Genomic DNA, 44,384 nt, shown 5'->3' with positions numbered 1-44,384 from the left:
CGGCAGCAGAGCTCCGCCGCCGGACCGGAAGAGAGCGCCGAACCCGTCGCACCGGCCGCGCCGGCCGGGCGTGCGAAGCGCCGCCCCAAGGCGTCCGGACGCGGTACCGGGTCACGCCCGCGCGGTGCCCGGTTCGCGACGGCGTTCGACGAGCCGTTGGACGCGGCGGACGACGCGACGTCCGAGGCGCCCCGGCAGGAGGGCCCCGCGGCGACCGGTGCCCCGGCGGCTGGACCCGCACCGCGTGGCGCGCGCTTCGCCGGTGCCGCCGCCGAGCCTGCACCGCCACGGACCGCCGAGATATCGCCCGATGCCGGGCCGCGGCAGGCGGAGGCCCGCAGCGAGGCGGCCCGGCTGGGCGGCCTGCGCCGGGCCGGGCGCGGCGGGGAGGCGTACGTGGTGCTGTGCGAGGCGGCGGCAGGCCCGGCCGCCGCGCTGCCGGTGCTGGCCCGTGAGCTGGAACGCGCCGGTCTGGCGGCGGATGTCGCGACGTTGCTGGGGGAGGTCGCCGGCCTGCCGCCGGACCGGCTGGCCGCCGCCGCGGCCGCCCTGGCGCAGGCCGGACGCACGGACGACTGCCGCACCCTGCTGCACCAGGCCGCGGCACGCCCCGCCGGCGAGGTCGCGGTGCTGGCGGCCGCGCTGTACGAGGAGAACGGGGGCGAGGCGGCCGGGATACTCCTGGGCGCCGTGGTCAGGACCCGGCTGCCTGAGGAGGCCGCGGCCGTCGCCGGCGCGTACCCCGGGCTCGCCGCGCCGCTGCTGGCGGTCGCGGCGTCGATCTCCAAGCCGCGCCGCCGGGACATCGCGGCCGCCCTGCGCCGTGCGGGTCTGCCGGACCGGTGAGCGCGCCGGAATCACCGGCGGGGAGCACGCCGGACTGCCGGAGCGGCCGCCGGTTGCCCCGGTCGGGCTGGAAACGTGATCGACCCGGTCAAGTAACGGTAGCGGTCTTGCCAGAGCGGGTAAGGCGCTTCTACGTTCTTCCACACGGCCGGAATCTACGTGCGTAGACCGGACGTGATGCCACGTCAGAGGAGCTGCTCATGAGCAACGTTGTGCGTGCCGCGCTCGTCCAGGCGACCTGGACCGGTGACACCGAGTCGATGATCGCCAAGCACGAGGAGTACGCCCGGGCCGCGGCCGCCCAGGGCGCCAAGGTCATCGGCTTCCAGGAGGTGTTCAACGCCCCCTACTTCTGCCAGGTCCAGGAGGCCGAGCACTACCGCTGGGCCGAACCGGTCCCCGACGGACCCACCGTCCAGCGGATGCAGGCGCTCGCCCGCGAGACCGGCATGGTGATCGTCGTGCCGGTGTACGAGGTCGAGCAGTCCGGCTTCTACTACAACACCGCCGCGGTCATCGATGCCGACGGAACCTTCCTCGGCAAGTACCGCAAGCACCACATCCCGCAGGTCAAGGGGTTCTGGGAGAAGTTCTACTTCAAGCCCGGCAACCTCGGCTGGCCCGTCTTCGACACCGCGGTCGGCCGGATCGGCGTCTACATCTGCTACGACCGGCACTTCCCCGAGGGCTGGCGCGCCCTGGGGCTGGCCGGCGCCCAGCTCGTCTACAACCCGTCGGCGACCTCCCGCGGTCTGTCCGCCTACCTCTGGCAGCTGGAGCAGCCCGCCTCCGCCGTCGCCAACGAGTACTTCATCGCCGCCATCAACCGGGTGGGCCAGGAGGAGTACGGCGACAACGACTTCTACGGCACCAGCTACTTCGTCGACCCCCGCGGCAAGTTCGTCGGCGAGGTCGCCTCCGACACCAAGGAGGAACTGGTCGTCCGGGACCTGGACTTCGACCTCATCGACGAGGTGCGCCAGCAGTGGGCGTTCTACCGGGACCGCAGGCCGGACGCCTACGGCGACCTCACGGAGGCCTGATCGTTATGGCCACTGTGACCGAGAACCTGCACTCCGCCCTGCACGCCCGCCACCAGGCCGTCATGCCCGACTGGCTCGCCACGTACTACAGCGAGCCCATCGAGATCACCCACGGCCAGGGCCGCCATGTCTGGGACGCCGAGGGCAACCGCTACCTCGACTTCTTCGGCGGCATCCTGACCACGATGACCGCGCACGCCCTCCCCGAGGTCACCGCCGCCATCACCGAGCAGGCCGGGAAGATCCTGCACTCCTCGACGCTCTATCTGAGCCGGCAGACCGTCGACCTGGCCGAGCGCATCGCCCGGCTGTCCGGCATCCCGGACGCCCGGGTCTTCTTCACCACCTCAGGCACCGAGGCGAACGACACCGCCCTGCTGCTCGCCACCGCCTACCGGGGCTCGAACCAGGTCCTGGCGCTGCGCAACAGCTACCACGGCCGCTCGTTCACCTCGATCGGCATCACCGGCAACTCCGCCTGGTCGCCGACCAGCCTCTCCCCGCTCCAGACGCTGTACGTGCACGGCGGCGTCCGCTCCCGCGGCCCGTACGCGCATCTGGACGACGCCGCGTTCACCGCCGCCTGCGTCGAGGACCTGGAGGACATCCTCGGCCAGGCCAACGGCAGCGTCGCGGCGCTGATCGCGGAACCGATCCAGGGCGTCGGCGGCTTCACCTCGGGGCCGGACGGGCTGCTGGCCGCGTTCAAGCGGGTCCTGGACCGGCACGGCATCCTGTGGATCACCGACGAGGTGCAGACCGGCTGGGGCCGGACGGGTGACCATTTCTGGGGCTGGCAGGCCCACGACCAGGCCGGCCCGCCGGACATCCTGACGTTCGCCAAGGGCATCGGAAACGGCATGTCCATGGGCGGTGTCGTGGCCCGCGCCGAGGTCATGAACTGCCTGACCGCGAACTCCATCTCCACCTTCGGCGGCAGCCCGATCACCACCGCGGGCGCGCTGGCCAACCTGACGTACCTCGTCGACCACGACCTGCAGGGCAACGCCCGCCGGGTCGGCGGGCTGCTCAAGTCCCGGCTGGAGGCGATCAGCGCCGCGCTGCCCATCGTCCGCGAGGTGCGCGGCCGGGGTCTGATGCTCGGCATCGAACTCGTCGAACCCGACACCGGCGAACCGTCGGCGCAGGCCGCGAGCCTGGTGCTGGAGGCGGCCCGCGAGTACGGGCTGCTGATCGGCAAGGGCGGCCGGGCCGGCAACGCGCTGCGGATCGCGCCGCCGCTGACGCTCAGCGTCGCCGAGGCGGAAGAAGGCGCGAGCGCCCTCGCGGACGCGCTCAGGCAGACCCAGGACAAGCTCGCCGGAGGAAGGTCATGAGCACCGAACGCACCGTCGTCCGTGGCGGACTCGTCATCACCGCCGCCGAGGAGATCCACGCCGATGTGCTGATCGAGGGCAGCCGGGTGGTGGCCCTCGCCGCCCACGAGTCGGCCGTCGCGGAGAGCTGGACCACCGGCGACGCCCGCATCGTCGAGGCAGCCGGCAAGTACGTCATCCCGGGCGGCGTCGACGCGCACACCCACATGGAGCTGCCGTTCGGCGGCACCGCGGCGTCCGACACCTTCGAGACCGGCACCCGGGCCGCGGCCTGGGGCGGCACCACGACGATCGTGGACTTCGCCGTGCAGAGCGTCGGCCACTCGCTGCGCTCCGGCCTGGACGCCTGGCACGCCAAGGCCGACGCCCAGTGCGCCATCGACTACGCCTTCCACATGATCCTCTCCGACGTCAACGAGGACACGTTGAAGGAGATGGACGTCCTGGTGGAGGAGGGTGTGACCAGCTTCAAGCTGTTCATGGCCTACCCCGGCGTCTTCTACAGCGACGACGGCCAGATCCTGCGCGCCATGCAGCGCTCGGCCGGCAACGGCGGCCTGATCATGATGCACGCCGAGAACGGCATCGCGATCGACGTCCTCGTCCAGCAGGCGCTGGCGGCGGGGCACACCGACCCGCGCTACCACGGCGAGGTCCGCAGGGCCCTGCTGGAGGCCGAGGCCACCCACCGCGCCATCCAGCTCGCGCGGGTGGCGGGCTCCCCGCTGTACGTCGTGCACGTCTCGGCCGAGGAGGCGCTCGCCGAGCTGGCGCAGGCCCGCGACAGGGGCCTCAACGTCTTCGGCGAGACCTGTCCGCAGTACCTCTTCCTGTCCACCGACAACCTCGCCGAGCCGGGCTTCGAGGGCGCCAAGTACGTCTGCTCCACACCGCTGCGCCCCAAGGAGCACCAGGAGGCGCTCTGGCGGGGGCTGCGCACCAACGACCTGCAGGTCGTCTCCACCGACCACTGCCCGTTCTGCTTCACCGGGCAGAAGGACCTCGGCCGCGGCGACTTCTCCAAGATCCCCAACGGGCTGCCGGGCGTCGAGAACCGGATGGACCTGCTGCACCAGGCCGTCGTGGACGGCCGCATCAGCCGGCGCCGCTGGATCGAGATCGCCTGCGCCACCCCGGCCAGGATGTTCGGCCTCTACCCGCGCAAGGGCACCATCGCGCCCGGCGCCGACGCCGACATCGTCATCTACGACCCGCACGCCGAGCAGGTCGTCTCCGCCGAGACCCATCACATGAACGTCGACTACTCGGCGTACGAGGGGAAGCGGCTCACCGGACGGGTCGAGAGCGTCCTGTCGCGCGGCGAGCCCGTGATCACCGACCGGACGTACGTGGGGCGGGCCGGCCACGGCCAGTACACCCCGCGCAGCACCTGCCAGTACCTCATCTAGGAGCAGCGCCATGGACTTCGGCCTCGTCCTGCAGACGGATCCGCCCGCTTCCGGTGTCGTCGGCCTCATGCGCCGCGCCGAGCGCAACGGGTTCACCCACGGCTGGACCTTCGACTCCGCCGTGCTCTGGCAGGAGCCCTTCGTCATCTACAGCCGCATCCTCGAACACACCCGCAAACTGATCGTCGGCCCGATGGTCACCAACCCCGGCACCCGCACCTGGGAAGTGACCGCGTCCACCTTCGCCACCCTCAACTCCATGTACGGCAACCGCACGGTGTGCGGCATCGGGCGCGGCGACTCGGCGATGCGGGTCGCCGGGCGCAAGCCCAACACCCTCGCGCGCGTCGGCGAGGCGATGGGCGTCATCCGCGACCTCGCCGAGGGCCGCGAGGCGTCCGTCGACGGCACGCCCATGCGGCTGCCATGGGTGGAGAACGGGAAGCTGCCCGTCTGGATGGCCGCCTACGGGCCCAAGGCGCTCGCCCTGGCCGGTGAGAAGGCCGACGGCTTCATCCTGCAGCTGGCCGACCCGTTCCTCACCGAGTGGATGATCCACGCCGTGCGGGAAGCGGCGTCGGCCGCCGGCCGCGACCCGTCCGAGATCACCATCTGCGTCGCCGCGCCCGCCTACGTCACGGACGGCAGCGACGAACAGCTCGCGCACGCCCGCGAGCAGTGCCGCTGGTTCGGCGGCATGGTCGGCAACCACGTCGCCGACCTCGTCTCCCGCTACGGCGAGCACTCCGGCCTGGTGCCCGACGAGCTGACCGCGTACATCAAGCAGCGCCAGGGGTACGACTACGCCCACCACGGCCGCTCGGGCAATCCCGACACCGCCTTCGTGCCCGACGAGATCGTCGACCGCTTCTGTCTGCTCGGCCCGGTCGAGGCGCATCTCGCCAAGCTCGAACACCTCCGGGGCCTGGGCGTCGACCAGTTCGCGCTGTACGACATGCACGACGCCAAGGAGTCGACCATCGACGCCTACGGCGAGCACATCATCCCCGCGCTGAGCTGACCTGAGACGAGGTGCCGATGACCATAACCGCAAGCCCGGGGGACCGCGTCGAACTGCCGGCCGACGCGGCCCTGCCGGACACCCGGTTCGCCAACGAGGACCTGCTGCCCGTCCCGCTCGCGAACCGTACGTGGACGACGTACAACTTCACCGCGCTGTGGATCGGGATGGCGCACAACATCCCCTCCTGGACGCTCGCCTCGGGACTCGTCGCGCTCGGCATGGACTGGAAACAGGCGGTCTTCACGATCGCCCTGGCGAACGTGATCGTGCTCTTCCCGATGCTGCTCACCGGGCACGCGGGACCCCGGTACGGCATTCCGTTCCCGGTGCTGGCCAGGGCCTCGTTCGGGCTCCGCGGGGCGAACCTGCCGGCGCTGGTGCGGGCGGCGGTGGCCTGCGCCTGGTTCGGCATCCAGACCTGGATCGGCGGGCAGGGCATATTCGTCCTGCTCGGCAAGATCTTCGGCGGCGGCTGGGCGGACGTCGGGAAGATCGGCGGCTACCCGTGGACCATGTGGCTGTGCTTCGTGGTCTTCTGGGCCCTCGAACTGGCCATCATCTACCGGGGTATGGACACGCTGCGGCGCTTCGAGAACTGGGCCGCGCCGTTCGTCCTCGTCGGCGCCGTCGTGCTGCTGATCTGGATCACGGTGAAGGCCGGCGGCCTGGGGCCGCTGCTCGACCAGCCGTCGAAGCTCGGCTGGGGCAGCGACTTCTGGCCGGTCTTCTTCCCCTCACTGATGGGCATGATCGGCTTCTGGTCCACCCTGTCGCTGAACATCCCCGACTTCACCCGCTTCGGCGCCGGCCAGCGGGCCCAGATCTGGGGCCAGTCGCTGGGCCTGCCCACGACGATGACGTTCTTCGCGCTGCTGTCGGTGCTGGTCACCTCAGGATCGCAGGCCGTCTACGGAGCGGCCATCTGGAACCCGGTCGAGCTGGCCGCCAAGACCGACAACGTCTTCGGCCTGGTCTTCGCGCTGGTCACCGTGCTCATCGCGACCATCAGTGTGAACATCGCGGCCAATGTGGTGTCACCGGCCTACGACCTGTCCAACCTCGCGCCGAAGTACATCAACTTCCGCACCGGGGCGATGATCACCGGAGTGGTGGGTGTGGTGATCTTCCCGTGGAAGCTCATCGAGACCCCCGAGTTCTACATCTTCACCTGGCTGGGCGTGGTCGGCGGGCTGCTGGGAACGGTCGCGGGCATCCTCATCGCCGACTACTGGATCATCCGCCGCACCGTCCTGGACCTGGTGGACCTCTACACCCCCGGCGGCCGCTACTGGTACACCGCCGGCTGGAACTGGCGGGCGGTCGCGGCCTTCGTCGTCGGCGGGGTGCTGGCGGTCGGCGGCTCCCATTCGGAGCCCGGCAAGGGGCCCTTCCCCGCCGACGGCATGATCCCGTTCCTCAAACCGCTCGCGGACTACGGCTGGGCCGTGGGTCTCGGCTCCGCGCTCGTCCTCTACACGGCCCTCATGCACCCCCTGCTCCGGCGAACCGTACGACAGGACGCGGCCCCGGTCTGATTTGATGGAGGCATGGTCAACGAGGTCAACGAGGAGCTGCTCGCCGCCGTCGAGCGGGTGGTGCGGAGCGTGGTCGCCGAGGAGGTCACGCCGCGCTGGCGGCGGCTCGCGGCCGAGGACGTGATCGAGAAGAACGGCCCCTACGACCTGGTGACCACCGCCGACCGCCGGGCGGAGGAACGGCTCACCGAGGAGCTGACCGCGCTGCTGCCGGGCTCCGTGGTGGTCGGCGAGGAAGCGGTGAGCGCCGACCCCGGCGTCCTCAAGCGGCTGGACGGCGACGACCCGGTGTGGGTCGTCGACCCGGTCGACGGCACCGCCAACTTCGTCCGCGGCGAGGACGGTTACGCGACGCTCGTCACCCTCGTGCAGGGTGGCGAGCCGCTCGCGTCCTGGACCTACGTCCCCGAGCGGGGGCTGATGGCGACCGCGCGGCGCGGCGCCGGCGCGTATCTCAACGGGCAGCGGATGCACACGGCCGCCGCGCCGGACGGCACCCTGCGGGTCTCGACGTCGAACCCGGTCTTCCGCACCGACCAGGAGCGGGTGCTGCTCGGCCGGCTGGAGGCGGCCGGCGCGGCGACCCGCTCGTGCACCTGCGCCGGCATCGAGTACCTGGAGCTGGCCCGAGGCGGCGTCGACGGCGTCGCCTTCTTCTGGGAACTGCCCTGGGACCACGCCGCCGGGCTCCTCCTGGTGACCGAGGCCGGCGGCGCGAGTCTGACGGTGACCGGTGAGCCGTTCCGTATCCCCGGAGGCAACGCGTTGCCGTTCTCCATCGCCCGCGACGCGGAGACCGCGCGGCGGATCATCGAGCTGATGGGCGCGTGATGAGCCGGACCGCAGTAGTGGACGTGGTGGTCGTCGGGGCCGGGCCGAACGGGCTGACGGCCGCGGCCGAGCTGGCCCGCGCGGGCCTGTCCGTACAGATCTACGAGGCCGAGGACACGATCGGCGGCGGCGCCAGGACCCAGGAGCTGACGCTGCCGGGCTTCCGGCACGACCCGTGCTCCGCGGTGCACCCCATGGGCGCCGGCTCGCCCGCGTTCAAGGCGCTGCCGCTGCGCGCGCACGGCCTGGAGTGGCTGCACCCCGAGCTGCCGATGGCGCACCCCTTCCCGGACGGCACGGCCGCGCTGCTGTCGCGTTCGGTGGGGGAGACCGCGGCGTCCTTCGGCGCGCACGACGCCGTCCGCTACCGGCGGCTGGTGGCCCCGTACATCGGCCACTGGAACACGATGGCCGCCGACCTGCTGCGGCCCCAGTGGCGCGGGGTACCCATCGACCCCTACCGGTTCGTCCGCTTCGGCCTGACCGGGCTGCCGCCGGTCGCCCTGCTGGCCCGGCGCTTCCGCGACCCCAAGGCCCGTGCCCTGCTGGCCGGACTGGCCGCGCACGCGATCACCCCGCTCAGCTCGCCGCTGACCGGTGCCACCGCCCTGATCTTCGCGCTGGCCGCGCACGCGGGCGGCTGGCCGATTCCACGCGGCGGCTCGCAGGCGATCTCGGACGCCCTCGCCTCGTACCTCACGGAGCAGGGCGGCGTCGTCCACACCGGTGTGACGGTGCGCAAGCTCGACGAGCTGCCGCCCGCGCGGGCCTATGTCTTCGACACGTCACCGACCGCGCTGGCCCGTATCGCCGGACTCGGCGACGCCTACCGGAACTTCAGCTACGGCCCGTCCGTCTTCAAGATCGACTACGCGCTGGACGGTCCCGTCCCCTGGAGCGCGCCCGACGCCCGCCGGGCCGGCACGGTCCACATCGGCCCGACGTACACGGAGATCGGCGACGCGCTCAACCGGGCGGTCAGCGGCCGGCCGCCGCAGACCCCCTTCCTGATCACCTCGCAGCCGACGGTCGTCGACCCGTCCCGCGCCCCGCAGGGCAAGCACGTCTTCTGGGCCTACGGCCACGTCCCGCACGGCTGGCACGGCAACGCCACCGACGCCGTCGAGCGGCAGATCGAGCGCTTCGCGCCCGGCTTCCGCGACCTCGTGCTGGCCCGCGCCGTCGCCGGTCCGGCCGAACTCGCCGCCCACAACGTCAACTACGTCGGCGGTGACATCGCCTGCGGTGCCTTCGCCGGGCTCCAGACCGTGCTGCGCCCGAAGATCGCCTGGAACCCGTACGCCACCGCCCGCCCCAACGTCTTCCTCTGCTCCTCCGCGACCCCGCCGGGCCCCGGAGTGCACGGCATGAGCGGGCACCACGCGGCCCGCTCCGTCCTCAGGTCCCTGGCGAAGCGAGCGCGCTGAGCAGCGCGGGCAGCGCCGTACCGATCGGCTCCCGCACCACTTCGGCGGCCAACTCGTCGTAGGGCGTGGGCTCCGCGTTCACGATCACCAGCCGCGCCCCGTGCTCGGCCGCGATGCCCGCCAGTGACGCGGCGGGCTGCACCCGCAGCGTCGTGCCCACGGAGAAGAACACGTCGCACGCCTTCGTGATGGCCATCGCCTGCGCCAGCACTTCGGGGTCGAGGCGCTGCCCGAACATCACCGTCGCGGACTTCAGGATCCCCCCGCACACCAGGCACGGCGGGTCCTGCTCGCCTGCCGCCACCCGCTCCAGCGCCACGTCCATGCCGCTGCGCGCATGGCACTTCGTGCAGACGACGGCGCGGGCCGTGCCGTGCAGCTCCAACACCTTGCGGTCCGGGAGCCCCGCCAACTGGTGCAGCCCGTCGACGTTCTGGGTGATGACACGGACCGGGACGCCGGACTTTTCCAGCTCCGCCACCGCGAGGTGCGCGGCGTTGGGGCGCGCGTGCCAGGTCTCTCTGTCGCGCCGCATGAGCCAGGCGCGGCGGCGGATGTCCGGGTCGGCCATGTACGTGTCGTAGGTGACGAGCTTCTCCGCACCGGGGTCGCGCCGCCACAGGCCGTTGGGGCCGCGGTAGTCCGGAATCCCCGAGTCCGTGGAGATACCGGCCCCGCTCAGGATCGCCACGAGGGGCTTGCGGTTGCTCATCTCCGCAGCGTAGGGCCCAACATGGGTGCGGACGAACGGGTTTCCGCCGCGGCCGGCCCACCGCGTTGTCGTACCCGGCGGCTACGGTTTCGGGTATGACGGATCTTCGGGTATTGCATCGGCAGGCGCTGCGGACGGCGGAAGAGATCACCGGAAGGATCGGATCGACCCGGCTGGACGTGGCCACGCCGTGCGGGGACTGGACGCTGCGGCGGCTGCTGGAGCACATGGTGGGGCAGAACCACGGCTTCGCGGCGGCGGCGCGGGGCGAGACGAAGGACCGGTCGGTGTTCGCCGACCGGCCGGTGGGGGACGACCCGGCCGGGGCGTTCGCGGCGTCGGCCGCCGATGTGGCGGCCGCCTTCAGCGAATCGGGGGTGCTGGACCGCAGGTGGTGGCTGCCGGAGGTCCGCGACGGGCGGCCCTTCCCGGCGCCGGTGGCGATCGGATTCCACTTCGTGGACACGGTGGTGCACGGCTGGGATGTCGCGCGGGCGCTCGGCGTCGACGCGAAGTTCGACCCGGAGGTGCTGGAGGCGGCGCTGCCGGTGGCCGCGGCGGTACCGGCGGGAGAGAGCCGGCTGACCGCCGGAGCGGCGTTCGGGCCCGCGGTGGCCGACGGCGGTACGGGCGATCCGCTCGACCGGATCGTCGCGATACTGGGCCGCTCCCCGCAGTGGCCGCGGGACGCCTGATCTGCCCGCAGTGGCTGCCGGGCGCCTGACGCCGTTCCGGACCCGCGGCCTGTTCCGCCTCTGGGAGTTCTCGGAGTTCTAGGAGTTGAGCAGGTCGCGGGTGTCGGCGACGAGTGCGGCCGCTGCTTCGACGGCGGCCGCCGGATCGTCGAGCCGGGTCAGAACGTCCTCGGCGCGGCTGCGGAACTCCGGGGGCGTCCCGGGGAGCGCCGCGGCGGCCGCCAGGGCGCCCTTCTCGTTGAGGCACCAGGCGCGGTGGTGCGCGTGGAGGGACTGGGTGAGGACGCCGACCGCCCGGGACAGACAGAGCGCGACATGCAGTGTGTCGCCCGCGCGGGCGGACTTGCGGGCTCCGGCCACCGAGAACTCCGCTTCCCACGCGGCGGCGACGAGCGCCGCGCGCAACGGCTCCGGATAGAGCCGGGTCTGCTCCCGCAGCGCCGTCAACTCCCCGTCCCGGTCGGCGAGTACGCGGCCCAGCGCCACCTCGCCCGGGTACGCGGGGGACCAGAAGCCGAGTGGGTGGCCGGGCTGGGTGCCGACCTCGTAGCGGCCGGCGCGGCAGTCGTCCCAGACGCGCTCGACGCGGTCGAGGTCGCGCAGGATCCAGTCGACCGGCACCCCGTCGACCGTCAGCCAGGCGCCGCCGTTCACCCAGGGTCCCCAGCCGCCGGGGCCCGCGACCTCGACGGGTCCGCCGGTGAACTCCGCGGCGAGGGCGGCCAGTGCCGCGGTGTCGGGCTCGCCCCGGTAGTACAGGCCGAGGTCCCAGTCGGAGTCCGGGCGGTGGGTGCCGCGGGCCCGGCTGCCGCCGAGCAGCACACCGGCGATACCCGGGACGCCGGCCAGCCGCTCGGCCATCGCGTGCACCGTGGAGTTCTCAGCGCCAAGGGAGGAATCGTGGGACACGTTGCCAGCCTAGAGTGGCGGCTCTAGGATTACCCACCAGTAAACTTACTCTGGAGTAAGGGTGGTGCCCGGCATGGCCGACATCGGCGATCTCGACCTCGACACGCTCGACTTCGGTACGGTCGAGCCGAAGGAATTCGCCCGCATCGTCAAGGAGCTGCCCGTCCGGCGGATCGCCGAGCTGATGAGCGGGCCGCAGCGCAAGCGCGTGCTCGACGAGGTGTTCAACCGGATGGAGACCCTCTTCAAGCCGGACGTCGCGGGGAAGCGCGACGCGCTCATCCGGTGGCGGATCACCAACGGCGACGACGCCCGCGACGTCTACGAGACGCATATCGCCGACGGCGCCTGCACGGTCTCCCGGCAGGACAGCGGCCGTGATCCGCAGCTCACCCTCACCATGGCCGCCCCGGAATTCCTCAAGCTGGCGTCGGGCAACGCCTCTGGCCCGGCGCTGTTCTTCACCCGTAAGCTCAAGATCCAGGGCGACATCCGCCTCGCCGGCGGACTGACGTACTTCTTCGACATACCGAAGGCGTGAGGGTGTAGATGCGGATACCCCGGCAAGCGGCGAGAGTCGCGGTGCTCGACCCGGCCGGAGCGATTTTCCTGCTCAGGTCGGACAACGAGGAAGTCGGCGTCCACTGGCTCATGCCCGGTGGCGGTCTCGACCCGGGGGAGACCCCCGTGCAGGGGGCGCTGCGAGAAGTGCTGGAGGAGACCGGCTGGTCGGATGTCGAGCCCGGCGCTGTGCTGTGCACCTGGGAGCACGACTTCACCCGGGCGGGTGTGCCGGTCCGGCAGTTCGAGCACATCTTCCTCGGCAGCGGCCCGCGCAGGCCGCCGACAGGTGATGTGAGCGGGGTCCACCAGGAGGACGGGATCCTGGAATGGCGCTGGTGGACCCCGGAGGAGCTCGCGGCGACGACGGAGGCGTTGTGGCCGCCGCAGCTGCCGGAGCTGCTCGCCCGGCTGCGCGACGAAGGCCCGCCGGAGCGTCCCGTCGAGCTCGGGTTCATCGCCGATGCCGGCCCCCGAGCCGTGTAGGCGCCCGGTGTTCACCACCCGGCCCACCCTCCAGGGCACCTTCGGCATGGTCTCCTCGACACACTGGCTGGCGTCGCAGTCGGCGATGGCCGTGCTGGAGGACGGGGGCAACGCCTTCGACGCTGCGGTGGCCGCCGGCTTCGTGCTGCACGTCGTCGAACCGCATCTGAACGGTCCCGCGGGCGAGGTGCCGATCCTCCTCGCCCCGGCAGGCGGTCCGGTGCGGGTGCTGTGCGGACAGGGCCCCGCCCCCGCCGGAGCGTCCGTCGGGCACTACCGGAGCCTCGGGCTCGACCTGGTGCCCGGCACCGGACTGCTGGCCGCCGCCGTGCCCGGCGCGTTCGACGCGTGGATGGTGCTGCTGCGCGACCAAGGCACCAAGTCCCCGGCCGAGGTCCTGAAGTACGCCATCGGCTACGCCGCACACGGGCATCCGGCAGTCGCGGCGATCGGCGCGACCGTGGAGGCGGTGCGAACCCTCTTCGCGACCGAGTGGACCGATTCCGCCGCGCTCTATCTGCCGGCGGGCCGGGCACCGCGGCCCGGCGTCCTGCTGCGGAACCCCGCCCTGGCCGCCACCTGGCGGCGCCTGCTGCGCGAGGCCGACGCGCAGGCGGCGGGCAGCGGGCGGGAGGAGCGGATCGAGGCCGCCCGGCGGATCTGGCGCTCGGGCTTCATCGGCGAGGCGCTGGCCGCCGCCGCGGCCCGCCCCGCGATGGACACCTCCGGCGAACGGCACGCCTCGACGCTCACCGGGGATGACCTGACCGGCTACGAGGCCCGCTACGAACCCCCGCTGACGTACGACCGGTTCGGCTGGACGGTCTGCAAACCGGGGCCGTGGAGCCAGGGCCCGGTGTTCGCGCAGCAGCTCGCCCTGCTGCCCGACGGCTTCGGCTACGAGGAGCCCGGCTACGTCCACACCCTGGTCGAAGGCGCCAAGCTCGCGATGGCCGACCGCGAGGCCTGGTACGGCGACGCCGCGGAGGTCCCGGTCGGCGCGCTGCTGTCACCCGCGTACAACGCCGGGCGCCGGGCACTGATCGGCGCCGACGCGTCCTACGAGCTGCGCCCCGGCAGCCCGGACGGACGCGCGCCCCGGCTGCCGCGCTTCACCGTCGACAGCACACCGCAGGCACCGGGCACGGGCGAACCGACCGTCGCGTCGGGCGAACCCGCCGCAGGATCTGCCGCCGGACCGACCGCCGCGCCCGACGTCGCCGCCGACGGACGCACCCGCGGCGACACCTGCCATGTCGATGTCGTCGACCGCTGGGGCAACATGGTCGCCGCCACCCCCAGCGGCGGCTGGCTGCAGTCCAGCCCGCTGATCCCGGAACTCGGCTTCCCGCTCGGTACCCGGCTGCAGATGACATGGCTGGAGGAGGGACTGCCCAACTCCCTCACGCCCGGCCGCCGTCCGCGCACCACACTGTCGCCGTCGATCGCGCTGCGCGACGGCGAACCCGTCCTGGCGTTCGGCACCCCCGGCGGCGACCAGCAGGACCAGTGGTCGCTGCACTTCTTCCTGGCCGTCGCGTTGGGCGGGCTCGGACTGCAGGAGGCGATCGACGCGCCCGGCTGGCACACCGACAGCTTCCCCGGCTCGTTCCATCCGCGTGCCATGCGGCCCGGCAGCGTCACCGTCGAGTCGCGCCTCGGTGAGCGGGCGATCGGCGAACTGCGGCGCCGCGGCCACCAGGTGACGGTCGGCGGCCCCTGGTCGGAGGGCCGGCTCTGCGCGGTCGCCCGCGACCCCGCGACGGGTGTGCTCTCCGCGGGCGCCAACCCGCGCGGCATGCAGGGCTACGCGGTCGGCCGCTGACCCGTCCTGCCGGTGTGATCCACCGCTGCCGGCGGGCCGACCCGGTGGCCGTTCTCCAGCTCAGCGGGCCCGGTGCCGGCCATCAACGCGGTGAACCCGGCGCGGATCCGGCGTTCCAGACCCGGCTGGACGAAGGTGCCGACCTGGTCGAGAGGGACCAGGTTCCAGGCGTCCAGCTCCTCCTTCTGCAGCTGGATCGCGCCGAGCTGCTCCCCGTCGAGCACCCCGCCGTCGTACAGGTACACCGCCAGCGGCGGCTGGCCGGGGCCGGTCACCCAGTCGATCGCGATGAGCGCGCCGGGGGTGATGTCCAGGCCGATCTCCTCGGTGGCCTCGCGGCGCGCACCCTGCCGGGGCGATTCGTCCTGCCCCGACTCGATCGTCCCGCCGGGCAGAATCCACTTCTTCTCGCCCTCGCGGTAGTTGGGATCCACGAGCAGCACACGGCCCGCCCCGTCACGGAACAGCACCGCCGCTCCGGCGAGGATCTTCGGCAGACCGGCGATGTATGAGGCGTAGTCCTGGGTCACGGACCCCAACCTACGCGGCTCAGACGTCGTCGAAAGGCGCGGCGTAGGCGAACGCGCCACGCAGTGCCGGATCGGCCGGATCGTAGCCGGCCAGCGTCCGGACCTGGAAGTACGGCCGCCACTCGGGCACCGCGGGGGTGATCCCGTACTCCTCGGCGAGCCGGAAACCGAACCGTCCGTAGTAGCGGGGATCGCCCAGCAGGATCACCAGCGGCGCGCCCAGCGCGTCGCAGGCGCCGAGGGCGGCGTGCCATCAGGGCCTTGCCGACGCCGGACCGCTGGTGGCCGGGAGCCACCGCCAGCGGGCCGATCGCGAGCACGGGTGTCCCGCCGACATGGCCGCGGGTGGCCAGCACATGCCCGGTCACCCGCTCCTCCTCGTCCGTCGCGACCAGCGACAGCTCGGGGAGCCACGCGTCGTCCGCCCGGAGCCGGTCGACCAGCAGCGCTTCGACGGTGCCGCTGCCGGTGGCCTGGCCGGGCTTGGTGAACGCGGCGGCGATGACGTCGCGGATCGCGTCGATGTCGGTGGGTCGCTCACGTCGGATCAGCACCGGCGAACTGTTGCGCACCGCGCCCGGCCGCCGCAAACGAATATGCCCGGCGGGCGTGTCACGGGCCGTCCACGGCCTTCAGCTGGACCCGGACGCCCTCGGCGTCGGGGTGGTTCAGCGTGTCCAGCAGTTCCAGGGGCTGCCGCCAGGCCTCCCGTGCGCCGGTCGGATCGCCGGCGGCGAGCCGGGTCTCGCCGAGGTCGGTCAGCGCCAGGGACTCGTAGAACGGGTCGCCCACCTCGCGGCACCCCTCGGCGGACCGCAGAAAGCGGCCGGCCCCGCCAGAGCTCCAGCGCCCTCGCGCACTCCAGGCGCACGCTCTCCCGGTCGTGCCGCGGCCTGTCCCCGGCGGTGCTCGGCGCCCGGTACGGAGGGGCGGGAGCGTGCTCCCGTGCCATGCCGTCACCGTTCAGGACATCCCGCTATGGTCGTGAATCTTGTGGTTTGCGGGGGTGGCGCGCTGGACCGGCCATGGGCAGGCGGCCGATGGCGGGATATGGTCCGAGCGGCGCGATGTTCCGTATCGGATGGGGAGTAAACGTGTCCGACGCTGCAAGACACACAACGGGGCGCGTGCTGATCGCCGCCGACAAGTTCAAGGGTTCGCTGACCGCGGTGCAAGTCGCCGAGCACGTCACGGCCGGCCTGCTGCACGTGGTGCCGGGGCTGACGGTCGAGTCGCTGCCGGTCGCCGACGGCGGTGACGGCACCGTCGACGCGGCGGTCGCGGCCGGCTTCGAGCGCCGTGAGCTCCAGGTGACCGGGCCGCTGGGCGAGCCCGTGACCGCCACGTACGCCGTACGTGACACCACCGCCGTGGTCGAGATGGCCGAGGCCTCCGGCCTGCGGCACCTGCCGGAGGGCGTCTTCGCGCCGCTCACGGCCACCACCCACGGCACCGGCGAGCTGCTGCGCGCCGCGCTGGACGACGGTGCGCGCACCATCGTGCTCGGCGTCGGCGGCAGCGCCACCAACGACGGCGGGGCCGGCATGCTCGTCGCGCTCGGGGCCCGTCTGCTCGACGCGGACGGAGCGCCGGTCGGTCCCGGCGGCGGGGCGCTGGCCGCCCTCGCCACCGCGGACCTCTCCGGGCTCGACCCGCGGCTGGCCGACACCGAGGTGGTGCTCGCCAGCGACGTCGACAACCCGCTGCTCGGCCCGAAGGGCGCCGCGGCCGTCTACGGTCCGCAGAAGGGCGCCACCGAGCAGGACGTGGCCACCCTCGACGCCGCCCTCGGACGGTTCGTCGAGGTGCTCACCGAGGCCCGTGGCTCCGCCGCGGCGAATGCCGCGGAGGCACCGGGCGCCGGCGCCGCGGGCGGTATCGGCTATGGAGCGCTCGTCGGACTCGACGCCGCCTTCCGGCCCGGTATCGACGTCATGCTCGACGTCCTCGGCTTCGCCGAGGCGCTGGACCGCGCCGACCTGGTGATCACCGGGGAGGGCTCGCTCGACGAGCAGACCCTGCACGGCAAGGCCCCGGTCGGCGTCGCGCAGGCCGCCCGCGCCCGCAACATCGACGTCGTCGCCGTCTGCGGCCGGCTCGCCCTGGCCCCCGGCGCTCTCGGCGGAGCCGGCATCCGCCGCGCCTACGCCCTGACCGACATCGAGCCGGACCCGGCCGTCTGCATGGCACAGGCCGGCCCCCTCCTGGAGCGCGTCGCCCAGGCCCTGGCCCGGGACTTCCTGGCGCCGTAACGCAACGCGGCAAGGGCGGGCCGGAAAACCTCCGGCCCGCCCTTACTGCTGTCCGCCCCTCAGCCGCGCAGCTGGACGGCGGAGAACCATGGGCGAGGAACGCGAAGGGCCCCGGGCGGATCGCCCGGGGCCCTTCGTTGCTGTACCGCGCGCTCGGCGGCGGCGCCGTCACTGCTCGGCGCGTGCCTCACGGCGGTTGTTACGGAACGTGTTCACCCGTCGCGTGGTCGCGAAGAGCGGGATGACCGCCGCGGCGACGATCTGGAGCGCCGCACCGGTCTGGAGCAGCAGGTGCCCGCCCGGTACGTCCAGCGTCCAGGCCGCGAGGCAGCCCATGCTGATGAAGATCCAGGCCAGCGTGATCAGCGCGAGCCGACCGCGGGGCTTGGGGTACTCGACGCGGCTCATCATCAGCCATGCCACACCCACGATCGCCAGCAGCGTCGGGATGAACGGCAGCTCCAGCAGGACGACGGAGACGACCGTCATCGCGCCGAAGGGGCTCGGCATGCCCTGGAAGACCCCGTCCCGCACCGTGGTGCAGGAGAAGCGCGCGAGTCTGAGGACCACGGCGAGCAGCACCACGACGGCGGCCACCGCCGAGACCCGGCCGTGCGCGTCGTCCGCGACCAGCCCCCACACCACCACGAAATACGCTGGCGCGAGGCCGAAGCTGATCAGGTCGGACAGGTTGTCGAGCTCCGCCCCCATCGCCGAGCTGCGGAGCTTGCGCGCCACCAGCCCGTCCAGGAGGTCGAAGACGGACGCCATCAGCATGAGGGTCACGGCCGTCGCGGCGTTGTGCCGCGCCATGCCGCCGTCGGCGGTGCCCATGAGGTGCGGCACCAGCACTCCGGTGGTCGTGAAGTACACGGCCATGAATCCGCAGATGGCGTTACCGAGAGTGAGGGTGTCCGCGATGGAGAGCCGGGTCGAGAGTGGGAGGTCGTCGACCTCTTCCTCCAGCTCGGTCACCCAGGGGGCCTGTGTGTCGGGATCAATCACGGTCAAGACGAGTCACCCCAGCCATGGTGGTCTGGCCGACCTCGACATCGGGCAGGACGCCCTCCGGGAGGTAGATGTCGACGCGGGAGCCGAAGCGGATCAGACCGATGCGCTCGCCCTGCTCGACCTTGGTGCCCGAGGGCACGTAAGGAACGATGCGGCGGGCCACAGCGCCGGCGATCTGCACCATCTCGATGTCGCCGAGTTCGGTGTCGAAGTGCCAGACAACGCGTTCGTTGTTCTCGCTCTCCTTGTTGAACGCCGGAACGAATCCGCCGGGGATGTGCTCCACGGAGGTGACGGTGCCCGCGAGCGGTGCGCGGTTCACATGGACGTTCAGTGGGCTCATGAAGATCGCGACGCGGGTGCGCCCGTCCTTCCACGGCATGATGCTCTGCACCACGCCGTCGGCCGGTGAGATCACCCGGCCCTGAGCGATCTCTCGCTCAGGGTCACGGAAGAACCACAGCATGCCCGCCGCCAGGGCGGTGGTGGGTACGGCCACGGTCGCCCAGCGCCCGGAGCGGCGGGCGCGGGTAAGGCTGACCGCCGCGGCGGCGACGGTCGGGAGGAGCCACGGCGACGCTCCGCGCGCGAGGCGGACCCGGCCGCGAGGTGCAGAGGAATGGCTGTGGGGCATGGAAGACCTTCGTAGCGGAGGGTGCCGCAAGATGGTTCTGGGGACGGCGGCTTTACCAAGATGGTATCGGTTGCCACCCACAACTCGGCAAGCGCGAGGGCGAGTCGATGGCCGGTAAGCGATGACTCGGTGTGACCTTCACCTCGGATATATCGCTTATATCAGGACATTTAACCCTGGATACGATACTCCTCCAGGAGCCTGCGGCCAATGATCATTTTCTGGATCTCAGCGGTTCCTTCACCAATGAGGAGCATCGGGGCCTCCCGGTAGAGCCGCTCGATCTCGTACTCCTTGGAGAAGCCGTACCCGCCGTGGATGCGGAAGGCGTCCTCCACGACCTCCTTGCAGTACTCCGAGGCCAGGTACTTCGCCATGCCGGCCTCGAGGTCGTTGCGGTGCCCTGAGTCCTTCTTGCGGGCCGCGTTGACCATCATCGCGTGCGCGGCCTCGACCTTGGTCGCCATCTCGGCGAGCTTGAAGGAGATCGCCTGGTGCTCGATGATCGGCTTGCCGAAGGTGTGGCGTTGTTGCGCGTAGGAGATCCCGAGTTCGAACGCGCGCTGTGCGACTCCGCAGCCGCGCGCCGCCACATTGACCCGGCCGACCTCGACGCCGTCCATCATCTGATAGAAGCCACGACCGCTCTGACCTCCGAGAACGCGGTTCGACGGGATCCTGACGTCCTCCAGGATCATCTCCGTCGTGTCGACGCCCTTGTAGCCCATCTTCTCGATTTTGCCGGGCACGGTGAGGCCCGGAACCGTCGGATTCGGACCGAAGCCCGGCTCCTTCTCGATGAGGAAGGTCGTCATCGACTTGTGCGGCTTGGCCGCCGCTTCCTCCGGGGACAGGCCCTCGTCGGTCTTGCAGAGCACGGCCACCAGGTTGGACGAACCGCCGTTCGTCAGCCACATCTTCTGGCCGTTGATGACGTAGTCGTCGCCGTCCCTGACGCCCTTGGTGCGGATCGCGGACACATCGGAACCCATGCCGGGCTCCGACATCGAGAACGCGCCACGCACCTCACCGGCCGCCATCCGGGGCAGGAAGTACTCCTTCTGCTCCTGCGTTCCGTGCTGCTTGAGCATGTAGGCGACGATGAAGTGAGTGTTGATAATTCCGGAAACACTCATCCATCCCCGGGCAATCTCCTCGACCGTGAGGGCGTATGTGAGAAGAGACTCACCAAGACCCCCGTACTCCTCGGGAATCATCAGCCCGAAGATGCCAAGTTCCTTGAGGCCCTCAACGATTTCGGTGGGGTACTCGTCGCGGTGTTCCAGCTCCGTCGCGACCGGCAGGATCTCCTTGTCCACGAAGCTGCGGACCGTGGAGAGGATCTCCCGCTGGACGTCGGTCAGCCCGTCGGTGTGAGCAAGACGAGTCATGTCACTTCTCCTGCAGCTCGGGGCGGCCGGGCTGCTCGCCGCCGCGTTCCTTGATGTACGTGGCGGTGGGGACCATGACCTTGCGGCGGAAGACGCACACCATGGTGCCGTCCTGCTTGTAGCCCTTGGTCTCGACGTGGACGATGCCGCGGTCGTCCTTCGACTTGGACGGCCACTTGTCCAGGACGGTGGTCTGCCCGTAGATGGTGTCGCCGTGGAACGTCGGTGCCACGTGCTTGAGCGACTCGACCTCCAGGTTGGCGATCGCCTTGCCCGACACGTCCGGCACGGACATGCCCAGCAGCAGGGAGTAGATGTAGTTCCCCACCACGACGTTCTTGCCGAAGTCGGTGGTGTTCTCGGCGTAGTTCGCGTCCATGTGGAGCGGGTGGTGGTTCATCGTGAGGAGGCAGAAGAGATGGTCGTCGTACTCGGTGACCGTCTTTCCGGGCCAGTGCTTGTAGACAGCACCGACCTCGAACTCTTCGTAAGTGCGACCGAACTGCACCGTCATACCTCCAACTTGTTCGCGAGCCGGATCTCGTCCACGATCCGCCCGATGATCTCAGTGATACCGAAGTCCTTCGGGGTGAACACCGCCGCCACCCCGGCGGCCCGCAGCGCCGCCGCGTCCGCCGGGGGGATGATCCCGCCGGCGATCACCGGTACGTCGTCCACCCCGGCCCTGCGGAGCCGGTCCAGCACGTCCGGCACGAGTGCCGCGTGCGAACCGGACAGGATCGACAGGCCCACGCAGTGCACATCCTCGGCCACGGCCGCGGACACGATCTGCTCGGGGGTGAGCCGGATGCCCTGGTAGACCACCTCGAAGCCCGCGTCGCGGGCCCGTACGGCGATCTGCTCGGCGCCGTTGGAGTGCCCGTCGAGACCCGGCTTGCCGACCAGCAGCCGGAGCTTGCCGCTGCCGAGTTCGGCGGCGGTCGCGGCGACCTTGCGGCGGACCTCGGCCAGCGGGGTGCCCGCCTCGGCGGTGACCGCCACCGGGGCGCTGCTGACGCCCGTGGGGGCGCGGAACTCGCCGAAGACGTCCCGCAGCGCCCAGGACCACTCGCCGGTCGTGACACCGGCGCGTACGCAGGCCAGTGTCGCGGCCATCAGGTTCTCACTGCCCGCCGCCGCGGCTTTCAGCGCCGCCACCGACTCCTGGGCGCGCTGCTCGTCGCGGTTGTCCCGCCAGGTGTGCAGCGCGCTCACGACGCGCGCCTCGTTGGCCGGGTCGACGGTCATGATGGCGGTGTCGAGGTCCGCGGTGAGCGGGCTGGGCTCGGTGCCCTGGTACGAGTTGACCCCGACGATCTTCTCCTCGCCCGACTCGATGCGGGCGCGCCGCTCGGCGTGCGAGGAGACGAGCGCCGACTTCAGATAGCCGGACTCGACGGCGGCCATGGCGCCGCCCATCTTCTCGATGCGCTCCATCTCGGCCGTCACCAGCTCCATGAGCTCGGTGACCTTGGCCTCGATGACATGGCTGCCGTCGAAGATGTCCTCGTACTCCAGCAGGTCGCTCTCATGGGCGAGCACCTGCTGGATGCGCAGGCTCCACTGCTGGTCCCAGGGCCGGGGCAGACCCAGCGCCTCGTTCCAGGCGGGAAGTTGCACGGCGCGGGCGCGGGCGTCCTTGGAGAGGGTGACGGCCAGCATCTCCAGGACGATGCGCTGGACGTTGTTCTCCGGCTGGGCCTCGGTCAGCCCCAGCGAGTTGACCTGCACGCCGTAGCGGAACCGGCGCTGCTTGGCGTCCTCGATGCCGTAGCGCTCCCGGGTGACGGTGTCCCAGAGCCGGCCGAAGGCCCGCATCTTGCACATTTCCTCGATGAAGCGGACACCCGCGTTCACGAAGAAGGAGATCCGGGCCACCACCTCGCCCCGGCGGTCCTCCGGGATCTGCCCGGAGGCGAACACCGCGTCCAGGACGGCGATCGCGGTGGACATCGCGAAGGCGATCTCCTGGACCGGTGTGGCCCCGGCCTCCTGCAGGTGGTAGCTGCAGATGTTGATCGGGTTCCACTTGGGGATGTTGTTGACCGTGTACGTGATCATGTCGGTGGTCAGCCGCAGGGAGGGGCCGGGCGGGAAGACGTGCGTCCCGCGCGACAGGTACTCCTTGACGATGTCGTTCTGCGTCGTCCCCTGGAGCTTGGTGATGTCCGCGCCCTGCTCCTCGGCGACCACCTGATACATCGCCAGCAGCCACATGGCGGTGGCGTTGATGGTCATCGAGGTGTTCATCCCCTCCAGGGGGATGTCCTGGAAGAGCCGACGCATGTCACCGATGTGCGAGACCGGGACGCCGACCCGGCCGACCTCGCCGCGGGCGAGGATGTGGTCGGGGTCGTACCCGGTCTGGGTCGGCAGGTCGAACGCGACGGACAGGCCGGTCTGCCCCTTCGCGAGGTTGTTCTTGTACAGCTCGTTGGACGCCTCGGCGGTGGAGTGGCCGGCGTACGTCCGCATGAGCCACGGACGGTCTTTTTCGCGTCGCGGCATCAGACGTTCCGGAAGCGGTTGATCGCCGGCAGGTGCTGTGCCCGCATTTCGTGGTCGGTGACGCCGAGACCCTCCTGCGGGGCCAGCGCCAGGACGCCGACCTTGCCCTGGTGCAGGTTGCGGTGCACGTCGAACGCGGCCTGGCCGGTCTCCTCCAGGGAGTACGTCTTCGACAGCGTCGGGTGGATCTTGCCCTTGGCGACCAGCCGGTTGGCCTCCCAGGCCTCGCGGTAGTTCGCGAAGTGCGAGCCGACGATCTTCTTGAGCGACATCCACAGGTAGCGGTTGTCGTACTCGTGCATGTAGCCCGAGGTCGAGGCGCAGGTGGTGATGGTGCCGCCCTTGCGCGTGACGTAGACGCTGGCGCCGAAGGTCTCCCGGCCGGGGTGCTCGAAGACGATGTCGATGTCCTCGCCGCCGGTCAGCTCGCGGATGCGCTTGCCGAAGCGCTTCCACTCCTTGGGGTCCTGGGTGTGCTCGTCCTTCCAGAATTTGTAGCCCTCGGCGCTGCGGTCGATGATCGCGGTCGCGCCCATCGAGCGGCAGATGTCCGCCTTCTGCTCACTGGAGACCACGCAGATCGGGTTGGCGCCGCCGGCCAGCGCGAACTGGGTGGCGTACGAGCCGAGTCCGCCGGACGCGCCCCAGATGAGGACGTTGTCGCCCTGCTTCATGTCGGCGCCGTTGCGGGACACCAGCTGGCGGTAGGCGGTGGAGTTCACCAGGCCGGGAGCGGCGGCCTCCTCCCAGCTGAGGTGCGCGGGCTTGGGCATCAGCTGGTTGGACTTGACGAGCGCGATCTCGGCGAGACCGCCGAAGTTGGTCTCGAAGCCCCAGATGCGCTGCTCGGGGTCGAGCATCGTGTCGTTGTGGCCGTCGGAGGACTCCAGCTCGACGGAGAGGCAGTGCGCCACGACCTTGTCGCCGGGGTGCCAGGCGTTGACGCCGGGTCCGGTGCGCAGGACGACGCCCGCGAGGTCGGAGCCGATCACGTGGTAGGGCAGGTCGTGCCGCTTGCTGAGCGGCGAGAGCTTCCCGTACCGCTCCAGGAACGAGAACGTGGAGACCGGCTCGAAGATCGAGGTCCACACGGAGTTGTAGTTGACCGAGCTGGCCATGACGGCGACAAGGGCCTCACCGGGACCGAGTTCGGGGACCGGCACATCGTCCAGGTGCAGGGACTTGCGCGGGTCCTTGTCACGGCTGTCGAGGCCGGCGAACATCTCGGCCTCGTCCTTGTGGACGGTGATGGCGCGGTACGACTCGGGCAGCGGCAGGGCCGCGAAGTCGGCGGCCGAGCGGTCCGAGTTGTCCGAGCTGTCCGACGCGAGAATCGCGTCCAGAATTTCCTTCACGGGGTGCCTCCGGCGAAGCGCGACGTAGATACGTTTGAGGGAACGTCGGCGAGGGCTGACGGGTGACTGGTGCCGTCGGTTCGGCGGGGGTACTGCTCCCGTGACGGTCGCACGGGTGGAACCGGTGCGCGCGGTGGCGCGGTGGTTCCCCCGGACGGGATCCGGGGGTGCCTGTGACGCAGGCGTCCGGGCCTTTGGGGACAGACGGCGTGCGTGGGATAAACGTGCCGCCCGCCCGGACACTCCCCCAGCTACCGCTGGGAGGTGCCCCCAACGTTATGGCACGGGGTGCCACTCGTAAAGACACTGCGTGCCAACAATTTCTCTCAAGTGTCATCCCGGCGCCACAAACGAGCAACAGCGGCCGCCCGGATCACCCGGACGGCCGCTGTTCCCTACCTCTGCGGGGGCTCGGCGGGCGGTCAGCCGCCCCGCAGCGCCCGCTCGATGATCCGCATCACCTCGGCGGGCGAGGCGTCCGTACGCGCCACCGTGACCATGACCTCGCCGGTCTGCGAGACCGCCGCGGCGGGCGCCGAAGGAGGCCCCGCCGGCCGCCTGACCCCTATGCCGGTGCCGAACGTCGCCTTGATCACGTCGAAGGCGTGGTCCAGCTGCGCCTCCACGTCCCCCTTGCCGCCGGCCCGCAGCCAGCGCCGCAGCACATGGTTGTGCGCCGCCACCACGGCCGACGCGGCGACCTCGGCGAGCAGCGGGTCGTCGTCGCCGTCATGGTGCGCCGACTCGTCGAAGTGGCCCAGCAGATAACGGGTGAAGAGCCGCTCGTAGCGGGCCACAGAAGCGATCTCGCGCTCCCGCAGCGTCGGCACCTCACGGGTCAGCCGGTACCGCTCCACGGAGACCTCGGGGGACTCCGCGTACATCCGCAGCACCTCGGTGATGCCGCGGCACACGGTGTCCAGCGGGTGCTCATGCGGTTCCGCGGAGTCCAGGACGGCCTGGACCCGCACCAGCGTGTCGTCGTGGTCCGGGAAGATCGCCTCTTCCTTGGACCGGAAGTGCCGGAAGAACGTCCTGCGGGCCACCCCGGCCGCCGCCGCGATGTCGTCGACGGTCGTCGCCTCGTACCCCCGGGACGCGAACAGGTGCATCGCGGACGCGGCGAGGTCCTGCCGCACCCGGTGGCGCTGGGCGGCGGCACGGCGGCCGTTCGCCGTAGCCGGCGCGGGGCCTTCTGCGGTGGTCTTCGTCGCGGACTTGAGGGGCTGGGCCATACGTGGAACGTACTCCATGGCCGGGCCCGCGCGGGACGTACGGGGCGGCCGGGACGGCCCCCGCGGGCCGAGCAGACCGCCCCAGCCGCCCTCATGATCAGCGCCGGGCATACTCGCGGAAGCCGCGGCCCGTCTTGCGGCCGAGGCACCCCGCCGACACCAGGTGCTCCAGCAGCGGCGAGGGCGCCAGGCCCGGGTCGCGGAACTCCTTGTGCAGCACCTGCTCGATCGCCAGGGACACATCCAGTCCGACGACGTCCAGCAGCTCGAACGGGCCCATCGGGTACCCGCCGCCGAGCTTCATGGCGGTGTCGATGTCCGCCACCGTCGCGTAGTTCTCCTGGACCATCTTCACGGCGTTGTTCAGGTACGGGAACAGCAGGGCGTTGACGATGAAGCCGGCCCGGTCCCCGCAGTCCACGGCGTGCTTGCGCACCTTCCCGCACACCTCTCGGACGGTGGCGTGCACATCGTCCGAGGTCAGGACGGTACGGACCACCTCGACGAGCTTCATCGCGGGCGCCGGGTTGAAGAAGTGCATCCCGATCACGTCCCGCGGGCGCGAGGTCGCGCGGGCGATGACGATGACGGGCAGCGAGGACGTCGTGGTGGCGAGCACCGCACCGGGCTTGCACACCTCGTCCAGCGCGGTGAAGAGCGCCTGCTTGACGGCGAGGTCCTCGGCGACGGCCTCGACGGCCAGGTCCACGTCGCCGAAGGCGTCGTACGAGCCGGCCGGCGTCACCCGGGCGACGGCCGCGTCGCGCTGCTCCTGCGTCAGCCGCCCCTTGGCGACCGAGCGGTCCAGCGACTTGGCCAGCTTGGCGACGGCCTGGTCGGCCTTCTCCTGCGAGCGGGCGGCCAGCACGACGTCGTAACCGGCCTTCGCGAACACCTCGGCGATACCGGTCGCCATGGTGCCGGATCCGGCGACGCCCACGCTGCGGACGTCACGGCCCGCGACACCGGCGGTCCCTGCGGTGTCCGGGGTCGAGGCGTCGGTGACGACGACCTCGCTGCCGGGAGCCTCGTAGGTGTAGAAACCGCGGCCCGACTTGCGGCCGGACAGACCGGCGGCGGCCAGCTGGCCGAGGATCGGGGCGGGCGCGTGCAGCCGGTCGTGGGACGCCTCGTACATCGCCTCCAGGACGGTCTGCGCGGTGTCGATGCCGATCAGGTCGAGCAGCGCCAGCGGGCCCATCGGCAGGCCGCAGCCGAGCCGCATCGCCGCGTCGATGTCCTCGCGGGTCGCGTACTTCGACTCGTACATCGCCGCGGCCTGGTTGAGATAGCCGAACAGCAGGCCGTCGGCGATGAAGCCGGGGCGGTCGCCGACGGGGACCGGCTCCTTGCCGAGCGCGCGCACCAGCGCGGTCACCGAGGCGGTCGCCTCCGGCGAGGTCAGGACGGTGGAGACCACCTCGACCAGTTTCATGGCGGGTGCCGGGGCGAAGAAGTGCAGGCCGAGGACGCGGTCCGGGCGCGTGGTGTGCGAGGCCAGCCGGGTCACCGACAGGGCGTTGGTGCCCGTCGCGATGATGGCGTCCGGCTTCACGATCAGGTCGAGCGCCTCGAAGACCGCCTGCTTGGCCTCGAACTGCTCGTTCACGACCTCGATGACCAGATCGGCCTCGGCGGCCGCCTGCAGGTCGGGGAAGGTGCGGAACCGCGCGAGGGTGTCGGCGCGCTCGGCCTCGGTGATCCGGCCGCGCTCGACGGCACGCGCCGTGGACTGGTCCAGCGCCGTGACAGCCGTGCGGGCGGCGGTGTCGCTGGTGTCGATGCCGATGACCTCATGGCCGGCGCGGGCCATGACCTCGGCGATTCCGGCGCCCATGGTGCCGAGGCCGACGACGGCGACGGTGGGCAGGGCGAGGGAGGGCAGGGGACTGCTGCTGGACGGACGGTCCATCGCGAAACTCCAGATGCTGAGGAGACCGCTGCTGCCGGGAGGCGCGCGCGGCTGAGGAGTTGGTGGAGTCGCGGGCCACGGAGAAGGGGTGGATGCCCGCATGAGGGTGAAGGGCGGGCCCTGTCCCGGGGCCGCGCCGCGATGGTGCCGAACCGACGTGAAGTGTTGCGTGCTGCTGAGCGGTGGTGCGTGCCCGGAACACGTACGGGTGGTGCGTTCCGGGCTGTGCGCGGCGGCTGCGTCACCAGGCTGCCGTGCACGTTGGTCCGAGGGTAACCGGCCGGTAACCTACGCGCCAGACCACCGCCCATGTGATCTGTACCGCGTACAGATGAGCGCGCCGTAGGCTGAGCGGGTGGATTCCGCAGCGCGCGACGAACTGGCCGGCGTACTCACCGCACCGGGGCAGCCCCTCGAAGTCAGGGAGGCCGCCGCCGTGGCCCTGGCCGCCGCAGGGGACCGGAGGGCCTTCGAAACCCTCGCCCTGCTGCTCAACTACCGTGAGCCGGAACGGGCCGAGAACGCGGCCCGGGCGCTCGCCCTGCTGGGGGACCCGCGCACCGCGCGGGCCGCCGCCGCGCTCGCGACCAATCCGCTCCGGGTCGCCTACGCCGTACCGCCGATCCGGCTGCTCGTCCAATTGAGGGCGCCGGAATCCGTCCCCGCGCTCATCGAGACCCTGGACCGGCTGCTGGCCGAGCAGACCCTCGGCTGGGACGCCGTTCCCGCCTGCGTGGAGGGGCTCGGCGAGCTCGGCGACCCCCGGGCGGCGACCGTACTGCGGGCCGCGTGCGCGCATCCCCGGCTGCGCACGGCCGCCGTCGCGGCCCTCGAGCGGATCGGCGGCTACGAGGCGGACGCGTCCGGCGCGCGCGCCGCGTCCGACGAGGCGCCGCGGACGTAGCGCACCTCGCGCAGGAACACGTCGCCGTAGTCCTCCTGCTGTTCGGCGCCGTCGGGCACGAAGCCGGCCTTCTCGTAGAAACGGCGGGCGCGCGCGTTGTCGGCCAGCACCCAGAGCCGCAGACGCGGGAAGTCGCGGTCCGCGGCGCGGGCCAGCACCGCACCGATGAGCGCGCGGCCCGCGCCGGTGCCGATCCGGTCCGGGCGGACGTAGATCGCGTACAGCTCGCCGTCGCCCGGCTCGGCGTCGTCGCCCCGGTACGGGCCGTGGGCGGCCCAGCCGGTGACCTCGGTCCCGTCGGCCGACACGAGGTTCTCCACCCGGCCGGTGTCGTGGGCGAACCACTCGCGGCGCCGGGCCGCGTCCTCCGGCGCCGACATCGCGTCGAGGTACCCCTGCGGCACGATGCCGGCGTACGCGCTCTGCCAGCCGCGCACCCGGATCGCGGAAACGGCGTCGATGTCGTCGCCGGTCATCACTCGAACATCGGTCATGGGCAGGAGATTAGAGCAGCGACAGCTGGGTCGGTCCCTCGACCTCCACCGGGGCGGCGGCGGGCGGCGGGACGGCCCGAAGGGCGTTGGACCGGGCCGGGCCGATGCCGAACTCCGTGGCGAACTCGTGCACTTGGCGGGTGATGCGCCGCTGGTACCACGTGGGGGCGTACGAACCGTCCGCATAGAGCGCCTTGTAGCGGCTGAGCAGCCGCGGATGGTGCACGGAGAGCCAGGCCAGGTACCACTCGCGGGCGCCCGGCCGCAGATGCAGCACGAGCGGGGTGACGGAGGTGGCCCCGGACCGCGCGATGGCGCGCACGGTATCGCGCAGCTGCTCGGGGGAGTCGCTGAGATACGGCAGGACGGGCGCCATCAGGACGCCGCAGCGGATCCCGTTCCCGTTCAGCGTCCGGCAGACCTCCAGCCGCTTGCCGGGGGACGGCGTACCGGGCTCGACGGTGCGCCACAGCTCGCGGTCGAGGAAGCCGACGGAGACCGCGATGGAGACCTCGGTGACCCGGGCCGCCTGCCGCAGCAGGTCCAGATCGCGCAGGATCAGCGAGCCCTTGGTGAGGATCGAGAACGGATTGGCGTGGTCGCGCAGCGCGCCGATGATGCCGGGCATGAGCTGGTAGCGGCCCTCGGCCCGCTGGTAGCAGTCCACGTTGGTGCCCATGGCGATGTGCTGCCCCTGCCAGCGCGGCCCGGCGAGCTCCTTGCGGAGCAGTTCGGGCGCGTTCACCTTGACGATGATCTGCGAGTCGAAGTCGAGACCGGTGTCGAGGTCCAGATAGCTGTGCGTCTTGCGGGCGAAACAGTAGACGCAGGCGTGGCTGCATCCCCGGTACGGGTTGACCGTCCAGTCGAACGGCATCTGCGAGGCGCCCGGCACGCGGTTCACGATCGACCGGGCCCGTACCTCGTGGAAGGTGATGCCGCGGAATTCGGGGGTGTCGAAGGTCCGGGTGACCACGTCCGTCCCGAACAGTGCGGGCGTGGTGGCGGTGGCGGCCTCGTCGCGGCCCAGGTTGTCCCAGCGCATGACGCCCTCCTCAGTAGCTCCTCCATAGAATAGAACACATATTCGGTTAGCGCGTGTGGTTGGCTTGCCCGGCACATGCGGGCACGGACCGGAGGAGAAGAAATGGCGCAGGTCGAGGCCACCACCCAGCGGGTCATCGAAGCGGAACCGGAGCGGGTGTACGACGCTCTCGCGGACTACGCGGGCACCAGGAAGACCCTGCTCCCCGAGCAGTTCAGCGAGTACGAGGTCCGCGAGGGCGGCAGCGGCGCCGGCACGCTGGTGCACTGGAAGCTGCAGGCGACCAGCAAGCGGATCCGCGACTGCCTCTTCGACGTCACCGCGCCGACCACCGGACAGCTGGTCGAGGCCGACCGCAACTCGTCCATGGTCACCACGTGGACGGTGACCCCGGCGGGTGCCGGCCGGTCCAGGGTCGTCTCCACCACCACCTGGGACGGCGCCGGCGGCATCGGCGGCTTCTTCGAGCGGACCTTCGCGCCCAAGGGACTCGGGCGCATCTACGACGAGGTGCTCGCGAAGCTGGCCGCCGAGGTCGAGGCGGCCGAGTAACCGTCGTGCCGTCTGAGCCCCGTCCGGGTTCGATCGTTCACTGATACGGGTGGTTCTGCATCGCTTCGGAGAATCGTCGCGCTTGTTCGTCGTTGTCGCTTAATGCGGGAAATGGGCGACGAGGCAGGCGCGACGAGGGGAGCGGCACGTGGGCGGAACCACTCTGGCCGAACGGGCCGGAAGGTCCGGACGGGCCGAACCGGCGGACGGCGCGGCATCGACCGGCCCTGAACCGGCCGATGCCCCGCCGCCCGGCGCGGACGGCCCGTCCGGTTCGGCCACCGGCATTCCGCCGGCCGACCTGACCCCGCGCAGAGTGCGGCTGGTCTTCCTCGGCCTGATGCTCACACTGCTGCTCGCCGCCCTCGACCAGATGATCGTGGCGACCGCCCTCCCGAAGATCGTCGGAGAGCTGCACGGCCTGGAGAAGATGTCCTGGGCCGTCACCGCCTACCTGCTCGCGTCGACCATCGGCCTGCCGATCTACGGCAAGCTCGGCGACCTCTTCGGCCGCAAGCGGGTCTTCCAGTTCGCGATCATCGTCTTCGTCATCGGCTCCGCGCTGGCCGGCTGGTCGCGCACCATGGACCAGCTGATCGCCTTCCGCGCGGTTCAGGGCGTCGGCGGCGGCGGGCTCATGATCGGTGTGCAGGCGATCATGGCGGACATCGTCCCGCCCCGCGAACGCGGCCGCTACATGGGCCTGATCGGCGCCGCCTACGGGGTCGCGTCCGTCGCCGGACCGCTGCTCGGCGGCTTCTTCACCGACCACACCTCATGGCGCTGGTGCTTCTACATCAACGTGCCGTTCGGCCTGTTCACCCTCGCCCTCATCACCGTCGTGCTGCGGCTGCCCCGCCCCACGATCCGGCCCCGCCTCGACGTGCTGGGAGCGCTGCTGCTCGCGGCCGGCTCCACCTGTCTGGTGCTGCTGACCAGTTGGGGCGGCACCACCTACGCGTGGCGCTCGGAGATGATCGTCGGACTCGGCGCGGGCGCCGTCGTCAGCGCCGTGCTCTTCGTCCTGACCGAACACTTCGCGGCCGAACCCGTCATCCCGCTGCGGCTGTTCCGTGACGGCATCTTCAACGTCACCGCGCTGGTCGGCGCGGTCGTCGGCGTCGCGCTCTTCGGCGCCGCCAGCTATCTGCCGACCTTCCTGCAGATGGTCGACGGCGCCAGCGCCACCGGCTCCGGGCTGCTGATGCTCCCGATGATGCTCGGCGTCGTCCTCGCCTCCGTCGCCTCCGGCCAGCTGATCAGCAGGACCGGCCGCTACAAGATCTTCCCGCGGCTCGGCGGCGCGCTCTCCGCGCTCGGCATGTGGCTGCTGTCCCTGCTGGACGCGGGCACCTCCCGGGTCGAGTACAGCGCCTTCATGGCGGTGCTCGGCCTCGGTATCGGACTCGTGCTGCCGGTCCTGGTGCTCGCCGTGCAGAACTCGGTGCGGCCGGCCGACATCGGCGCCGCCACCAGCGCCAACAACTACTTCCGGCAGATCGGTGGATCCGTCGGCGCGGCCGTCTTCGGCACGCTCTTCGCCAACCGGCTGGCCGACCAGCTCGCCGTCGAACTCCCGCGCGGCGCGCACCTGCCGGACCCCCAGTCGATCACCCCGCAGCTGGTGCACACGCTGCCCGCCGCACTGCGCGACGGCTACGTCCAGGCGTACGCCGCAGCCATGCCGCGGATCTTCCTGTACCTGGTGCCGGTGCTCGTCCTCGGCTTCCTGCTCGCATTCCTCCTGAAGGAGAAACCCCTGGTGACCCAGCATGGTCCCGTCTCCGATCCCGCCGTCCCCCCGGCCAGGACGGCCGCCGGCCGGACCGCCGACGCCGGGGGAGTCCCGGTCTGCGGCACCGTGCAGCACTCCGACGGCACCTCGGTGGGCCGGGCCGCGCTCACCCTGATCGACGTCACCGGCCGGCAGATCGGCCGCGGCGCGACCGGTGAGGACGGACGGTACGCGCTGAGCACCCCCGGCACCGGCAGCTATGTACTGATCGCGGCGGCGGGCGGCCATCAGCCGCAGGCCGTCAGCGTGACGGTCGGCGACCGGCCGGTCGAGCTGGACGTGGTGCTCGGCGGCGCCGGCCGGCTGGCCGGCACGGTGCACACCTCGGACGGCACCCCGGTCCGCGACGCCATCGTGACGCTCACCGACGTACGCGGTGATGTCGTCTCCAGCACCCGCAGCGCCCGCGAGGGCAGCTACGTGCTGACCGATCTGGTGGCGGGCGAGTACACGCTGGCCGCCAGCGCTCCCGCCTACCGCCCCGCCGCGCTGCCGGTCTCGGTGCAGGCGGCCCGTGAGACCCGGCAGGACGTCGAACTGGCCGGTGGCGCGGTGCTGCGCGGCACGGTGCGGGCGCCCGGTGGCCGGGTGGTCGAGGACGCCCGGGTCACCCTGCTCGACGCGGCGGGCAACGTGGTGGACTCGGTGACGACGGGGGCCGACGGTCTCTTCCGCTTCGTCGATCTGGCGGCCGGCGAGTACACCGTGATCGCCGCCGGGTACCCGCCGGTGGCCACCGTCCTGCAGGTCGCGGGCGGCGGGCGCACCGAACGCGATCTGCAGCTGGGGCACGAGGACTGACTCGCGCTGACGGAGGGGCTGACGGGGCGCGCGGATGATGCGGAACTCCCTCGGCGTCCGGGCGCGGCGAGGGAGGTGTGCGCCGGGCGGCGCCGGGGTCAGTCCTTCTTGCAGGGCGTCCCGCGGGACAGGGCGTAGCGCCCGCCTATCCGATACGTGCCCGGCGCCGGCGCGTACAGCCGCGTCCAGTCGCCGGCCTGCTCCAGACAGCCGTGATCGGAGTCCGTGGCTCCCGCTATCGCCAGCCACGGCGACCACGGGATGCGCAGCAGCACCGGACCCGCCGTCGGGACGTCGACGACCAGCTCGGCCGGTCCGGCCTGGCGGACGATCGACGGCGGGTCGGCCATCGGCTCGGCCCCGGTCACGCTGTACAGCCGCCAGTGGTCGTCCTGCCAGACCGGCTGCAGCCAGGCGTGCCCGGCCGCGACGATCTTCGCCTCGGCGACGGCCGCGCCGTCCGGTTCGTCCGACGGCAGGACCACGTATCCGACGCCCCAGCGCTGCAGCCACGCCAGATAGGTGGCCGGGGTGAGGGTGCCGTCGTAGAAGAGCGGATTGCGCTCGACGTCCGCCTGCCGGTTCCAGCCGCGGGCGAGGTTGACGTGCGGGGCTATCCCCGACGCCTCCCAGTGCGAGCGCAGCGGAACGACCTCGACCCGGCCCCGGTCGGCCCCGACCCGGGCCAGTTCGTCGATGAGCCCCTGGGCGTGCTCGATGGTCGCGGTCACCGGCGCGGTGTTGACCAGGTCGGTGACGGGCTTGGCGACCTGCCAGACCGCGACGGCGGTGAACGCCGCGAAGATGACGAGGGTCTTACGGCCCCGGTCGGTGCGCCCGACCGCGGCCGCGAGCAGCGCGGTGCCGCCGAAGAGCAGCGAGAGCCGCTCGACATTGCTGCCGATCGGCGACGGTATCGCCCAGGTCAGCACTATGCCCGCGGCGTAGACCCACGATCCGGTCCGCAGGGTGCTCCAGGAGCGCGGTACCAGGAGCGCCACCAGCACGGCGGCGGCCAGCGGCAGCGCGGCGAAGTACCAGGTGAACGGCTGCACCCCGTAGAAGGGGAACAGCAGCGAGGTGCCGCCGACCACGATCGGCGGGCTCGCGGCCAGGATGTACGCGTGCTTGCGCCGCCCGGTGAGGAACAGGGCGCCCGCCAGGACCTCGATGAAGAGCCCGGCCACCGGGCTGCACATGGTGGCCAGCCCGCCCAGCGCGGAGGCTCCGACGATGCGCGAGGTCCGCTGGTCGTCGTCGGGGAGGACCAGGGCGGCGGCGGCCAGTGCGAAGAGCATGCCGAGCGCGAAGGTCACCCGGCCCGACGCCACGTCGCACCAGAGCGCGAAGGCCGTCCACAGCGCGGGCAGCATCGGCCGCCGTATCCGGTAGCGGACCAGCAGATACGCGGCGACGGTGGCGGAGAGCGTGCCCGCGATCACCGCGGTCGTACGGACCCCGAGCCACGCCATGATGTAGGGCGACAGGATGCTGTACGAAGCGGGGTGCATCCCGCCGTACCAGGAGAGGTTGTACGCGGAGTCCGGGTGCTCGCGGATGAAGTCCGTCCACGCGAACTGGGCGGCCATGTCCCCGGCGTCCTTGGCCAGGAACAGCGCCCACACGATGTGCAGCACCGCGGCGAACAGCGTCGCCGCCATCACCGGCCGGCGCGGATCGGCCAGTCGGAGAAAGGGCTTGGGACGCTTTGCGGCGGCCCAGCCCGCGGTCTCCCAGGTGGTCACGTTGTTCTCTTCCAGTCGCGGGTCCTACGTGCTCCGGCTTGGATCCCCACCCGGCCGGAGTCGAACTCGCACCACGGATCTGGAGTTCGAACAGAGAGGAAGGACGCTAGCACGTGCCCAGGGGGGCGCTCACGCGCGGGCGTGCGCCCGGATTCGGGCAATGCCCTTCGCGGCACCCTTACTCGGTCGTACGGTGGTACAGGTGCCGCAGATCTTGCACCGGGACGGGAGATCCCGGCCGGTCCAGTGAAGCGGCTCCGAGGGAAGGAGCCCACCCAGCCATGGACCGCCGCATTCCTCCGGGGCTGTCCGGACGGATCCCGCTTGCGGTGATCGTCGTGGACGGCGCGGGACTCGTATCGCACTGGAGCACCGGTGCGCGCAAACTCTTCGGCTGCTCCAAAGAAGAGGCCGTCGGTCGCCCGGCGGTGGATCTGCTCCCGGTCTCCGGCGCTCTGAACAGCGCGGTCGTGGACGAGGGCTGGCCGGACGACTTCGGCCCCGAGCTGGACGCCTCGCTCAGCGGAGGGACCTCGTACCCCACCGCCGGCCGGGCCCGGCTCTTCGACGACTGCCACGGCGGCGGCGCGGACCGGGAGGACGGGGCGGTGGACGTCCTGTGGTGGGCGTACCCGCTCGTCGGCCCGGGGCCCGAGCGGCTGCTCGTCCTGGCGGCCGACGCGACCCAGTTACGCTCCTCGCCGGATTCCGGGCCGGAAGAGGACTCGGCGGACGACGCGCAGGCGGCCCACGGGCCGGCCGGGGAATTCGAACGGATCGCGCCCGGCTTCGCGCTGCACACCGAGTTCTCCGGCGCCGACCAGCTCGCCAAGCGGCTGCCCGAGATCCTGCCGAGCATGAATCCGGTGGAGAGCGCCCGGATCGTCTCGCAGGTGCTGGAGCTCGGCTATCCGGTGCTGGAATTCAGCCAGCACGACCGGGTGCCGGTCACCCCCGACTGGGGAGTGCCCAGGCGCGACGAGCGCCGGGCCAGGCAGCGCGCCGCCGCGGCCGCCCAGCTCGACCCGCAGGCCGCGGCCTCGGCCGACCTGGCGCCCGACCTCGAGTACGCCGCGGTGCGCGAGCACCTCGAATTCCTCAACGAGGTCAGTGCCCGCATCGGCACCTCGCTGGATCTGGCCCGCACGATCCAGGAGGTCAGCGCGGCCGTGGTGCCGCGCTTCACCGATGTCGCCGGCTCGTATCTGCGCGAGCAGGTGCTCGCGGGTGAGGGCTTCCCCGACGGGCCGCCGGACGTCACCACCATGTGGTACCGGGTGGCCGTCGAGCACACCGACGAGCCGGGGCGCTGGGACGACGTGGTGCCGGTCGGCGAGTCGATGCCGTTCCCCGAGCACACCCCGTTCTTCCAGTGCATGACCAGCGGCCGGCCGGTGCTCGTACCGCGGATCTCCGAGCAGATGGGCAACGCGATCGCCGCGCAGTTCGAGAAGCGCGACATCAGCCCGCTGATCAACAACCGGTCGATGCTTGTGGTGCCGCTCAAGGCCCGCAACGTGGTGCTCGGCTTCATGATCCTGCTGCGCCACCAGGAGCGTCCGGTCTTCAACGACATGGACAAGGCCACGGGCGCGGAGTTCGCCGCCCGCGCCGGCCTCGTGCTGGACAACGCCAGGATGTACACGTACCAGGAGAATGTCGCCGACACCCTCCAGGACAGCATGCTGCCGCACATCACCCCGCGGATGCCGGGCTGCGACGTGGCCACCCGCTATCTGCCCGGGACCCGGCTGGGCCGGGTCGGCGGCGACTGGTTCGACACGATCAAGCTGGCCGGCTCGCGGCTGGCGCTCGTCGTCGGCGACGTCATGGGGCACGGGCTGAACTCGGCCGCGATGATGGGCCAGCTGCGCACCGCCGTCCAGACCATGGCGGCGATGGGCATGCCGCCCGCCCAGCTGCTGCGCAATCTCGACGATCTGGCGCAGCGCCTCGGCGAGCACTATCTGGCGACCTGCCTGTACGCGGTGTACGACCCGATCGAGTCCGAGCTGGTGATCTCCAACGCCGGACACATCCCGCCGGTCCTGGTGCGGGCGGCCGACGGGCGCAGCGAGCTGCTCGACGTGCCGACCGGCGCCCCGATCGGGGTGGGCGGCGTCCCGTTCGAGACGGTCACGGTGCCGGTCGCGCAGGGCGACCGGCTGGTGCTGTGCACCGACGGGCTGGTCGAGGTGCGCGGACAGGACATCGGCACCGGGCTGGCCGCGCTGTGCGAGAGCGCCGCGCACCCGGCGGCGTCGATGGACGACGCCTGCGACACGATCATCCGCGCGCTCAACCCGCGCGGCGGCCGCAAGGACGACGTCGCCCTGCTGATGGCGCGGTTGAACGGCATCCCGCGTTCGGACGTGGCGACGTGGCAGCTGGCCCGCCATCCGCGCGAGGCCGCGCACGCCCGCCGGCTGACCCGCGCGACGCTGCGCGACTGGGATCTGGAGGAGGTCTCCGAGACCGCGGAACTGCTGGTCGGCGAGATCGTCACCAACGCCATCCGGCACGCGGGCACCAGTGAGGTCGAGCTGCGCCTGGTGCGGGCCGACGCCCTGCTGTGCGAGGTCACGGACGACGACCACGCGGTCCCGGTCCTGCTGAACACGGGCCCCGAGGACGAGTACGGGCGGGGCATGCGGATCGTGAGCCGGCTGGCGCGGCAGTGGGGTACGAGCCGCACGGCGCAGGGCAAGACGGTCTGGTTCGAGCAGACGCTGCCGCGGTCGGCGTCGCGACGGCGGCGCTGAGGGGGCCGGCTGTTCGGCGCCTGGCCGCCGCGTCACCGCGTACCGAGTCACTGAGGTTTCGTCGGATCCTGGGGAGTCCCGAAATGAACGTGCCCGGCACCTACACACAGGCCTGGGAGAGCTTCTGGCGCGACGCGCCCGCCACGGCCGGGGCGGTCTTCTGGGACGCGGACGCGTCCCTCACCGCCGCCCTGCAGCTGCCGCTCTTGGAGCCGTACTTCGACGCCGGCCTGCCGGTCGTCGACGTCGGCTGCGGCAACGGCACCCAGACCCGGTACCTCGCGGAGCGCTACGACCGGGTGGTCGGGGTGGACCTGTCCGAGGCGGCGATCGGGCACGCGCGCCGCGCTGACCCGCACGGCGTCGCCGAGTACCAGCAGCTCAACGGCGCCGACGCGGCCACGACCCGCCGGCTGCACGCGGAGATCGGTGACGCGAACGTCTATATGCGGGGCGTCCTGCACCAGTGCGAACCGGCGGACCGGGCGCCGCTGGTCGAGGGCATCGCGACACTGCTCGGCGAGCGGGGGCGGGTGTTCGCGGTCGAGCTGGCCGCGGCCGCGAAGGGCATCCTGCTGGGTCTGGCCCAGGGACCAGGCGGCCCGCCGCCGAAGCTGGGGGCGGTCTTCGCGCACGGCCTCACCCCGGGCGAGGTGGCCGACGAGGCGGTTCCCGGCTACTTCCGGGCGGCAGGTCTGGAGCTGCTGGCCGGCGGCGGGCAGCCGCTGACGACGACGGAGTCCCGTACCGACGGCACGCGCATCGAGCTGCCGTCGCAATGGCTGGTGGCGGGCCGTGTCAGGTAGCGTCTGTCAGGGTTTGTAGAGGTCTAGACCACTGCAGTTATCCACAGCTCTGGCATGCGCTGCCCAAAACCGCGTAGCGTTGCCTCGCATGAAGATCCTCATCTCGGCCGACATGGAGGGCGCCACCGGCGTCACCTGGCCTGCCGATGTGTTGCCGGGAAGCGAGCAGTGGCAGCGCTGCCGCCATATGTTCACGTCCGACGTGAATGCCGCGATCGCCGGGTTCTTCGACGGCGGAGCCGACCAGGTCCTGGTGAACGAGGCGCACTGGACCATGCGCAACCTGCTGCTGGAGAAACTCGACGAGCGGGCCGAGATGCTCACCGGCCGCCACAAGGACCTGTCGATGGTCGAGGGCGTGCAGCACGGGGACGTGGACGGCATCGCGTTCGTCGGCTATCACACGGGCGCCGGGACCGAGGGCGTGCTCGCACACACCTATCTCGCCAACTCGATCACGGGCGTGTGGGCCAACGGTGAGCCGGCGAGCGAGGGGCGGCTGAACGCGCTGGTCGTCGCCGAGTACGGTGTGCCGGTGATCCTGGTGACCGGCGACGACCGTACCGGCGCCGACGCGCGCGGCTACGCGCCGCGGGCCCGCACGGTCGCGGTCAAGGACTACGTGTCGCGGTACGCGGCGGTCTGCCGGCCCCCGGCCAGGACCGCGGCCGACATCCGGGCCGCGGCGAAGGAGGCGGTGGCCCTCGCGGTGCGCCATGAGCCCGCGCAGGACGGACCGTTCCACATCGAGCTCGAGTTCGATGCCGTACACCTTGCCGGGGCCGCCACGGTGGTGCCCGGCGTGGCGCGGACCGGCGAACGCCGAGTCGGCTACACATCACCGACCATGTACGAGGGAATCCGCGCTTTCAAGGCGGTCACCACGCTCGTGTCGGCAGCGGTGGAGGAACAGTATGGCTGAGCAAGCGGTCTTCGAATCGGTCGGCCTGGGGGTGGACCAGCAGGCGCTGGACGAGGTGGTGCGCTTCACCTCCGAGCTGATCCGGATCGACACGACCAACCGCGGTGGCGGCGACGGCAACGAGCGGCCCGCCGCCGAATACGTCGCCGAGCTGCTGTCCGACGCCGGGATCGAGCCGATGATCCTGGAGTCCGCCCCCGGCCGTACCAATGTGGTGGCCCGTATCGAGGGCAGCGACCCCGGCGCCGACGCGCTGCTGGTCCACGGCCACCTGGACGTCGTTCCGGCCGAGCCCGCGGACTGGAGCGTGCACCCCTTCTCCGGCGAGATCCGCGACGGAGTGGTCTGGGGCCGCGGCGCGGTCGACATGAAGAACATGGACGCGATGGTGCTGGCCACGGTGCGGGCCATGGCCCGCACCGGCCGCCGTCCGGCCCGGGACCTTGTGCTCGCCTTCACCGCGGACGAGGAGGACAGCGCCGTGTTCGGCTCCGGCTTCCTCGCGGACCAGCACGCCGATCTCTTCGAGGGCTGTACCGAGGGCATCAGCGAATCGGGCGCCTTCACCTTCCACGCGGGCGGCGGCATGCGGCTGTACCCGGTGGCCGCCGGCGAGCGCGGCACCGCCTGGCTCCGGCTGACGGCGCACGGAAAGGCCGGACACGGCTCCAAGGTCAATCCGGCGAACGCGGTCAGCAGGCTGGCCGCGGCCATCGCGCGGATCGGTGAACACGACTGGCCGGTCCGGCTGACCGCCACCGTGCGCGCCTCGCTCACCGAACTCGCCGCGCTGCACGGCATCGAACCCGATCTGGACGATGTGGACGGGCTGCTCGGCAAGCTCGGCCCGGCCGCCGCGCTCGTCGAGCCGACGGTCCGCAACAGCGCCAACCCGACGATGCTGCAGGCCGGTTACAAGATCAACGTCATCCCCGGGACCTCGACCGCCTACGTGGACGGACGGATGCTGCCCGGTGGCGAGGCCGAGTTCACCGAGACCATGGACCAGCTCACCGGCCCGGACGTCGAGTGGGAGTTCCACCACCGCGAGGTGCCGCTCCAGGCTCCGGTGGACTCGCCGACGTACGCGGCGATGCGCGAGGCGCTGGAGCACTTCGACCCGGAGGCGCACGTCGTCCCGTACTGCATGTCGGGTGGCACGGACGCCAAGCAGTTCTCCCGGCTCGGCATCACCGGCTACGGCTTCTCTCCGCTGAAGCTGCCCCCGGGCTTCGACTACCAGGCGCTCTTCCACGGAGTGGACGAGCGTGTGCCGGTCGAGGCGCTGCACTTCGGCGTCCAGGTGCTCGACCGCTTTCTGACCTCCTCCTCAGGGAAGGCACCGGAATGACCCAGGACGTCCCGTACGGAGCCTGGCCGTCGCCGATCGGTGCGGCGACCGCCGCGTCGCACGACGGCAGCCCCGAATTCGCGGGCTTCGTCGGGGACGAGGTGTGGTGGACCGAGCCGCGCCCCGCCGAGGGCGGGCGCCGGGCGCTGGTCCGGCGGCTCGCGGACGGCAGCGAGCAGTGCCCGCTGCCCGCACCGTGGAACGTCCGCAGCCGCGTCATGGAGTACGGCGGCCGGCCGTGGGCCGGCACACCGGACGCGGACGGCCCGCTGATCGTCTTCGTGAACTTCGCCGACCAGCGCCTGTACGCGTACCGGCCGGGTGCGGAACCGCTGCCGCTGACGCCCGTCTCGGCGGTGGGCGACGGTCTGCGGTGGGTGGACCCGCAGATCCACCAGGACCGGGGCGAGGTCTGGTGCGTCCTGGAGGAGTTCACCGGCGCCGGGCCCTCCGACGTGCGGCGCGTCATCGCCGCCGTGCCGCTGGACGGGTCGGCCGCCGCCGACCGCGGTGCGGTGCGCGAACTGACCGACGGCGCCGACCGGTTCGTCACCGGCCCCCGGCTCTCACCGGACGGGCGGCAGGTCGTCTGGATCGCCTGGAACCACCCGCTGATGCCCTGGGACGGCACCGAGCTCAAGCTCGCGCAGGTCGGGGAGGACGGCGCCTTCACCGGCGCCCGCACCCTGATCGGCGGTCCCGAGGAATCGGTGGCACAGGCCGAATGGGCCGCGGACGGCACCCTGATCGCCGCCACGGACCGCACCGGCTGGTGGAATCTGCACCGCGTCGACCCCCGCACCGGCGAGGCCGTCAACCTCTGCCCGCGCCAGGAGGAGTTCGCCGGCCCGGTGTGGAAGCTCGGCTACCGCTGGTTCGCCCCCGTCGGCGAGGGCCTGCTCGCCGTTCTGCACGGCGTCGGAGCCCAGCGCCTCGCCATACTCGACCCGGCCACCGGCGAACTGGCCGATGTCCCGGGCCGCTGGACGGAATGGGCCGCGGGCCTCGCCACCTCCGGCACCCGGGTGCTCGACGTGGCCGCGAGCGCGCGCTCCTCGTTCGAGGTCGTCGAACTCGACACCAGCACCGGGCACACCCGCGTCATCGGCTGCGCGCACCAGGACACCGTCGACCCCGCGTTTCTGCCGGACCCCACCGCCCGGACCTTCACCGGACCCGGCGGCCGTGAAGTGCACGCGCAGGTGTACCCGCCGCACAACCCGGCGGCCGGCGCGCCGGCGGGCGACCTGCCGCCCTATGTGATCTGGGTGCACGGCGGCCCCACCAGCAGGGTCCCGATGGTGCTCGATGTGGAGATCGCCTACTTCACCTCGCGCGGCATCGGCGTCGCCGAGGTCAACTACGGCGGCTCCACCGGCTACGGCCGCGCCTACCGCGAGCGGCTCCGCGAACAGTGGGGCGTCGTGGACGTCGAGGACTGCGCCGCGGTCGCCCAGGCACTCGTCGACGAGGGCACCGCGGACGGGGCCCGGCTCGCGATCCGCGGCGGCAGCGCCGGCGGCTGGACCACCGGAGCCTCGCTCACCTCCACCGACCTGTACGCGTGCGGCGCCATCAGCTTCCCGATCCTGGACCTCACCGGCTGGTCGGCGAACGGTGAGACGCACGACTTCGAATCGCAGTACCTGGAGTCCCTCGTCGGCCCGCTCGCCGAGGTCCCCGACCGGTACCGCGAGCGCTCGCCGGTCAACGGCGCCGACCGCGTCACCGCACCGTTCCTGCTGTTGCAGGGACTGGACGACGTGATCTGTCCACCAGTCCAGTGCGAGCGCTTCCTGGAACGGATCGCCGGGCGCGGCATCCCGCACGCGTACCTCACCTTCGAGGGCGAGGGCCATGGCTTCCGCCGCGAGGACACGATCGTCGCCTGTCTGGAGGCCGAACTCTCGCTCTACGGGCAGGTCTTCGGCTTCGTGCCGCCCGGTGTGCCGAAGCTGGGTCTCACCAGATGACGGGGACCGTTCCGGAGCCGCTGCGCCGCGCGCACCGACTGGTGCCCGGCGACCGGGTCGCCGTCGTCGCCCCCAGCGGACCCGTTCCGCGGGAGCGGCTCGACGCCGGGCTCGACATCCTGCGCGGCTGGGGCCTCGACCCGGTCGTCGCGCCGCATGTCCTGGACCGGCACCCGGGCCTGGACTACCTGGCCGGCGCGGACCAGGACCGCGCCCGGGACCTCCAGCAGGCGTGGTGCGACCCCTCGGTGGCGGCGGTGCTCTGCGCGCGCGGCGGCTACGGCGTCCAGCGCATGGTCGACCTGCTGGACTGGAACGCGATGCGAGCCGTGGAGCCGAAGGCGTTCATCGGCTACAGCGACATCACCGTGCTGCACGAGGCGTTCGCCACCCGGCTCGGGCTCGCCACCGTGCACGGCCCCATGGCCGCGGCCGCCACCTTCCTCAAGGACGACCCCACCCAGGACCATCTGCGCCGCACCCTGATGGAGCCCCGGACCGTCCAGGTCCTCAGCTCGCCCGCCGCCCGGACCATGGTCCCCGGCCGGGCACGCGGCCGGACCCTCGGCGGTACCGTCTGCCTGCTCGCCGCGGAACTCGGCACCCCGGGGGCCCGGCCCGGCGCCGCCGGCGGGATCCTGCTCCTGGAGGACACCGGCGAGGAGCCGTACCGGCTGGACCGCTACCTCACCCAACTGCTGCGCTCCGGTTGGCTGGACGGCGTCGCCGGGATCGTCCTCGGCTCCTGGGCGGAGTGCGGCCCGTACGAAACCCTGCGCCCGCTGCTGCTCGACCGGCTCGGCGATCTGGGGGTGCCGGTCGTGGAGGAGCTGGGGTTCGGGCACTGCGACTCCGCGATCACCGTGCCCCTCGGCCTGCCCGCCGTCCTGGACGCCGACGCCCGCACTCTGACGATCGAGGTCCCGGCACTCCTTACGGACCGCTGACGTCCCGGCCGGGTCACGCCGTCAGGACCGGCCGGGACCGTAGCGTCGGAGCATGCTGACACTCGTCACCGGAGGCGCGGGCTTCATCGGCTCGCATATCGTGACCGCCCTCCTCGAAGCCGGACACGATGTGCGCGTCCTGGACGTCCTGCTCCCCGCCGCCCACGGCGACCGCGCCGAACCGCCCGTCCTCCCGGCCGGAGCCGACTGGCGGCGGGCCGACGTCCGGGACCGCGCGGCCGTCGAGGACGCGCTGCGCGGGGTGGACGCGGTGTGCCACCAGGCCGCCATGGTCGGACTCGGCAAGGACTTCGCCGACGCGCCCGACTACGTCAGCTGCAACGACCACGGCACGGCCGTGCTCCTCGCCGCCATGGCAGCGACCGGAGTGCGGTCCCTGGTCCTGGCCGGCTCCATGGTCGTCTACGGCGAGGGCCGGTACGCCTGCGCGCGGCACGGCGTCGTCCGCCCGGGACCGCGCCGGGTCGCCGATCTCGACGCGGGCCGCTTCGAACCGCCCTGCCCGCAGTGCGGCGATCCGCTCGCCCCCGGCCTCGTCACCGAGGACGCCCCCACCGACCCGCGCAATGTCTACGCCGCCACCAAGCTCGCCCAGGAACACCTGGCCGCCGCCTGGGCCCGCGCAGCCGACGGCCGCGCGGTGTCCCTGCGCTACCACAACGTCTACGGCCCCGGGATGCCGCGCGACACCCCGTACGCGGGCGTCGCCGCGCTCTTCCGCTCCGCCCTGGCACGCGGCGAGGCCCCCCGCGTCTTCGAGGACGGCGCCCAGCGGCGGGACTTCGTACACGTAAGGGA

38 protein-coding genes and 2 pseudogenes are annotated in these 44,384 nt (G+C 71.7%); 23 read left to right on the top strand and 17 right to left on the bottom strand.

Annotated features, from left to right (window positions below):
* The 8 genes and pseudogenes from O3W51_RS37885 to O3W51_RS37850 form a co-directional block, all read left to right on the top strand.
* Nucleotides 1-846, top strand: a pseudogene (locus O3W51_RS37885) (hypothetical protein); the annotation flags it as partial.
* 200 nt (nucleotides 847-1,046) lie between these two features.
* Nucleotides 1,047-1,889, top strand: a complete 843-nt coding sequence (locus tag O3W51_RS37880) for a nitrilase-related carbon-nitrogen hydrolase (protein ID WP_138355562.1) — start codon at nucleotides 1,047-1,049, stop codon at nucleotides 1,887-1,889.
* Nucleotides 1,890-1,894: 5 nt separating this feature from the next.
* Nucleotides 1,895-3,226 (top strand): aspartate aminotransferase family protein, encoded by a 1,332-nt coding sequence (locus tag O3W51_RS37875; RefSeq protein WP_164297831.1) that lies wholly within the window; start codon nucleotides 1,895-1,897, stop codon nucleotides 3,224-3,226.
* Nucleotides 3,223-4,635: a dihydropyrimidinase gene (gene hydA, locus O3W51_RS37870; protein ID WP_269288554.1), complete on the top strand. Its 1,413-nt coding sequence runs from the start codon at nucleotides 3,223-3,225 to the stop codon at nucleotides 4,633-4,635. Before O3W51_RS37875 ends, hydA begins: the two co-directional genes overlap by 4 nt.
* 10 nt (nucleotides 4,636-4,645) lie before the next feature.
* Nucleotides 4,646-5,656: a TIGR03842 family LLM class F420-dependent oxidoreductase gene (locus O3W51_RS37865; RefSeq protein WP_138355559.1), complete on the top strand. Its 1,011-nt coding sequence runs from the start codon at nucleotides 4,646-4,648 to the stop codon at nucleotides 5,654-5,656.
* A 17-nt stretch (nucleotides 5,657-5,673) separates the two neighbouring features.
* Complete coding sequence (locus O3W51_RS37860) at nucleotides 5,674-7,194, top strand: NCS1 family nucleobase:cation symporter-1 (protein WP_138355558.1); 1,521 nt, start codon at nucleotides 5,674-5,676, stop codon at nucleotides 7,192-7,194.
* 12 nt (nucleotides 7,195-7,206) lie between these two features.
* A complete protein-coding gene (locus O3W51_RS37855; protein ID WP_138355557.1) occupies nucleotides 7,207-8,025 on the top strand; it encodes an inositol monophosphatase family protein in 819 nt (272 codons plus the stop codon).
* Complete coding sequence (locus O3W51_RS37850) at nucleotides 8,025-9,452, top strand: phytoene desaturase family protein (RefSeq protein ID WP_138355556.1); 1,428 nt, start codon at nucleotides 8,025-8,027, stop codon at nucleotides 9,450-9,452. The genes O3W51_RS37855 and O3W51_RS37850 overlap by 1 nt, the downstream gene beginning before the upstream one ends.
* Here the strand turns inward: O3W51_RS37850 and O3W51_RS37845 are convergent.
* Nucleotides 9,424-10,164 carry an SIR2 family NAD-dependent protein deacylase gene (locus O3W51_RS37845; RefSeq protein ID WP_269288553.1) on the bottom strand — a complete coding sequence of 247 codons (741 nt, stop codon included), beginning with the start codon at nucleotides 10,162-10,164 and terminating at the stop codon, nucleotides 9,424-9,426. The genes O3W51_RS37850 and O3W51_RS37845 overlap by 29 nt on opposite strands.
* A gap of 95 nt (nucleotides 10,165-10,259) precedes the next feature.
* Between O3W51_RS37845 and O3W51_RS37840 the strand changes: the two genes are divergently transcribed.
* A complete protein-coding gene (locus O3W51_RS37840) occupies nucleotides 10,260-10,859 on the top strand; it encodes a TIGR03086 family metal-binding protein (protein WP_138355554.1) in 600 nt (199 codons plus the stop codon).
* Between the two features lie 78 nt (nucleotides 10,860-10,937).
* Here the strand turns inward: O3W51_RS37840 and O3W51_RS37835 are convergent, their stop codons facing one another.
* The gene (locus O3W51_RS37835; protein ID WP_138355606.1) at nucleotides 10,938-11,720 is read right to left on the bottom strand and encodes a nucleotidyltransferase domain-containing protein; all 783 of its coding nucleotides are present in this window, start codon (nucleotides 11,718-11,720) and stop codon (nucleotides 10,938-10,940) included.
* A gap of 121 nt (nucleotides 11,721-11,841) precedes the next feature.
* Here O3W51_RS37835 and O3W51_RS37830 point away from each other — a divergent pair, with 121 nt between their 5' ends.
* Genes O3W51_RS37830 through O3W51_RS37820 form a run of 3 tightly spaced genes read left to right on the top strand, consistent with a single transcriptional unit; the run spans nucleotide 11,842 to nucleotide 14,640 of the window.
* Nucleotides 11,842-12,309, top strand: a complete 468-nt coding sequence (locus O3W51_RS37830; protein ID WP_138355553.1) for an SCP2 sterol-binding domain-containing protein — start codon at nucleotides 11,842-11,844, stop codon at nucleotides 12,307-12,309.
* Nucleotides 12,310-12,317: 8 nt separating this feature from the next.
* Nucleotides 12,318-12,815 (top strand): NUDIX hydrolase, encoded by a 498-nt coding sequence (locus O3W51_RS37825; protein ID WP_138355552.1) that lies wholly within the window; start codon nucleotides 12,318-12,320, stop codon nucleotides 12,813-12,815.
* Nucleotides 12,816-12,822: 7 nt separating this feature from the next.
* Entirely contained in the window at nucleotides 12,823-14,640 is a 1,818-nt protein-coding gene (locus tag O3W51_RS37820; RefSeq protein ID WP_138355551.1) for a gamma-glutamyltransferase family protein, read from the top strand.
* Here the strand turns inward: O3W51_RS37820 and O3W51_RS37815 are convergent.
* From O3W51_RS37815 to O3W51_RS37800, 4 genes and pseudogenes are all read right to left on the bottom strand, one after another.
* Nucleotides 14,622-15,170, bottom strand: a complete 549-nt coding sequence (locus tag O3W51_RS37815) for an NUDIX domain-containing protein (RefSeq protein WP_381588323.1) — start codon at nucleotides 15,168-15,170, stop codon at nucleotides 14,622-14,624. The two genes, O3W51_RS37820 and O3W51_RS37815, sit on opposite strands and share 19 nt — an antisense overlap.
* Before the next feature lie 19 nt (nucleotides 15,171-15,189).
* The gene (locus tag O3W51_RS37810; protein WP_232485854.1) at nucleotides 15,190-15,378 is read right to left on the bottom strand and encodes a hypothetical protein; all 189 of its coding nucleotides are present in this window, start codon (nucleotides 15,376-15,378) and stop codon (nucleotides 15,190-15,192) included.
* Between the two features lie 97 nt (nucleotides 15,379-15,475).
* Nucleotides 15,476-15,724: pseudogene (locus O3W51_RS48590) on the bottom strand (GNAT family N-acetyltransferase); the annotation flags it as partial.
* Nucleotides 15,725-15,782: 58 nt separating this feature from the next.
* Nucleotides 15,783-15,962, bottom strand: coding sequence for a hypothetical protein (locus O3W51_RS37800; protein WP_138355549.1), 180 nt, complete (start codon nucleotides 15,960-15,962; stop codon nucleotides 15,783-15,785).
* Between the two features lie 335 nt (nucleotides 15,963-16,297).
* Here O3W51_RS37800 and O3W51_RS37795 point away from each other — a divergent pair, with 335 nt between their 5' ends.
* Complete coding sequence (locus O3W51_RS37795; protein WP_138355548.1) at nucleotides 16,298-17,422, top strand: glycerate kinase; 1,125 nt, start codon at nucleotides 16,298-16,300, stop codon at nucleotides 17,420-17,422.
* Between the two features lie 168 nt (nucleotides 17,423-17,590).
* On the opposite strand, the gene pssA is transcribed toward O3W51_RS37795, so the two are convergent.
* The 8 genes from pssA to O3W51_RS37755 all read right to left on the bottom strand — a co-directional run bounded on the left by pssA (nucleotide 17,591) and on the right by O3W51_RS37755 (nucleotide 27,468).
* Nucleotides 17,591-18,433, bottom strand: coding sequence for a CDP-diacylglycerol--serine O-phosphatidyltransferase (gene pssA / locus O3W51_RS37790; RefSeq protein ID WP_138355547.1), 843 nt, complete (start codon nucleotides 18,431-18,433; stop codon nucleotides 17,591-17,593).
* Nucleotides 18,420-19,067, bottom strand: coding sequence for a phosphatidylserine decarboxylase (locus tag O3W51_RS37785; RefSeq protein WP_138355546.1), 648 nt, complete (start codon nucleotides 19,065-19,067; stop codon nucleotides 18,420-18,422). The genes pssA and O3W51_RS37785 overlap by 14 nt, the downstream gene beginning before the upstream one ends.
* A 170-nt stretch (nucleotides 19,068-19,237) precedes the next feature.
* Complete coding sequence (locus O3W51_RS37780; protein ID WP_138355545.1) at nucleotides 19,238-20,458, bottom strand: acyl-CoA dehydrogenase family protein; 1,221 nt, start codon at nucleotides 20,456-20,458, stop codon at nucleotides 19,238-19,240.
* A gap of 1 nt (nucleotide 20,459) precedes the next feature.
* Complete coding sequence (locus O3W51_RS37775) at nucleotides 20,460-20,966, bottom strand: MaoC family dehydratase (RefSeq protein WP_138355605.1); 507 nt, start codon at nucleotides 20,964-20,966, stop codon at nucleotides 20,460-20,462.
* A gap of 2 nt (nucleotides 20,967-20,968) precedes the next feature.
* On the bottom strand, nucleotides 20,969-22,966 hold the full coding sequence (locus O3W51_RS37770) for a protein meaA (RefSeq protein WP_138355544.1): 1,998 nt from the start codon (nucleotides 22,964-22,966) through the stop codon (nucleotides 20,969-20,971).
* The gene (gene ccrA, locus O3W51_RS37765) at nucleotides 22,966-24,321 is read right to left on the bottom strand and encodes a crotonyl-CoA carboxylase/reductase (protein WP_138355543.1); all 1,356 of its coding nucleotides are present in this window, start codon (nucleotides 24,319-24,321) and stop codon (nucleotides 22,966-22,968) included. Before ccrA ends, O3W51_RS37770 begins: the two co-directional genes overlap by 1 nt.
* A gap of 422 nt (nucleotides 24,322-24,743) precedes the next feature.
* Nucleotides 24,744-25,574, bottom strand: coding sequence for a TetR family transcriptional regulator (locus tag O3W51_RS37760; RefSeq protein ID WP_443048386.1), 831 nt, complete (start codon nucleotides 25,572-25,574; stop codon nucleotides 24,744-24,746).
* 79 nt (nucleotides 25,575-25,653) lie between these two features.
* Entirely contained in the window at nucleotides 25,654-27,468 is a 1,815-nt protein-coding gene (locus O3W51_RS37755) for a 3-hydroxyacyl-CoA dehydrogenase family protein (RefSeq protein WP_138355541.1), read from the bottom strand.
* Nucleotides 27,469-27,823: 355 nt separating this feature from the next.
* On the opposite strand from O3W51_RS37755, the gene O3W51_RS37750 reads away from it, so the two are divergent.
* Nucleotides 27,824-28,372 carry a HEAT repeat domain-containing protein gene (locus tag O3W51_RS37750; RefSeq protein WP_138355540.1) on the top strand — a complete coding sequence of 183 codons (549 nt, stop codon included), beginning with the start codon at nucleotides 27,824-27,826 and terminating at the stop codon, nucleotides 28,370-28,372.
* Here the strand turns inward: O3W51_RS37750 and O3W51_RS37745 are convergent.
* Both O3W51_RS37745 and O3W51_RS37740 read right to left on the bottom strand, forming a co-directional pair.
* Nucleotides 28,315-28,866: a GNAT family N-acetyltransferase gene (locus O3W51_RS37745; protein WP_232485841.1), complete on the bottom strand. Its 552-nt coding sequence runs from the start codon at nucleotides 28,864-28,866 to the stop codon at nucleotides 28,315-28,317. The two genes, O3W51_RS37750 and O3W51_RS37745, sit on opposite strands and share 58 nt — an antisense overlap.
* A 10-nt stretch (nucleotides 28,867-28,876) precedes the next feature.
* On the bottom strand, nucleotides 28,877-29,911 hold the full coding sequence (locus O3W51_RS37740; RefSeq protein WP_138355539.1) for an Rv2578c family radical SAM protein: 1,035 nt from the start codon (nucleotides 29,909-29,911) through the stop codon (nucleotides 28,877-28,879).
* A 102-nt stretch (nucleotides 29,912-30,013) separates the two neighbouring features.
* On the opposite strand from O3W51_RS37740, the gene O3W51_RS37735 reads away from it, so the two are divergent.
* Both O3W51_RS37735 and O3W51_RS37730 read left to right on the top strand, forming a co-directional pair.
* Nucleotides 30,014-30,463 (top strand): SRPBCC family protein, encoded by a 450-nt coding sequence (locus O3W51_RS37735; RefSeq protein ID WP_138355538.1) that lies wholly within the window; start codon nucleotides 30,014-30,016, stop codon nucleotides 30,461-30,463.
* A 148-nt stretch (nucleotides 30,464-30,611) separates the two neighbouring features.
* Complete coding sequence (locus O3W51_RS37730; RefSeq protein WP_138355537.1) at nucleotides 30,612-33,059, top strand: MFS transporter; 2,448 nt, start codon at nucleotides 30,612-30,614, stop codon at nucleotides 33,057-33,059.
* A gap of 98 nt (nucleotides 33,060-33,157) precedes the next feature.
* Here O3W51_RS37730 and O3W51_RS37725 read toward each other — a convergent pair whose 3' ends face one another.
* Nucleotides 33,158-34,804 (bottom strand): MFS transporter, encoded by a 1,647-nt coding sequence (locus tag O3W51_RS37725; RefSeq protein ID WP_244809501.1) that lies wholly within the window; start codon nucleotides 34,802-34,804, stop codon nucleotides 33,158-33,160.
* Between the two features lie 281 nt (nucleotides 34,805-35,085).
* On the opposite strand from O3W51_RS37725, the gene O3W51_RS37720 reads away from it, so the two are divergent.
* The 7 genes from O3W51_RS37720 to O3W51_RS37690 form a co-directional block, all read left to right on the top strand.
* Entirely contained in the window at nucleotides 35,086-37,566 is a 2,481-nt protein-coding gene (locus O3W51_RS37720) for an ATP-binding SpoIIE family protein phosphatase (RefSeq protein WP_138355536.1), read from the top strand.
* Between the two features lie 83 nt (nucleotides 37,567-37,649).
* Complete coding sequence (locus tag O3W51_RS37715; protein ID WP_138355535.1) at nucleotides 37,650-38,372, top strand: class I SAM-dependent methyltransferase; 723 nt, start codon at nucleotides 37,650-37,652, stop codon at nucleotides 38,370-38,372.
* 88 nt (nucleotides 38,373-38,460) lie between these two features.
* Nucleotides 38,461-39,294 (top strand): M55 family metallopeptidase, encoded by an 834-nt coding sequence (locus tag O3W51_RS37710; protein ID WP_138355534.1) that lies wholly within the window; start codon nucleotides 38,461-38,463, stop codon nucleotides 39,292-39,294.
* Nucleotides 39,287-40,645 (top strand): M20/M25/M40 family metallo-hydrolase, encoded by a 1,359-nt coding sequence (locus tag O3W51_RS37705; protein ID WP_138355533.1) that lies wholly within the window; start codon nucleotides 39,287-39,289, stop codon nucleotides 40,643-40,645. Before O3W51_RS37710 ends, O3W51_RS37705 begins: the two co-directional genes overlap by 8 nt.
* On the top strand, nucleotides 40,642-42,618 hold the full coding sequence (locus O3W51_RS37700) for a dipeptidyl-peptidase 5 (RefSeq protein ID WP_269288549.1): 1,977 nt from the start codon (nucleotides 40,642-40,644) through the stop codon (nucleotides 42,616-42,618). Before O3W51_RS37705 ends, O3W51_RS37700 begins: the two co-directional genes overlap by 4 nt.
* The gene (locus O3W51_RS37695; RefSeq protein WP_138355531.1) at nucleotides 42,615-43,565 is read left to right on the top strand and encodes a S66 peptidase family protein; all 951 of its coding nucleotides are present in this window, start codon (nucleotides 42,615-42,617) and stop codon (nucleotides 43,563-43,565) included. Before O3W51_RS37700 ends, O3W51_RS37695 begins: the two co-directional genes overlap by 4 nt.
* A gap of 52 nt (nucleotides 43,566-43,617) precedes the next feature.
* On the top strand, nucleotides 43,618-44,384 hold a 767-nt coding region (locus O3W51_RS37690; protein ID WP_269288547.1), incomplete at its 3' end, for an NAD-dependent epimerase/dehydratase family protein.

The sequence above is a fragment of the Streptomyces sp. H39-C1 genome (genome assembly GCF_027158125.1).
In the GTDB taxonomy this organism is placed as follows: Bacteria; Actinomycetota; Actinomycetes; order Streptomycetales; family Streptomycetaceae; genus Actinacidiphila; species Actinacidiphila fildesensis.
This window is presented reverse-complemented; position numbering and strand designations above follow the sequence as displayed.

What these genes read in the sequence shown, in the direction of transcription:
- O3W51_RS37880 (WP_138355562.1), top strand. Translation starts at nt 1,047, where the DNA reads ATGAGCAACGTTGTGCGTGCCGCGCTCGTCCAGGCGACCTGGACCGGT.
- O3W51_RS37875 (WP_164297831.1), top strand. Translation starts at nt 1,895, where the DNA reads ATGGCCACTGTGACCGAGAACCTGCACTCCGCCCTGCACGCCCGCCAC.
- hydA (WP_269288554.1), top strand. Translation starts at nt 3,223, where the DNA reads ATGAGCACCGAACGCACCGTCGTCCGTGGCGGACTCGTCATCACCGCC.
- O3W51_RS37865 (WP_138355559.1), top strand. Translation starts at nt 4,646, where the DNA reads ATGGACTTCGGCCTCGTCCTGCAGACGGATCCGCCCGCTTCCGGTGTC.
- O3W51_RS37860 (WP_138355558.1), top strand. Translation starts at nt 5,674, where the DNA reads ATGACCATAACCGCAAGCCCGGGGGACCGCGTCGAACTGCCGGCCGAC.
- O3W51_RS37855 (WP_138355557.1), top strand. Translation starts at nt 7,207, where the DNA reads ATGGTCAACGAGGTCAACGAGGAGCTGCTCGCCGCCGTCGAGCGGGTG.
- O3W51_RS37850 (WP_138355556.1), top strand. Translation starts at nt 8,025, where the DNA reads ATGAGCCGGACCGCAGTAGTGGACGTGGTGGTCGTCGGGGCCGGGCCG.
- O3W51_RS37845 (WP_269288553.1), bottom strand. Translation starts at nt 10,164, where the DNA reads ATGAGCAACCGCAAGCCCCTCGTGGCGATCCTGAGCGGGGCCGGTATC.
- O3W51_RS37840 (WP_138355554.1), top strand. Translation starts at nt 10,260, where the DNA reads ATGACGGATCTTCGGGTATTGCATCGGCAGGCGCTGCGGACGGCGGAA.
- O3W51_RS37835 (WP_138355606.1), bottom strand. Translation starts at nt 11,720, where the DNA reads ATGGCCGAGCGGCTGGCCGGCGTCCCGGGTATCGCCGGTGTGCTGCTC.
- O3W51_RS37830 (WP_138355553.1), top strand. Translation starts at nt 11,842, where the DNA reads ATGGCCGACATCGGCGATCTCGACCTCGACACGCTCGACTTCGGTACG.
- O3W51_RS37825 (WP_138355552.1), top strand. Translation starts at nt 12,318, where the DNA reads ATGCGGATACCCCGGCAAGCGGCGAGAGTCGCGGTGCTCGACCCGGCC.
- O3W51_RS37785 (WP_138355546.1), bottom strand. Translation starts at nt 19,067, where the DNA reads ATGCCCCACAGCCATTCCTCTGCACCTCGCGGCCGGGTCCGCCTCGCG.
- O3W51_RS37780 (WP_138355545.1), bottom strand. Translation starts at nt 20,458, where the DNA reads ATGACTCGTCTTGCTCACACCGACGGGCTGACCGACGTCCAGCGGGAG.
- O3W51_RS37770 (WP_138355544.1), bottom strand. Translation starts at nt 22,966, where the DNA reads ATGCCGCGACGCGAAAAAGACCGTCCGTGGCTCATGCGGACGTACGCC.
- O3W51_RS37760 (WP_443048386.1), bottom strand. Translation starts at nt 25,574, where the DNA reads ATGGAGTACGTTCCACGTATGGCCCAGCCCCTCAAGTCCGCGACGAAG.
- O3W51_RS37755 (WP_138355541.1), bottom strand. Translation starts at nt 27,468, where the DNA reads ATGGACCGTCCGTCCAGCAGCAGTCCCCTGCCCTCCCTCGCCCTGCCC.
- O3W51_RS37745 (WP_232485841.1), bottom strand. Translation starts at nt 28,866, where the DNA reads ATGACCGATGTTCGAGTGATGACCGGCGACGACATCGACGCCGTTTCC.
- O3W51_RS37740 (WP_138355539.1), bottom strand. Translation starts at nt 29,911, where the DNA reads ATGCGCTGGGACAACCTGGGCCGCGACGAGGCCGCCACCGCCACCACG.
- O3W51_RS37735 (WP_138355538.1), top strand. Translation starts at nt 30,014, where the DNA reads ATGGCGCAGGTCGAGGCCACCACCCAGCGGGTCATCGAAGCGGAACCG.
- O3W51_RS37720 (WP_138355536.1), top strand. Translation starts at nt 35,086, where the DNA reads ATGGACCGCCGCATTCCTCCGGGGCTGTCCGGACGGATCCCGCTTGCG.
- O3W51_RS37715 (WP_138355535.1), top strand. Translation starts at nt 37,650, where the DNA reads ATGAACGTGCCCGGCACCTACACACAGGCCTGGGAGAGCTTCTGGCGC.
- O3W51_RS37710 (WP_138355534.1), top strand. Translation starts at nt 38,461, where the DNA reads ATGAAGATCCTCATCTCGGCCGACATGGAGGGCGCCACCGGCGTCACC.
- O3W51_RS37705 (WP_138355533.1), top strand. Translation starts at nt 39,287, where the DNA reads ATGGCTGAGCAAGCGGTCTTCGAATCGGTCGGCCTGGGGGTGGACCAG.
- O3W51_RS37700 (WP_269288549.1), top strand. Translation starts at nt 40,642, where the DNA reads ATGACCCAGGACGTCCCGTACGGAGCCTGGCCGTCGCCGATCGGTGCG.
- O3W51_RS37695 (WP_138355531.1), top strand. Translation starts at nt 42,615, where the DNA reads ATGACGGGGACCGTTCCGGAGCCGCTGCGCCGCGCGCACCGACTGGTG.